Source organism: Paenarthrobacter sp. NPDC089988, assembly GCF_044748465.1.
Classification (GTDB): domain Bacteria; phylum Actinomycetota; class Actinomycetes; order Actinomycetales; family Micrococcaceae; genus Arthrobacter.
Genome location: NZ_JBIVGD010000013.1, coordinates 114,716 through 162,911 on the forward strand (window position 1 = coordinate 114,716; position 48,196 = coordinate 162,911).

The window sequence follows — 48,196 nt, forward strand, 5'->3', positions numbered from 1 at the left end:
GCTGCGCCTGCAGCGACCACTCGGCCCTGGCATGCTCCTCTTTTGCCAAGTCATCCGCAACGGAACGGATGATCGCAATGAACGGCGTCCGGTCCGGCACCTCCAGAAGGGGCAGCCCCTGATCCCTGCAAGCCTCCTCGAGGCCAGGAGGCAACGTGCCATGGATGACTTGGGTGGCGAACCCCAACCCCGCAATGCCATGGTCCACCAGCCGCTGGACATACGCAGGATCAATGGCGTGACCCACCGGAAACTGGGTCCCGTCAGTGAGCAACAGTTGACCGGCGTCCAGGAACGGCGTGGGATCCTCCAAGTCCGAGCTGTGGACCCAACTGACCGGCTCGTTCAAAGCAGGGGAGCCCGCATCGGGCACCACCAGCTTGAGCTTGAGCGTCCGGCTGCGGAGGAGAGCGTTAATGCTTGGCGGCACTTAAACCTCGAATGGTCAAAAGTCGAAAAGAAGCTATCTGCTTGTACAAAGGTATAGAGAATCATAAACCTGGATCCCAGCATGATGGAGGAACTCCCCACAAGTCCACCGAGAGGAACCCTCATGGTCTCCAGCCCCGCCGCCGTACTCGCAGCAGACGCCGTCGCCGAGCCCAGTGCCGCCATCACCAACGCCGAGGCCATAGAGCTCGACCGGGCCAACGTGTTCCATTCCTGGTCCGCGCAGAAGTCGTTGAAGCCGTTGGTGATCGCCGGCGGCTCCGGCACCACGGTCTGGGACCACGACGGCAACTCCTACCTGGACTTCTCCAGCCAACTGGTCAACACCAACATCGGCCACCAGCACCCCAAGCTGATCGCCGCCATCGCCAAACAGGCCACCGAGCTGGCAACCCTGGCCCCCTCGCACGCCAGCCACATCCGCGGCCGGGCAGCAGCGAGAATCCTCTCCCATGCCCCGGCGAACATGGAGAAAGTCTTCTTCACCAACGGTGGTGCCGACGCGAACGAGAACGCCGTCCGCATGGCCCGCCTGCACACCGGCCGAGACAAGGTCATCTCCCGCTACCGCTCCTACCACGGCAACACCGGTGCGGCGATCGTCGCCACCGGCGACTGGCGCCGCATCCCCAATGAATACGCCCGCGGACACGTCCACGTCTTCGGGCCCTACCTCTACCGCTCCGAATTCTGGGCCGAAACCCCGGAACAGGAAACCGAACGCGCCCTGCACTACCTGCGCCGCACCATCCAATGCGAAGGCCCCCAGTCCATCGCCGCCATCCTGCTCGAAACCATCCCCGGTACCGCAGGCATCATGGTCCCCACCCCCGAATACCTCCAAGGCGTCCGAGCCCTCTGCGACGAATACGGCATCGTCATGATCCTCGACGAGGTCATGGCCGGATTCGGCCGCACCGGCGACTGGTTCGCCCTGGACGCCTTCAACGTCACCCCGGACCTGATCACCTTCGCCAAGGGCGTCAACTCCGGCTACGTACCCGTCGGCGGCGTCATCATCTCCGGCGCCATCGCGGCGACCTTCGATGAACGCGTCTTCCCCGGCGGACTCACCTACTCCGGCCACCCCCTCGCCGCAGCCTCCGTCGTCGCCTCCATCGAAGCGTTCGAAGAAGAAGGCATCGTGGAAAACGCAGCCATGATCGGCCGCGACCACCTCGGCCCCGGACTCCGCGCCCTGGCAGGGAAGCACGACGTCATCGGCGAAGTCCGCGGCCGCGGCGTCTTCTGGGCCCTCGAACTCGTCCAAGACCGCACCACCAAGGAACCCGTCACACCCGCCTACATGGGCCGCCTCAAAGCCAAACTCCTCCGCCTCGGCCTCCTGCCCTTCGCCGCCGACAACCGCATCCACGTCGTCCCACCCGCCGTCGTCACCGCCGAAGAAGTCGCCACAGCCTTGGACATCTACGACCAGGCACTCACCGCCGTCAATCACTAAGTTCTGCCGCTGTTGGTGGATGAGGATCCCGCAGGCTTGGTTGACCAGGTCCCGGCTGTGCTGGGACTCGGCGAGGGCTTGGCTGGTTTTGTGGGGTGCTTCACTGGCCTGGATGTTCGCAAGCAGGGTCGCAGCGGGTTCGGCGAACAGTTCAAGCCAGGACGCCGTCTCGGTACCGAACGCGTCCGGGGCGGGGACGACTATTCGTCGAAGTACGCGGTGACATGGTTCTCGCCCGAAACCCGGGCGACGATCTGCGCCGCGACGTCCCGGAGTTTGGTGTTTCGGTGGCTTGAGGTGTCGGTCAGGACTTTGAACGCGGCGTCTTTGCGGCACCGGTTTTGGGCCATGATGATTCCCACGGCCATGTCGATGACGGCCCGGGATTGCATGGCGGCGTAGAGGTCGTCGCGGGCGTGGCGCAATTGCGCCATTTTCAGGGCCAGGCGTAGGGATTTGGCGGTGTGTTCAGTGAACGTCTCGGCCATGGTGATGTCCGGTGGCGCGAAGCCGTGGCTGCTGACTGAGTACAAGTTCATGACCGCGTCAGCCTCTCCGGCCAGGTCCAGCGGCACGGCGAGGACGGAGCCGACGCCTTCGGCCACGGCGGCGTCGAGATAGTCGCGCCACCGGGTGTCGGCGGCGGTGTCGGGGACGTGGATCAGGGTTTTGTCTCGGAGCGCTGTGAGGCAGGGCCCGTCCCCGTAGCTGTTTTGAAGGTGGTCAAGAACGCTCGCGCGCTCGTCGCTGCTGGCAGCGACGACGCCCTTCTTCCTGCGGATGACCGTCACTCCGCACAAAACTGCGTTGACCGGCGTTGATATTTCGGTGGCCGCGAGGACTGCGAGGTCGGAGAGGAAGACTTCCACGTCTGGGGTGGCGAGGATCATCTCCTGCAGGGTGTAGCCAAGTTCCGGGTCAAGCGCCCGGTCGGTCGTTTGTTCGGGTTGATTAGCTGGGTGCTGATCGGGGGCGGCCATCCAACTCACCTAACGCTTCCCTTAGACGCCGTCAGGGAATGCTGGAGTTTCACGGGAGCGGACGGCCTGGACAGTGGCATCGTTGAAGGTTCCCGCTGTGAAGGCGTAGCAGTTCAGGGCCGCCCGGTCAGGCTCATCCGCTCGGAGTGGGACAGTGGAGGCGGGTAGGTCATCATTGCGGGCCATCAGGCCTCGATCCCATGACGCTCAGGACCTTCGTCAGCGTCCCGGGCTGTTGGTCATGCGCTCTTGGCCGCCCACAACCTAAATGTATTCAACCTCGGACCGCGCAAACCTCCCGAAATCTCCTACCTCTGACACTACACCCCGGAGCCGACGGGGCACACAGCTCCGTGTCGTCCAGGTCCCGAACCTGTGGCGGTAACCAAAACCTTGGTCCGGGTTTTCGCCTGTCCAGGGACCCCCTTGCAGATGTGCTGGGCGCCAGGTTGCGTGGTACTCGGGTGACTAGTCGTCGAAATGGGTCATTGGTGCGGAGGTGGTGCCGTTCCGTTCGTTGACGATGCTCTCGGCGACGGCGTGCAGTTTTTGGTTTCGGTTCTGCGATGCCTGGTGCAGGAACGCGAAGGCCTGCTCCTGGGTGCAGTTGTTTTCCGCCATGATGATTCCTGTGGACAAGTCGATGACCGTCCGTCGGGCCATCGCAGCTTTGAGGTCCTCGGTGAGCAAATCCGCTGTCACGATCCGCAAGGTGAGCCGCAAGGCCTGGCCGGCCATGTCCGCGAAGACCATGGCCTCAGCAACTGCCTCACCGCTGAAGGATCCCGTCTCGGGGGCGAAGAAATTCAGGGCTGCGCAGGCGTCGTTGCCCAGTTCCAAGGGTGCCGCGAGGACACTGCGGGCACCGGCCGCGGCCAGGGTACTCGTGTACTCCGGCCACGGACTGTCGGCGCTCGTGTCCGCCAGGACCACCGGCTGGCCGGTTCGGAGCGCCTGCATGACCGGCCCGTCGCCAAGGGTCTGTTCGACGCCATCCCACAGGATTGCATCGTCACTGCTTCCGGCCAGGGTCACGGCCCGTTTGCGGCGCCACAACGTAACCGCACACTCAATCCTTGAGCCGGTGGCGCGGCTCAGAGTCGTAGCCGCGTAGCGGGTCATGCCGTCCAGAAAGGACGTGATGTCATCGGTACCAGCGATGAGTTGGTGAAGTCGCTGGAAGTCTTCGTTCTGCTCCTCAGTGTCCACATCCAGCATTGTAAAAGTGAGTATTTGGCCCCGCAAGGTGCATCACAGGGCCCGGTGATGCCCGGTTTTCCGGTTCGGCCGGAACAGCAATTAACAGCAGAACAGTGCGGCTGTCGGAAGTCCGCGTTCAGCCGACCCGGTGCCATCCTCCCAGATGTGGGCACCGGCACCTGATGATAGCCACTGGGGCAGCCGCTCCCCGATAATGGGATGCGTTTGACAGGCTGTATTGGGGCTGGAAGAGTGGGCAATTCGCTGATGCAACCGGCGGCCCTTACCCAGAGGCCGGAGGCCTTCGCAATGACCGACATCCACATCAGTGCTTTCCTGGACGAACGCGTAGTCCAGGACCCAACCCTCAATGACAGCCTCGACGTCGGAACCCTTTACGGGTTGTATGTGAGCTGGTGCCTGAGCGCCGGCCAGCATCCGGCACCGCAGGACGTGTTTTGCACCGCACTGCGACACCATGGCGTGGACCACGACGACGATCAAGGCCTGATCCGCGTCTACCCGGGTCTGCGGATCCTCGATCCCTTTACTGACAGTGATGCCATCGCCGGGGCTGCTGCCTCGCAGTAGGGCCCGAGAAGCCCTGCTGGTTTGCCTGTTTCAGGTCCGGGCGGCAGTGGGGTTTTGAAGCCGGCGGCGGCTGGGGGGAGAGTCTCGGTCTCAGAAGACTCTGTCGCCGCCGGCTTCGTACAGGGCCGGACCGCCTTTCGACGGCCGGAGCACCGGTTGGATGAGGCCACCGATGCGATGCGGTGGAAGTTCGGCGATGCTTGGGGCCAACCGTCCTTCCATGTACCAGTCAACAGTTCAGCGGGCTGGGGAACACGAGTATTTTGTACTCGATTTGCGGACACGAGCCGGGGCGTTCTGGGGACTTGTACTCACAAACAACGTCCCGACTACTTGGAATCCGGGCTACAGGCGCCGGCTTCAGTGACGAAATCGGACGCTGCGTAACGCCATATTGCGGTCCATGAAGGTGCACGTCCTCCGGTGACCGAAGGTGTCATTTTTCATTGTTCGGGGTCGCACGGCAACCGTAATCTCAATGCAGCCAAGGCCGCAGGGCAGTAATTCCTGCAGCCGCCGCCTCCCGACCCGGACCGTACGTTCACGGACCTGTCCCGGGTTGCAGGCTACCCCGCATCTGCATCACCATCTCCGTTCCAGGCTTGGACCCAGCAAGCCTGCCGTCTCCCCGAAGGAACACGTCCCGTGTCGTCACCCCAAAACAACTCCTCCACCCGCATCGTTGCTGGTGAATCCGCCAAGCCCAAGCACCGCGCCCTCAAGATCGGCATTGCAGCAGGTTTGGTCCTGCTGATCGGTGCGGGCGCAGCCGTGGCGTCGGTTGTTTCGAATAACAACCAGGCTGCCCCGGCTGTCACCACCTCGCCGGCGGCTGAGCTGAAGCTCGGCTACTTCAGCAACGTCACCCACGGCCCCGCCCTGGTGGGTACCAGCAAGGGCTTCATCGCCAAGGAACTTGGCAGCACCAAGCTCAGCACCCAGGTCTTCAACGCCGGCCCGGCCGCGATCGAGGCCCTGAACGCCGGTGCGATCGATGCCACCTACATTGGCCCGAACCCGGCCATCAACTCGTTCGTCAAGAGCAACGGCGAGTCGATCAGCATCATCGCCGGTGCCGCCGCCGGTGGTGCGCAGTTGGTGGTGAAGCCCGAGATCAACTCGGCAGCGGACCTTAAGGGCAAGGTTGTGGCGTCCCCGCAGCTTGGCGGCACGCAGGATGTGGCGCTGCGGGCCTGGCTGGGCGACCAGGGGTACAAGACCAACCCTGATGGCAGTGGTGATGTGACCATCAACCCCACCGAGAACGCCCAGACGTTGAAGTTGTTCCAGGATGGAAAGCTCGACGGCGCGTGGTTGCCTGAGCCGTGGGCCTCGCGTTTGGTGCTGGAGGCCGGGGCGAAGGTCCTGGTGGATGAGAAGGACTTGTGGGAGAAGGGTGATTTCACCACCACCATCCTGATCGTGAACAAGAAGTTCGCCGCCGAGCATCCGGAGACGGTCAAGGCGTTGTTGAAGGGCCATGTTGAGTCGGTGAACTGGTTGAACTCGGCCTCGGCCGGGGAGAAGGCCTCCACCATCAACGCCGTGTTGAAGGACACCGCGGGCAAGCCGCTCCCGGCCAATGTGATCGACCGGGCGTTGCAGAACATCAAGTTCACTACCGACCCGCTGGCCGGGACCTACAAGAAGCTGCTCCAGGACGGTGTGGACGCAGGCACCACCAAGACCGCCGACATCAACGGCATCTTCGACCTCCGAACCCTGAACGAAGTGGAAGGCAAGAAAACCTCCGCCGCCGGACTCGGCCAGGAATAGCAAGGCACGCCTCGCAGAAGGTGCCCGGGCAAATCAGCCCGGGCACCTTCCTCTTTTAAGATCCGGTTAAGATCCGGATCGCCGGGGGACAAGTGCTCTGGGCCGCCCGGTGATCATCTTGTCTTGGTCGGTCCTGTCGAATTCGAGGCCGAGCAGGGCGTTTTCCGTCACCTCGGGCAGAGCGGGGTGTATCCAATATTGCTTGGTGGCGAAGTCGCGGACGTCCAGATCAAAGGCCAGCACCGTGATCATTTGCTGTATCAGGGTAGAGGCCTGCGGGCCCATGTAGTGGGCGCCGAGGAGCTTTCCTGTCTCATGGTCCGCGACGAGCTTACAGATCCCGGTGGTGTCCTCCAGAGCCCAGCCGTAGGCTACGTCTCCATAGTCCTGCACTTTCACGGTGACCTTGTGGCCGTGTTCGCGGGCCTGGTCCTCGGTCATGCCCACGGTGGCTATCTGGGGGTGGGTGAACGTGGCTGCGGGGACGTGTTGGTGCGGCATCCGCTGCAGGTCGTGGGGGTTCAGCAGATTGTGGCGTACGGCGCGCATTTCGGCATTGGCCACGTGTTTGAGCATGTAGGGGGAGGACACGTCTCCGAGGGCCCAGACACCAGGGGCGGTGGTCGACCTGCCGTATTCATCAACCTCGATGCGCCCGGCTTCCGTCATCGCGATCCCGGCGGATGGCAGGTCCAGCAGGTCCCCATTGGGAATGCGTCCGGTGGCTACCAGTAGTACTTCACCCGTCGCGGAGGTCCCGTCGTCGAGCCTAACCGTAACGCCTTGGGCTGTCTGCCCAGCGTCCACCGCGGTGCGGCCTGACCGGATGTCGAAGCGTTGTGCCGCCAGGGCGTTGAACCGGTCGTGGAGGTCGTGGTCGAGGTGGCGCAGGAGCGTCGAACGGGGGATGACCGTGACGTCGGTACCGAGAGCGTCGAAGACGTGGGCGAACTCCATGGCGATGTAGCCTCCGCCGATGATCACCACGGACTGGGGCTGCTCGGGCAGCCGCATGATGTCCTCATTGGTGTAGTACCGCACGCCGGAGGCGGCGATGGCCTCAGGGATGGAGGGGCGGGAACCGGCGGCGATGACGATCCGATCACCGGAGATCGTCTTCCGGTGCTTGCCTTGGCCGGTGCGCAGGGTGCGTTCACCAACGAAAACAGCATGCTGGTCGTAGACGTCGATGTTCGGGGTCCGTGGGCCTCGGCGGTACTCCTCACCTGAAGCGGCGATGGGGTCGATGCGGTTCCCGAAGATGCGGTTGACCAGGCCCGGCCAGTCAACGGAGCTCACTGTGGCTTCCAGCCCCAATCGTCCCGACTCAGCTATGTCAAGTGCCGTGTCTGCGGTATGGACGTACATCTTGGACGGGATGCAGCCGGCATTGAGGCAAGTGCCGCCGAAGGAGCCTTCCTCGATGATCGCGATCGACTGGTCATCGAACCCGGGTCCGGGGATGGAGTTCCCGGACCCCGTACCGATGATGATCAGGTCGTAATGTCGATCCACGGCGGTGCCGCTGGCAACAGTGTGCATGGGGGTCCTCACTCTGGCGTTTCTCCAACCCTAGTGAACCGAAGGCCGAAGTGCCGGGCTTGGCGCGAAGTAATAAGCATGCTTAGCTTAATTCAGGACTGTTAGTCGCCGTCCTGGAAAGGAAGCACATGTCTACCGTGACGAAGGTCTTCGACACCACAGCCGCCCAGGTGTGGGACGTCATCGCGGACGGTTGGCTCTACTCCGGTTGGGTGGTGGGTGCGTCCAGGATCCGTGGGGTGGAGGACCAGTGGCCAGAGGCCGGATCCAGACTCCACCATTCCGTAGGTTCGTGGCCTTTCCTCATTGACGACAGCACCAGCGTCACGGCGGCAGAGCCGGGACAATCCCTTGGGCTCCTGGCTCGGGGATGGCCCATGGGTGAAGCCAAAGTGTTGATCACGCTCGAGGATGTTGGTGAAGGGAGATGTTGTGTTTCCCTTTCCGAGGATGCTGTCAAAGGGCCGGGGAAGCTTATCCCGGCAGCGTTGCGCAATCTCGTGATCGGCTTCCGGAACCGCGAGACCCTCAGGCGCCTGGAATTGATGGCGGCGGGTAGGGCGGGGGACCGATAGGTGAGTGCGCCATGACAGACCGGATCAAGGACATCTGGGGTACGCGCGCGCCTTATGCCCGCGACCAAGAATGGGTTGCCCGCGTGGACTATGCCCTGGCAGATGGCGTGCGGGAAGACGACGTGGACCGCTGGGTCCAATCTGCATGCGTCCTGTGCAGCAACGGATGCGGCTGCGATATCGCCGTCAAGGATGGCGTGATGGTCGGCATTCGCGGCCGTGCCGTGGATGTGGTCAACAAAGGCAGGCTCGGGCCGAAGGGGCTGTTTGCCAGCTGGCAGGGTGTGGCCAACAAGGACCGGCTCACCAAGCCTCTGATCCGCGAAAACGGGCAACTGGTGGAAACGGACTGGGACACCGCGATGAACAGGATCGTGGAACGCAGCACCCAGCTGCTGAAGGACAAAGGCCCGCTCAGCCACGGTTTTTACACCAGCGGGCAACTTTTCCTCGAGGAATACTACGCGCTGGCAGTCCTGGGCAAGGCCGGCGTTGGCACGCCGCACATGGACGGCAACACGCGATTGTGCACCGCAACCGCCGCCGCTGCACTGAAGGAGACCTTCGGCGCCGATGGGCAACCCGGGTGCTACGAGGACATCGACAGTTGTGACGCCATCTTCCTGTATGGCCACAATATGGCCGAGACGCAGACGGTCCTCTGGTCCCGCATCCTGGATCGCTTGGCCGGCCCCAATCCGCCGAGGCTGGTGTGCGTCGACCCCCGTAATACCGAGGTTGCGCGGCACGCCGAAGTCCACCTTCCCATCAAGCCTGGAACCAACCTCGCGCTGATGCATGCCCTGATCCGAGAAATCCTGCACAACAACTGGTACGACGCGCAGTACGTGCAGCAACACACCCTCGGCTTCGACGAACTCAAGGCCACTGTGGAGCAATGGACTCCCGAAGCCGCTGCTGACGTGTGCGGGGTCGACGCGGAGGACATCCGCAAAGCCGCACGGATCTTCGGCACCACGGACCGTGTCCTGTCCACAGTGCTGCAGGGCTTCTACCAATCGAACCAGGCGACGGCATCGGCCTGCCAGGTCAACAACCTCCACCTGCTGCGCGGAATGCTCGGCCGGCCCGGTGCAGGATTGCTGCAGATGAACGGCCAACCCACCGCACAGAACAACAGGGAATGCGGGGCCGACGGCGATCTTCCGGGCTTCCGTAACTGGCACAACCCCGAGCACATCGAGCAATTGGCGGGCCTGTGGAACGTGGATCCAGCGATCATCCCGCACTGGTCGCCACCCACGCATGCCATGCAGATCTTCCGCTACGCTGAGCAGGGGTCCATCAACTTCCTGTGGATCTCGGCCACCAACCCGGCCGTTTCCCTGCCCGAACTGCCGAGGATCCGCAGGATCCTTGCCAAGCCTGAACTTTTCCTGGTTGTCCAGGACCTTTACCTGACGGAAACAGCCGCGGTTGCCGACGTCGTACTTCCCGCGGCGGCGTGGGGAGAGAAGACCGGAACCTTCACCAACGCGTCCCGTGTGGTGCACGTTTCGGACCAAGCGGTGGACCCGCCGGGGGAGGCGCGCAGCGACCTGGACATCTTCCTCGACTACTCCCGACGGATGGCCTTTACCAACCTGGCCGGTCAACCGCTGCTGGCGTGGTCCGGCCCGGAGGATGCCTTCGAAGCGTGGAAGGAGGCCTCGAAAGGGCGGCCTTGCGACTACTCGGGCCTCAGCTATGCCAGGCTCCGCGGCGGCAGCGGCATCCCGTGGCCCTGCACGGAGGACCGCCCCGAAGGGACCACGCGCCTGTACACGGATGCCCACTTCCCGTCCGACGCCGGGTACTGCGAGAACTTCGGCCACGACCTTCTGACCGGCGCCGAAGTGGAAGTGGACAGTTATAAGGCCAAGGAGCCTAAGGGCCGCGCCTGGCTTAAGACCACGCAGTTCCATCCGCCGCACGAGGAACCGGACGACGAGTATCCGCTGCTCTACTCCACCGGCCGAACCGCCTACCATTTCCACACCCGGACCAAGACCGCGCGGTCGAAGCCCCTCAACGCTGCAGCTCCGCGGATGTGGTTTGAGCTCTCGGTGGATGACGCGGCCGGGCTGGGGATTTCAGAGGGCGACGTCGTTCGCGTCACCTCCCGTCGTGGCGTGCTTGAGGCGCCCGCCCGGGTCAGCGGAATCCGCCCCGGGACGGTGTTTGCTCCGTTCCACTACGGCTACTGGGACAACCCGGACGCAGACGGCAACAAGCCCGATGAGGACACGTTCCATACGGCCGCCAACGAGTTGACTCTCACCGAGTGGGACCCCGTTTCAAAGCAACCTGTGTTCAAGAACGCGGCAGTCAGGGTGGAAAAGATTTGCGACGGCGCAGGAATGGCCCCCGCACCCACAACCACCGCTTCCCGACCGGCAGGGCAGGACCAATGAACCTCCACCTTTACCTCGGCCTCCTTCACAAGGGAGAACAAACCCTCGCGGAATCGTTCCGGCAGGTTTCGGAAGGCCACGGCGCCGAGCCGGACATCCACTTCCTTTGCCAGACGCTCGCCAAGCAGTGCGACCACCACGGGGACGTTCTTCGCCCCTTGGCAGAAAGGTACGGGGAGGATTCCCTGGACAACCAGCCCGAACGGCTGCACGCGGACGGCCTCTCGAAAACAAGAAGCGGACCGGTGGGCCTCCTGCGGGATCTCCAGGATGTCTACGTACTGGCGAGCCTTGTGGACATGACCTGGACGGTGGTTGCGCAGGCGGGATCCGCACTCCGCGACGAAGAGCTGCTCGCCGCCGTCGAAAGCTGCCAAGAGGAGACCCGGACGCAACTGGGCTGGCTGAAGACCCGGATGAAGCAGGCCGCCCCACAGGCCTTGCTGGTGGCTGAGTAGCGGGACCCTTGACGCCGTACTTGCATTTTGCAAGTATGGCCGCATGAGCCTATTCATCACCTGCCCCGTTGAGAACGTCGAGCGCTCCACCGCCTTTTACACCGCCCTCGGATGGACCCTGAACGCCGAGATGTCCGATCACAACGTGTCATGTTTCGCGATCGCTCCCGAGCAATACGTCATGCTCGGCAGCCGCGAGATGTACGCGAGCGTCGGTGGCTCCGAAGAACTGATCGGCGGGCCCGACACCCCATCGAAAGTCACGGTCTCGTTCGACCTCGGCAGCCGTGAGGCGGTTGACGAACTCACCGAACGCGCCGGTGCTGCCGGCGGGCGGATCGGTGACACCGACGATTACCCCTTCATGTACCAGCGCCAGTTCGACGATCCCGATGGCTACCACTACTCGCCGTTTTGGATGAAGCCGGACGCCGCTCCAACCGCGTGAGCAACCTCGCCGCAGCCCTCGACATCGTCGGATCACGGTGGGCCCTGCTCATCGTGGAACGGCTGCTTGAGGGACCACAGCGCTACGGCGACCTGCAGCGTGACCTCGGGATTCCGACCAACATACTCGCCACGCGGCTCCGCGAACTCGAGACCGCGGGCGTACTGTCGCGACTGCCGCTGCGGCACAACACCCGGGCCTACGCGCTGACCGATCGAGGGATCGCTTTGAGCGAGGCCATCGCCGCCCTGGCACGCTGGGGCAGCGAGGAATGACCTGAGGATGGTGACACCCTGGAAAAGGGTTCAGCGTCGGTCGAAGGTGAGTCCGCCGGGGACCTGGAAGGTGGGCATGAGTTCGAGCATGCCCACGTTGACGTGGCGCGGGGTTTCGATCGCGTAGTCCAGGGCGTTGACGATGTCGTCGGTGGTGAGGGATTCGTAGCCTTCGTAGTAGGTCTTCCAGGCCTCTTCCATGGCTTCGGGGGAGCCGCCCATGTTCCGGCCGAAGATCTCCGTCTCCACCCGGCCCGGGCAGATCTCGGTGACGCGGATGCGTTTGCCCACGGTGTCGTTGCGCAGCTGCCGGGAGATCTGGTGCACCGCGGCCTTGGTGGCGTGGTAGACCGTGTGGCCGTAGAAGTTGTACAGCCCGGCGATGGAGCTGATGTTGACCACGTGGCCCAGGTCCCGTTCCACCATGCCCGGCAGGACCAGGCGGGTGAGCTGGAGCAGCCCGCGCAGGTTCACGTCCACCAGTTCGTCGATGTCCTGTTCGGAGGAATCCAGGATGTTCCCCGGACGGGACACCCCGGCGCAGTTGACCAGTACGTCCACTTTGAGGTCCCCGACGGCGGCGGACAGCGCGGCGGTGTCGGTCAGGTCCACAACGTGCGGGACAGCGCCGGTGCGCTCGGCCAGTTCGGCCAGGCGTTCCTCGTTCCGGGCCACGGCATGGACCGTGAGACCGCGCTTGGCCAGGCGCTCAGCGATCGCGGCGCCCATACCCGTGGACGCACCCGTGACCAGGGCGGTGGTGTAGTCGGAAAATGACATGGGATCCTCCAAAAAGGTGGGAAAAGGGGCGGGCACCATCGCTTAGCGACAGCACCCGCCCTTCGAGGTGGACCGCTACTTCTTGGCGCCGGACTGGGCGGCGAGGTTGCGTGCGTCGCCGGCGGGCGTTGCAGCCGCGGCGGCTACGACAGCCTTTTCCTGCTCGCTCTGATGCAGGTCGTCGAGCTGTTCCAGCGTGTACTTGGTGGTTTCCTTGGCGGTGAGCGCCGATGCGCCAGCGATGATCATGAATCCGAGGGCGATCATTGACGGGCCAACCCAGCCCTTGAGATCCGGACCCGCGAGTGCCGTCGAAAGAACCGGGCCGATGACGCCCGAGACAGCGAAGCCGATCTGGGTGCCAAGGGCGAGACCGGAGACGCGCAGTCGGCTGGGGAACATCTCGGAGAAGAAGGACGGCCAGGAGGCGTTCACCATCGAGTAGAAGAGCGAGTAGTTGATGATCCCGAAAATGAAGATCAGCGCCCAGTTGCCGGTAGTGATTGCCCAGAGGTAGGGCATCATCGTGATGCCTACGCCAACCGTTCCAAGGAGGAACATGGTCTTGCGGCCGATCTTGTCGACCAGGAAGCCGGCCAAGGGAGTGATGGCGAGGGCGACCACGGCCGAGACCGTGGTGGTCAGGAGCATGGTCGGTTTGTCCAGCCCGTATCCGGTAGTTCCGAAGGCGACCGAGAAGGTCTGCATCATGTAGCTGGTGCCGGCGATAATCGCACAGAAGACGATCCGGAGAACGGCGCGCCAGTGGAAGCGCAGGAGGTGCTTGAGCGGAGACGAGTTCACGTTGCGCGACTGGTTCTTGACGAACTCCGGCGGCTCCTGGACATGGCGGCGGATCAGGAAGGCCACCACTACCACCAGCGCGGAGAGCCAGAACGGGATGCGCCAGCCCCAGGTCAGCAGCTGCTCTTTGGGCATGGCGGCGATCGGGATGAAGACCAGCAACGTCAAGAGCGTGCCGGTGGAGGCACCCAGCGTGGTGAAGCTGGTGATGAACCCGCGACGGCGCTCGGAAGAGTGTTCCAGGCTCATGCTGATGGCGCTGGCCTGCTCACCGGAAAGGCAGAGACCCTGGATGACGCGGATGAGTACCAGCAGGATCGGCGCGAGGGCTCCGACCTGCGCGAACGTCGGCAGGCAGCCGATCAGGAAGGTGCAACCGCCGATCCCGAACAGGGTGATCATCATGACAAACTTCCGGCCGAAGCGGTCACCCATGGGACCCAGGATCAGGGAACCGAGGGGACGTACCGCGTAGCCGACAGCGAAGGTGACCATCGCAAGCAGCACGCTGATGCCCTGCGGCAGCTCAGGGGAGAAGAAGAGGACGTTGAAGATCAGCGCCGATGAGGTGCCGTACACGGCGAAGTCGTAGTACTCCAGCGTGGTTCCGATCCAGGCGGCAATTGCCGCCCTGGCCGGTGTCTTCTTAGGAAGAGTGGTATTTGTCATTTCGTCTCCATGGCGATGGGTGAGAAGCGGTCTTCCGGTTCTGGGCGAGCTGGGAAAGGGATCTCGAGTTATACGACCGGCAGGACCTGCTTGAGCTGTTATGCACGGGCGTTGTCTGTTCGTGCAGCTCTGCCGACTGGCCTCTGAGATCAAACTAATCCGTGAGGTGTGGGTCACACAAAGACAGCTTTTATGTCGCTACATAGCGATAAGTTATGGATGTTGCCCGTCCGGAATTGGCGCCACCATGCATAAGCAAGCGCTATCTGGGCATCCTGATTTTGTCTTACGCGATTATCGCTTGCGGTGCAGGAATGGCCCGGCTGTGACCCGTGAACAGCGGCCAGAGCTCCTAGAACAGCGGCCAGGGAACCGCGGACATCTCTCCACCCGGGGCGGGGAATCTTCCTGCCAGGAGCAGGCGTTCGCAGCGTGCCGAGAGCGCTTCGATCTCTTCGGCGCGGAGCAGTTCCGCGAGGTCCTGGCGCAGGCCGCCGCCGAGTCCATCGCTGACACGGCCAATGCCGTCCCGCTCCTCGGGGGTCAGGGAGTCACCCAACCATCCCCAAAGCACCGTGCGCAGCTTGTGCTCGCTGTGAAAGGTGAGCCCGTGGTCCACGCCGTGCCTCTGTCCATCCGACATGGCCAGGACGTGGTTGCCCTTGCGGTCCGCGTTGTTGACCACAATGTCGAACACTGCCATCCGTCTGAGCGCCGGTGTGTCCTCATGAACCAGTGCCACCATCTGTCCGGTCCCGTCCTGCCCTTCGAGGACCTGCTTCCAGCCGGTTTCGGGCACTTCGGCGGAAGCCACCAGGTCAACGGCGGGGTGGTCTGGGTCCTGCTCCTGCCAGAGTTGCACCATGCCTTCGCCCAAGGGGCCCTCGCGCAGCCACGTGTGCGGCACGATGTCCCAGCCGAAGGCCTCCGAGACGAGGTACGCTGCCACCTCCCTCTGGGCGAGGGTGCCATGCGGGAAATCCCACAGCGGACTTTCGCCCGCAATGGGTTTGTAAACCACTTGTACGTCGCCGATGCTGCCCAGGAAGGTAGCGTTCGATGCGGTGGTGATGCGGCCAGTGAGCGTGAGCTCACCGGCCAGCAGGTCCTGATCCGGCATCAGGCCTCGGGAGGCGTGCAGGTGTGGCCCTCGGGGTCGATGGGGTACCCGCACAGCTCGCACATCGGGCGTCCGGCAGCGACGATTTCGCGGGTGCGCTTGGCAAACGCGCGCGCCGCGCCGACCGGCATGCGCACCACCATCATCTCGGCGAACTCAGCGACCTCCGCCTCAAGGGGTTCTTCGTCGGGATCGACGTCGGCAATGGGGTAGGCCTCGATGACCACCTGCGCAGTGGATGGATCCCAACCCAGGCTCATGGCGCCGGTCCGGAATTGCTCGTGCGGTTCCTCCAGCGGGTCGTTGTCCACGAGTTCAACGGGCGTTCCCTTGGGAACACTGAAGGGGTTGCCCTCCACTGTGATGAGTTGGTCGAGAATCTCGTCGATCTTTTCCGCGAGCAGGGAAGACTGCTGCTTCTCAAGGGCGATGCTCACCATCTGCCTCCCGGCGCGCACCTGGAGGTAGAACGTGCGTGCCCCTGGGAGGCCAACGGTGCCAATGACAACCCGGTCAGGCCAATCGAACTCGTGAACGCGCGTAGGCATGTGAGTATTTTATGCACACGGAGTTCACGGAGTCTTCTGCCCGGCGCCACCGCCCACAGGAGCATCGCTGGTCAGGATGCCTTTGGAGAGCCAGGACAGATCGCCCGCCTCCGTATTGGTGGCATAAACGCTGGGCATGGTGGATCCGTAGTGGACAATCGACACGGAGGCTGGACCGACGTTGATGCGCTGGAACAAATCCAGGTGCATGCCGAGCGCGTCCGCGAGGATGGACTTGATGATGTCCCCGTGGCTGACGGCCACCCACACGGCCCCGGCACCGTGCTCGGCCTCGAAGGCTGCATCGTGTCGGCGGATCGCTGCGACCGAGCGCGCCTGCATCGCGGCCATGGATTCGCCGTTGGGGAACACTACGGCGGACGGGTGCGATTGCACCACCGGCCACAATTCCTCGTTCGCGAGCTCACTGAGCGCGCGTCCCTGCCACTGGCCATAGTCGCATTCGGTGAGGTCAGGTTCGATGGGTGCATGCGGCGTGCCGGGCTGGCGGTTGAGGACGTGTTGGGTGGTCTGCAGGCAGCGTTCCAGGGGACTGGATACCACCCCAACCACCGGAACGGCCGCGAGCCGGTCTCCGGTCAGGGCGGCCTGTTCGTGCCCGGTCTGGTCCAGGCTGATTCCCGGAGCCCGGCCTGCCAACAGACCCGTGGCATTGGCTGTGGTGCGTCCGTGCCGCACGAGGATAACTGTCGCCATCCGACCAGCCTAGCCACCCGACCGACGACTTTGTTTCCAGGAGCATGGAAACGCACCCGCGCCGATCGGGTTCGGCGTAGTGGCTACCGCGGCGGCCTTACCGTGTACTCGGCGATGATGACGCCCGTGGTGGTAACAAGACTGCGCACCTCGTCCTGGAATCCGTTCGCCCAGCCGCCACGGCCAAAGCCGTTCCTTGTGTCTTCATCGGCGCGGCCTGGACCCTGCATGACGCCGTCCAGGGTGATGCTTTCGAACACGGTGATCGTGGACATTGCTTCCTCCTGGCCGCGTGATGCGGGCTTTCAGCAGGTGGTTGGGGACAGGTTCACCAGTCTTTGCCAACACAAGCAGCAAGTCAAAGCTCTGCCCGCCTAAAACGGCAGTGGAAGCTTCGCCATCCGTCCTCCGTCCAGGACCAGCACCTCACCTGTCATGAATCCGGCGCGGTCGCTGGCCAGGAAGACGGCGAGGTCGCCGACGTCCCCAGGCTGCCCGATGCGGCCAGCCGGGTGCAAGGCCCTAAGCCCCGCTCGGGCAGCAACCGGGTCGGCTTGGGCGTCGATGTACTTTTCGCTGAGTTCGGAAGCAATCCACCCCGGCGCAATGGCATTGCAGCGGATGGCGTCGGCACCCAAATCAACAGCCAGCGCCTTTGTCATTCCGTGGATGCCGGCTTTGGAGGCCGAGTAGGCAGAGTGCCCAGGGTTGGCAGCGAGTCCCTCGATCGAGCCGATGTTGATGATGCTTCCGCCACTGCTGCGCCGGAGGTGGGGAAGAGCGGCTTGGATCAGGAAGAGCGGGGCCCGCAGATTCAGGGCCATCATGAGATCCCATTCGCCGGGTTGGATGTCCTCCACGCCACGCTCGAACATGATGCCGGCGTTGTTGACCAGGATGTCGATGGCACCCAGGTGCCCAACTGCCTGTTCGACGGCGGTTGGGATCGCCGCCAGGTCGGTCAGGTCTGCCTGGATCAAGTGCACGTTCGGGTGGCTGGCCAAGGAATCCTCAAGGGGCCGGCGTTGTACGACGACGACGCTCGCGCCCTCCTCGAGGAACCGCCGGGTGATTCCGCTGCCGATTCCCTGGCCGCCGCCGGTTACGATGGCAGCTTTTCCGTTGAGTTGCATGGGTGGTTCCTTCAGTCGCGCTGGCCGGCGGCCGCCGTCGAACGTTGAACGGACTTAACGCGGTTGGTGAGTTTGCCGATGCCTTCGATCTCCACGGTGACAACGTCGCCGTCTTTCAAGCCGACGGGAGGGTTGAGGAAGACGCCCACGCCGGCGGGCGTGCCAGTCAGGATGAGGTCACCCGGCTCCAACGTGGCTGTCTGCGAGACGAAGCTGACAATGTCGGCAACGCTGAAGATCATGTTGGCTGTGGTGGAGTCCTGCATGAGGATTCCGTTCAACCAGAGCTTGATCCCCAGGTTCTGGGGGTCCGGGACCTGGTCAGCCGGGACCATGGCCGGGCCGATGGGGCAGAACGTGTCCAGGCTCTTGCCGCGGACCCACTGGCCGTCGTCAAACTGCATCTCCCTTGCGGAAACATCGTTGGCGCAAAGGTAGCCGGCCACGTAGTCCAGGGCTTTGTCGCTCGGGATATTCCGAGCCCGCCGGCCGATGACAACGGCCAGTTCTGCTTCGTAGTCGGTGCGCAGGCCCTCTGGCACCAGGATCTCACTGCCATCGCCGACAAGCGTATTGGGCCACTTGGCAAAGAGAAGGGGGCGGGTTGGGGCGTCGAGGCCTGCCTCGGTGGCGTGGTCGCGGTAGTTCAATCCGACACAGACAATTTTCGACGGCGGCCCTATCGGCAGGCCGTCTGCGGCACCGGATGTGGTGGGGGACTGGGTGTAGGTGGTCATGTCAGGACTCTTTCCGGTGGGTGTTTGTGCGAGCGGTTTTGCCTAGGGACGATGGCTCGCCCGGGACCCTGCGTCCTTGCATTGTGGGATTCCTTTCGCAGTACGTCACGGCAACCTTGCTGCAAGCGAAACTGACAATATGCATATTTTTCCGCGCGGTCAATATCGAATATGCATATTGTCCCAGTGCGTGGAGTCCTGCGATACTTGGCCCATGTCCACACTCACGGGTTCGCTCCGCTCAACCACCATTGCGGGGGCGATCGCGGCCGAACTCCGCGCCGAAATCGCCGCTGGGCGCATCGCGCCGGGGGAGAAGCTACGCCAGAACGAATTGGCCGCCCGTTTTGGCGTGAGTACCACCCCGGTGCGCGAAGCCATTGCCATCCTTCGGCATGAGGGATTGGTGCGTCATTCCCCGCAGCGGGGGGCTACGGTCTTCGCGCCCTCGGTTGCGGAGTTGCGCGAGCAGTATGCCATCCGCACGGAGCTGGAAGCACTCGCAGTCAGGCATGCTGCCTGCAACTTCCACGAAGGCGACGCCGCACCCCTTCAGGCAATCATCGATGAAATGACGCAGTGCACGGATCCGGACCGGTATGTGGAATTGAACCACCAATTCCACATGGGTCTTTACCGACTCTCCGGCATGGAGCAGCTGGTGGAATTGATCGACAACCTGCGGGGATCCTCATCGGCATACCTGCAGATCTATGCGACGACCAGCAGCCCTTCGCCCCAGCTGGATGACGAGCACAGCCGTATTCTGGAGGCCTGCAAATCAGGTGACGTAGCCGCAGCTGACAAAGCCATTCGGGACCATTTGCAGACCAGCGTCCAGAGCATTCTCAGCACGCTCCCGGAAGACACCGCCAAATAACCCACTGGTGGGCGCCTCGGAATCCGGCCCGGCCGATTGCGAACCCTAGCGGCGCCTGACGACGAGGTCGGCGAAACTCCTTGTCGACTCGATGAACCGCGCATTGGCTTCATCAGGGCCATTCGCCCAGGCTTCAGCATCAGCCGGCGCCATTCCCGACATAACGTGTCGTTGGATGAGCTGGGCGACGCGGATCTCCTCTGGTGCCTCTACGAACCAGACTTCGTCCAGGTAACCGCGAACTTCGCTCCAGCGGCCCTGCCGGGCCAGGAGGTAGTTGCCTTCCGTCAAGACGAACGTGGCACCCTTGGGAACAGCGATGGATGCCGCGACGGGTTCTTCAAGGCCGCGGCGGTAGGCAGGCGCGTAGATGACATCCTCGTCGTTGCGCCGCAGCCGTTGAAGCAGGGAAAGGTATCCGCCGACGTCGAACGTGTCGATTGCGCCTTTCCGTTCCCTCAGCGGCGTCCCATCAATGATGGAGTTCGCCAAGTGGAATCCATCCATGGGAACCACGGCTCCGTCTGGGCCAAATTGCTCGGCGAGGCGTTCGGCAAGAGTGGTTTTGCCCGCACCCGGAGCCCCCACCAAGCCGATGATCAGACGTTCGCCCGGGCTGGCTGCGCCACGAAGACGCCGTTCAAGGTCGGCGATATCGCAGGGAACAGCGGGCACTGTTTGTTTGGCGCCGGAGGAATTCAACCTTTGAGCGCTCCATCCAGAAGGGCATGCAGCTCCTGGAAGTGCCGCTCGGCGTCGCCGTCTGAGGCGGGGATGTGAATGACCATGGGGATTACCCTATACCCGAGGATCAACCTTTAAACCTAATTCGCTCTTGAACTGTGACATTAAAGGTTTGTACACTTACAGCATCAGAGGGACTGTTAAGGGGGCCGGTTCCACATAATTCCAAGGAATAAAGGGTCACCGTGGACCACGAGGATACAGTCACCATTTGGAGGCGGGCCGGCAATCAAACACCGCCCCGTCAGCTGAGTCTCTACGCTCAGGCGCTTGTGAGGGAGTGCCCTGTAGGCATTTACCGGGCACTGAACGATGCCCAGGAAGACCGAGCGCTGCTGGCCCTGTTCCGTGTGGACAGGCCGCAAGCGACCCTGGCTTCCCTGCACCAACTTCCGGCTCTTGCCCTCTCCAGTTACCACCAGCTGCTCCACGACCTCGCGCGTGAAGGACTGGGGCCCGGGGGTTTCGACGGCGAAGTCCCCATCTGTCCGTCGCTGCCGGTACGGTCCAACCCGCCGGACCACCCGTGGAGGAGCCATGTGTGACAACTGCCGCCGGGCCCTGTACGAGTTGAACCTCCAGTGGGGCAACCAGTCATTGGACATCGCAAGGATCCGACGCATCCTCGACGGCCAGGAAGACGAGGCAGCGTAGCTTCGCCGGGCCCTTTATTCGGCGGCTATCCTTTCTGTACTGCCCATTGACCAGCAATCCGCCCCAAGGAGGCCGTAACACCATGTTTACGAAAAAAGGCGACGCCGCAGTCCTCGCCAAACTAGGCGAAGCTCCCGCACCGTACCGGGAGATCGGCGAACGCCTTCACCGCATCATCAGGGACAACGCGCCGTCCCTGGAGCCCATCGTCCGCTGGGGACTGCCGTTCTATGTGAAGGACGGCCAGGATGTTTGCTACATCAAGCCGGACAAGGACTACATCGTCTTCGGCTTTGGGGAAGTGATTAATCCTGCCCAGGAGGAGGGAGCCCACATGCACCCGGTCGCCTGGAACATCACATCGCTCGACGATGCCACCGAAGCCAGGATCAAGGCCCTGGTAGAAAAGGCGGCCAGCTGACCTCCGCCACTGGCGGACACAGGAAAGCGCGAACGACGGCGGCTGGCCCGTTTCGGTTCCCCGGAAACCAAAGCGGCCTGCCGCCGTCGTGCTTTATGGCCCTTAAGGGGTTAGTGCCCTTTCGCAAAGTCACGGGTCTTTCATGACGACTGCGTTAAGTTGTGCTGGTCACATCCGTTTGCTTCTTCACGGGTGATCCGCCCACTCTTGCATCACCCTATATTTCAGCGCTTGTCAGCGCGTGCCCAACGAAGGACACCATTTATGACTGACGTTCTCTGGTTTTCCGATCTTGGCCTGTCCGACCTTGACCAGGTTGGCGGCAAGAACGCTTCTCTTGGCGAGATGGTTCAAAGCCTCGCCTCTGCGGGCGTGAAGGTTCCGGACGGTTTTGCTACCACGGCCGATGCTTATCGGCGGTTTTTGAGCGGATCCGGGCTGGATGCCCGGATCGAGAATATTCTGGAAGGCCTGGACAGCGGCGATGTGGCCGCTTTGGCCAGTGTCGGCCAGCAGATCCGGGATTCGATTCGTGAGACTGCTTTCCCTGCGGGTTTCGAAGATGAAATCCGTGGGGCGTATGAGCGTTTGACGCAGGAGCATGGCGATGAGGTGTCGTGGGCCGTGCGTTCGTCGGCCACGGCTGAGGACTTGCCGGATGCTTCCTTCGCCGGACAGCAGGAAACGTTCCTGAACATCCACGGTATTGAGAACATCCTGGTGGCGATCAAGGATGTCTTTGCGTCCCTTTACAACGACCGGGCCATTGCGTACCGGGTCCACCACGGCTTCACGCACTCCGAGGTTGCTTTGTCGGCGGGTGTGCAGCGCATGGTCCGTTCCGACGTCGGCGCGTCCGGGGTGATGTTCACCATGGACACCGAGACCGGTTTCCAGGATGCCGTGTTCATTACCTCCTCGTACGGTCTGGGTGAAGCCGTGGTCCAGGGTGCGGTTAACCCGGATGAGTTCTACGTCCACAAGCCAGCCCTGGTGGCGGGGCGTCCGGCGGTGCTCAAGCGCGGGCTGGGGGAGAAGGCCATCCAGATGGTGTACACGCAGTCCCGCGAGGTGGGCCGCACCGTGGACTTTATCCCGGTGGCTCCGGAGCTGCGCAAGCGTTTCAGCCTGACCGATGCCGAGGTGGAGCAGTTGGGCCGGCACGCGCTGGCCATCGAGGCGCATTACGGCCGTCCGATGGATATCGAGTGGGGCAAGGACGGGGTGGACGGGGAACTGTACATCCTGCAGGCCCGCCCGGAAACGGTCGAGTCGCGGAAGGCCGCGGGATCGGTGTCGCGTTACCGGCTTGCCGAGCGGTCCACCGTGTTGGTCGAAGGCCGGGCGATCGGCCAGCGGATCGGTGCCGGGCAGGTGCGGGTGTTGTCCTCGATCGATCAGATGGCCTCGTTCCAAGAGGGCGATGTGCTGGTGGCGAACATGACGGACCCTGACTGGGAACCGATCATGAAGAAGGCCGCCGCGATCGTGACAGATCGGGGTGGCCGGACCTGCCACGCGGCGATCATCGCCCGTGAACTGGGCATCCCCGCCGTCGTCGGGACCGGGTACGCGTCCCAGATCCTCAAGGACGGCACCCCGGTCACGGTCTCCTGCGCCGAAGGCGAAGCGGGGCTGGTGTATGAGGGTTTGCTGGAGTACACGCTGCAGGAAACGTCCCTGGAGACCATGCCCGAGGCTCCGGTGAAGATCATGATGAACGTCGGCACCCCGGAACAGGCGTTCAGTTTCGCCAAGCTCCCCAACCATGGGGTGGGCCTGGCCCGGCTGGAATTCATCATCAACCGCCAGATCGGTATCCACCCGAACGCGCTGCTCGCCGTGGCCGGTGAAGTGGCCCGCCCTGCCACCCTGGATGACTTCACGGTCCGGCAGATCCGGGAGAAGACCGCCGCTTACGACGGGCCCCGGGACTTCTACATCAAGCGCCTGGCCGAGGGCATCTCCACCATCGCCGCCGCGTTCGCGCCGGAACCGGTGATCATCCGGCTCTCGGACTTCAAGTCCAACGAATACGCCAACCTGATCGGCGGTCCGGCGTTCGAACCCGAGGAAGAAAACCCGATGATCGGCTACCGGGGCGCGTCCCGGTACCTGTCCGAGTCCTTCCGCCAGGCGTTCGAACTCGAATGCGAAGCCCTGAAGTACGTCCGCAACGAGATGGGCCTGGACAACATCAAGCTCATGGTCCCGTTCATCCGTACGCTGGACGAAGCCCGCGGCGTGATCGAACTGCTCGCAGCCAACGGCTTGAGCCGCGGCGAGAAAGGCCTGGAGATCGTGATGATGTGCGAACTGCCGGCCAACGCGCTGCTGGCCGATGAGTTCCTGGAGTACTTCGACGGGTTCTCCATCGGCTCCAACGACCTCACCCAGCTCACTCTGGGCCTGGACCGCGACTCGGCCCTCGTGGCCGAAGGCTTCGATGAGCGCAACCCTGCCGTGACCAAGCTCTTGGAAATGGCCATCACCGCGTGCCGCGCCAAAGGCCGCTACGTCGGCATCTGCGGCCAAGGACCCAGCGACCACCCGGATTTCGCCGAATGGCTCCTGGCACAGGGAATCAGCTCCATCTCCCTGAACCCGGACGCCGTCACCGAAACCTGGCTCCGCTTGGCCCGCACCGGCAACCACGCCACCGTCTAAATGGTCGACCACCACACCGTGGGGACGGGCACCCAGCCCGCCCCCACGGTGTTCTTCCTTTCCGACAGCACCGGAATCACCGCCGAGACCCTCGGCAACACGTTGCTGACCCAGTTCCCCGCGCAACGCCTGGAACGACGCACCATTCCCTTCATCACCACGGTGGAGCAGGCCTACGACGTCGTAGCAGTCATTGACCGGGTTGCTGCTGCCGGGCCGCGGCCCCTGGTTTTCTCTACGACGGTGAGCCCCGATGTCCGTGCCGTCCTGTCACAAAGCACAGGCCACTTCTTCGATCTGTTCGGCGCCCACATCGGCCAGTTGGAGCAAGCACTCGGTTCCTCGGCCAATGGCCTCCCCGGCCAGGCGCATGGCGTCGGTGACGCCGTCCGGTACCAGTCGCGGATGGCCGCCGTCGAATACGCCATAGAGCACGACGACGGCCAGTCGCTTCGGGCACTGGAACGCGCAGAGTTGATCCTGATCGCCCCCTCCCGCTGCGGTAAGACTCCCACCACGATGTACCTGGCGCTGCAGCATGGGATCCTTGCCGCCAACTTCCCTTTGGTGGAAGAAGACTTCGACACCCTCACCCTGCCCAAGCCGCTGCTCCCGTTCGCAAGCAAATGTTTCGGCCTGACGTCGCAGCCGGTCCGGTTGAGCCAGATCCGGCAGGAACGGCGTCCAGGGAGCAACTACGCCTCGCTCCCGCAATGCACCTTCGAACTCCGCAACGCCGAGGACATGTACAGGGCAAACAACATTCCCTACGTGAACTCGGCGTCCATGTCCGTCGAAGAGATCTCCGCGACGGTGCTTCAGAGGATGCAACTGCACCACTGACAGCGTCGTGGACGCCCCCGGGCCGCATTTGATTCCCGGCACTCGGGCGCCGTATTTGATTCCTGCCGCACCATCGCGGCCGTCTTCATCACCCACAGAACGCGCTCCGGCGTGTTTCCGGAATGTTTCGAGCATGTTAACTGGGTTGGGAAAATACTCCATCTAATTTCTCACTTAATTCTTGATAAACGCCTCGCGAAATTGCTTTCAACGGCGTAGTTTTGATCCATCAATGAATGCAAGTGACCCGCATCACACTGGCTGTGTTCGAAGTTGAACCGGCCAAATCCGTTGGAGCAGAGTGTGCCGGGTTTGCCGGTGGTTTCCTTCCACCCCCACCGGGGTTGAGGCGATCTCCGGCCGGCACCACCTGCAGATTCCGGGGCCGTTACCGCCGGCGAAGCGGTGACGTCCCGGCCCTTCTCAAAGCCGGGGTCCGGGAGTCCGACCGTTGTTTCACCGACCCCGGGATCCCACCGATTGTGACCATTTCGCGCCTCCCTGCCTGGGATTCCCCTTCCCGCGGACTCTTCTGCGTGTCCGCGGATGCTTCCACGCTTCCACCGGGCCGGGGTCGATGCCGCGCGGCCACCTGCTGTCAGTACATCAAGGAGATGTTATGAGTGAAAATCGTGTAGATGGCGTCGACCATCTGAAGAGGTCGATCAACTGGAAACAGGGCATGGCCATTGCCCTGGGCGTGCCCCTGCTGATCCTGCCATCCCTGGGCTACCTGCCGATGTATGTGTCTGCCGCGGCCATCCTTATCTGGGCGATTTCGGTGCTTCAGGGCTTCCTGCAAAACGCCGCCTACGCCGAGATGGCCACCACGTTCCCAAAGGCCTCAGGACTGCCTGGGTTCGCGCAGTTGGTCTTCCGCAATGAAAACTTCAAGGGCAAGTACGACATGGGAAAGCTGATTGGCGGTTTCACTGCCTGGAGCTACTGGTTCGGATGGAATCCCATTCTTGCCATCTTCGCCATCCTTGTGGGCGGCTACCTGCACGGCCTGTTCCCGGTGCTGGGGGAGACCTTCAGCGAATACCAGCTTGCCCTGATCTCCGGCGTCGTGATTTTTGGTGGCCTGTATGTGGTGAACTGGTTCGGGCTGAAGGACGGCGCCATTCTCGGGTACATCCTGGCTGCCATCTCCTTGATTCCGCTGGTAGTCCTGGCGGTTGCACCGTTCGCCACGGGCCACGTGGACATGGCCAACATCACCGGAAACTGGTGGCCGTCCGATTGGGGCTGGGACCTGCACCATATCCTGATGCTTTTCGGCATCTTTGCGATCTCCCAGTGGAGCGCCTGTGCCTGGGAAACGGCGGCAATCTACGGGCCCGAATACAAGAACCCCGCCAAGGACGTCCCCAAGGCGCTGCTCGCCTGCGGACTGATCTGCCTGGTGCTCTACGTCCTCCTCCAAACCGCCGTCATTGGTGTCCTTGGTGTTGATGGCGTGCAGGCCCAAGCTGTTTCGCCGCTCATCCCGGTAGCCCAGGCAGTCTTTGGCCAAGCCGGTTCGATCGTCACCATCATCATGCTGGTTGCCGCAATGGTCCTGATCATCCAAACGGCCTACCTGGGTTCATCCCGGGCCATGCACTCAATGTCAACAGAAGGAAACCTGCCCGCTTTCATTGGAAAGACCAACCGCCAGGGAACACCGTTCGTGGCCATGCTCATCATCGGTGCGTTCAATCTGGTCCTCATCTCCATGGGCAACGCTGCCGCCATCCTTGCAGCCTCAGCCATCGGCTACACGCTCGCCAACGGCATTAGCCTGCTGGCCTACGTCAGGGCAAAGAAGCACCCGGCCTTTGCCAACCTGGAGCGTCCGTTCAAGGCCCCGAAGGGCTGGAAGCATGTGTCCTTGCTCTTCGGCCTGTTCAACGTACCGTTCTGCGTAGTCGGCGTGGTCTACCTGAACAGCTTGGAGATTGGTTGGACGTCAACCTGGGTAGGCTTCCTGGTCCTCGCCCTGTACCTGCCTATCTGGCTTTACTCCCAGCGTGAGAAGCGACGTCCCAACAGCGAGTCCACCGAGGAAGCGGTGCAGCCCGTCGATGCAGCAGAGCCGGAAAAGGTCCTGGATCCCACCCCATAGGAAGCGGGCGTACGGGGGCGGGTGGCGCGGCGCGCGAAAGACTCTCCCGGCCTCCGTGCGCCGCTCCCGATGAGGCCAGATGGCCCACCAAATACAACTGAAGGCCCTGACGGCACATGACCAAATGGAGTGTCATGGAACCGTCAGGGCCTTCAGCTGTCTTCGTACTGTGGCGGACCGCATGGCGTTTCCCTGGGACGACTGCATGTTTCGCATATGTTTCCAGCATGTTAACTCGATTGGGAATTAATGGCGGATAATTTCTCAGGTAATTCTCGATAAATCGCTCGCATGAATGAAATTCATGGCGTAGTTTTACTGCATGAAAGGAATGCGGGTGACTGGCATCACAGCAGTTGGGTTCATCGCAGAGCTTCTCTGAATCCCTGGAAACCAGGGCATGCCAGGCATTCGTACGGCCACCTGCCGGCCCCACCGGACCAAAGGTGCTCGTACGCTCCGTTCCGTCGGCCTTGATGACCATTTCCGGACAGTGTTGAACGGTTCCGGCGCATCAATGGCCCGTTATGTACGTTCGCCCTGATGAGCAGTACCGGGCCGTGCGGGATGTAGACACATCGCTTCCCGGGGCCTGCACGCCGTCAGCAGGCGTCCCTTCCCAGGAAACAAAGGAGTTAGTTGTGACTTTGAATGCTGATACTGAGGTTTTGGTGGGTGTTTCGCATCCGTTGGATCCGTTGTCGCGGGTGGAGATCGCGCGTGCGGTGGCGGTGTTGAAGGAGGGTCCGGCTGCGGCTGAGTCGTTCCGGTTCATCAGCGTGGAGTTGCGTGAGCCGTCGAAGGAGGATTTGCGGGCTGGTGTTGCGGTGGCTCGTGAGGCTGACGCGGTGCTGGTTGACCGTGCTCAGGCCAGGTCTTTTGAGGCCGTGGTGGATTTGGATGCGGGCACGGTGGATTCGTGGAAGATGTTGGCGGAGAATGTGCAGCCGCCGTTCATGTTGGATGAGTTCGCTGAGTGTGAGGACGCGTGCCGGAAGGACCCGGACGTGATCGCGGCGTTGGCTAAGCGTGGCCTGACGGATCTGGATTTGGTGTGTTTCGAGCCGTGGTCGGTGGGGTATTTCGGTGAGGATAACGAGGGCCGGCGGCTGATGCGGGCGTTGGTGTTCGTCCGTGATGAGGCTGATGATTCCCCGTACGCGCACCCGATTGAGAACTTCATTGTTTTCTATGACCTCAACGCCGGCAAGGTCGTCCGCCTGGAGGATGACCAGGCCATCCCGGTGCCCTCGGCCCGGGGTAATTACCTGCCCAAGTATGTGGGGGAGCCCCGGACGGATTTGAAGCCGTTGAACATCACCCAACCCGAAGGCGCGTCCTTCACGGTCACCGGGAATCATGTGCGCTGGGCTGACTGGTCCTTCCGGGTCGGGTTCACCCCGCGTGAGGGCCTGGTGCTGCACCAGCTCAAATTCCGTGACAATGACGTGGACCGTCCGGTGATCAACCGTGCTTCGCTCTCGGAAATGGTCGTCCCGTATGGTGACACGGCCCCGGTGCAGGCGAAGAAGAACGCGTTCGACTCGGGTGAGTACAACATCGGCAACATGGCCAACTCCCTGACCCTGGGCTGTGATTGCCTGGGTGAGATCAAGTACTTCGACGGGCACTCGGTGGATTCGCACGGCAACCCGTGGACGATCAAGAACGCGATCTGCATGCACGAAGAAGACGACTCCATTTTGTGGAAGCACTTCGATTTCCGTGAAGGCACCGCCGAGACCCGCCGGTCCCGGAAACTGGTCATTTCCTTCATCGCCACGGTCGCGAACTACGAATACGCCTTCTACTGGCACCTCTTCCTCGACGGAAGTATTGAGTTCCTGGTCAAGGCCACCGGTATCCTCTCCACCGCCGGGCAGCAACCCGGTGAAAGGAACCCGTACGGGCAGAACCTGAACAACGACGGGCTCTACGCACCGATCCACCAGCACATGTTCAACGTCCGCATGGACTTCGAACTCGATGGGGTGAAGAACGCCGTGTACGAAGTGGACATGGAATACCCCGAACACAACCCCACCGGCACCGCGTTCATGGCCGTGGACCGGCTCCTGGAAACCGAACAAGCCGCGATCCGGAAAACCGATGAGGCCAAGCACCGGTTCTGGAAAATCACCAACCACGACTCCAAGAACCTCGTCAACGAACCCGTCGCGTACCGGCTGATCCCCACCAACGGCATCCAACTCGCCGCCCGGGACGACGCCTACGTCTCCAAACGCGCCCAATTCGCCCGCCACAACCTCTGGGTCACCCCCTACGACCGCACCGAACGCTTCGCCGCCGGCGAATACCCGAACCAGGCCACCGGCGCCGATGACGGACTGCACATCTGGACCCAAAAAGACCGCAACATCGTCGATCAAGACCTCGTAGTCTGGTACACCTTCGGCATGCACCACGTCGTCCGCCTCGAAGACTGGCCCGTCATGCCCCGCCAAAACATCGGCTTCATGCTCGAACCCCACGGCTTCTTCAACCAAAACCCCACCCTCAACCTCCCCACCACCACCAGCACCACCCAAACCGGTGACAGCGACACCTGCTGCCACAACGGGAACTAACCAGCACCAGCGCGGACTGGCACGAAATCCACACCAGCGTGCCAGTCCGTTCTTTACTTCCGGTCCCCGGTGCGGCAGCGGCAAAGTCGTCCGTTGCCGCACCGGGGACCGGTTTCATTTCCACAGCCGTAACCCCTTTAGGAGCCACCTCATGAAACTCCAGGTAGCCATCGACCTCCTCACAACCGAAGCCGCGCTCGAACTGGCTGGCAAAGTAGCCAGGTATGTGGACATCATCGAACTAGGGACATCCCTGATTAAGACCGAGGGCCTTGCCGTCATCACGGCCGTCAAGGAAGCCCATCCGGACAAGATCGTCTTTGCCGACATGAAGACCATGGACGCGGGTGAGCTGGAAGCCGACCTGGCATTCGGCGCCGGCGCGGATCTGGTCACTGTGCTTGGTGCCGCGGACAACTCCACCATCGCCGGTGCCGTCAAAGCCGCGAAGGCCCGGAACAAGGGTGTGGTCGTCGACCTGATCGGCGTCACGGACAAGGTTGCCCGCGCCAAGGAAGTCTGGGGCCTGGGTGCATCGTTCGTGGAGATGACCGGTGGCCTCGACGAGCAGAGAGCCCCGGGATTCGACCTGGATGGGCTGGTCCGTGCCGGCGTCGCATCCGGCGTACCGTTTTCGGTTGCCGGTGGCGTCAAGCCGAGTACCATCGACGCCGTCCAGCAAGCAGGCGCGGATGTCGCCGTCGTCGGTGCCGCGATCCACGCAGCGCCCAACCCGACTGAAGTCGCAAAGGATCTCCGCTCGGCCATTATGTGGCGGCCTGCCGCCTAAGGCCTGTTTGGGGGGCCGCAGCGGGCCGGGCGCATCTATACTCAAACGCATGACAACTGGGCGGACGGAAAAGGCCGAAGCGACCGTAGACCACCCGGAATCAGGAGCCACCCTCGGGGCATTGGAGGGCGTTATCGCTGTCCAGGTGAAACGGCACAGGGTAGATGCGGGGATGTCGGCGGCGGAACTGGCGAACCGCACAGGCTTGTCCAAAGCGATGATCTCGAAGATCGAGTCGGCCAGCACCTCGTGTTCACTGACCACCTTGCAGCGACTGGCCCAAGGCTTGAACGTACCGGTGACCGCGCTGTTCCAGGGCGCGGACACTGAACGCGAAGCCACCCTGACCCGGGCCGGGGAAGGAAGCGTCACGGTCAGGAGCGGTACCCGGCACGGGCATGAGTACCGTTCCCTCGGCTCCCTCAAGCGTCGTGACCAGGCCATCGAGCCCAGTCTCGTGACGCTGACCAGCGCCTCCGATGTCTTCCCGCAGTTCCAGCACCCCGGCACGGAGTTCATTTACATGCTCGAAGGTCGGATGGTCTACGGGCACGGGTCTTACGAATACGAGCTCGCCACCGGGGATTCGCTGGTCTTCGAGGGCGAAGGTCCGCACGGTCCGCTGCGCCTGGTGGAGCTGCCTATTCGCTTCCTCGCGGTTTCGGCCCGCTGAAAGAACCAGAAGGGGCGGCCTGGATGTATCTTCAGGCCGCCCCTCTTCACGTGCGCATGGCGCTTTACGAACGCGAGGGAGATCCGAGCATTTCGGGCTCTTCGTCCACCAGGTACGCCTCTTCGGCGTGGGCGGCGATGTCGATGCCGCGTAGTTCGTCTTCCGGCCGGATGCGTAGTCCTACCGTCACCTGAACGAGTTTCGCCACGATCCAGGTTGCGGCGAAGGAGTACAGCAACACGGCTCCCGTAGCCAGGGCCTGGGTGCCGAGGAGGCCAAAACCGCCGCCGTAGAGCAGTCCGGCGGCCTTGTTCGGAGCTGCTTCGGTGGCGAAGACGCCGATCAGCAGCGTGCCAATGACGCCGCCCACCAAGTGCACTCCCACCACGTCCAGGGAGTCGTCGAAGCCCAGGCGGAACTTCCACTCCACAGCCAGCGAACACACCGCACCGGCGATGGCGCCGATGGCGATCGCGCCCAGGGGGCTGACCGCGCCACAGGCTGGGGTGATCGCAACGAGGCCGGCGACGAGCCCGGAGGCGGCGCCGATGCTGCTGGCACGGCCGCGGCGGAGGCGTTCGACGGCGATCCAGCCCAGGAGGGCGGCGGCAGCTGCCACTGAGGTGGTGAGGAAGACGACGGCGGCGGTGTTCCCGGCTGCGAGCGCTGACCCGGCATTGAAGCCGTACCAGCCGACCCAGAGGAGTCCGGCACCGACGAGGACGAGCGGCCTGCTGTGGGGGCGGACGTGTTCGCTTTTGGGCCACCCGGCACTTCGGCCTAGGACCAGTGAGAGGGCGAGGGCGGCCACTCCGGCATTGATGTGCACTGCCGTGCCACCGGCGAAGTCGATGGCTTTGAGCCCGTTGAGGATCCAGCCGCCGGTGACGCTCCCGTCGGGGGAGTTCAGGGCGAAGACCCAGTGGGCGACGGGGAGGTAGACCGCTGTTGCCCAGAGGGCGGCGAACAGCATCCAGGCGCCGAACTTCATGCGTCCGGCCGCGGCGCCGGCGATGATGGCAGTGGTGATGCCTGCGAAGAAGAGCTGGAACGCGGCGAACAGGGCCGGTGGGATGGCGGCGTTGGGGTCATCGGCAAGGAGTTGTTCCAGTCCGAGGTATTGGGTGGGGTCGCCGAGCAGTCCGGCGCCGCCGAGGGAGTTGCCGAACACCGCGGAGTAGCCGAACGCGGCCCAGAGGACGGCGACGATGCTGACGCCGCCGAAGCACATCATCATCATGTTCAGGATGCGGCGCGAGCCCACCATCCCGCCGTAGAACAGGGCAAGCGCGGGGATCATCAAACAAACCAGGGCCGAGCTGACCAGCAGCCAGGCGACATTTCCCGTATCCATGGGAAACCCCTTTCGAACGGTTCTTTGGGTGCAGCGGAGCGATGTGGGTGGAGTGCGTTGGGGGCGGGTGACCGCCGCCCCCAACGCAGGTCTTCTTGTGGGGCGGGTCAGGCGAGGGCGGGGGTTTCCCAGAGGTTCAGGACGGTACCGATGTTCTTTTCGTCGGCGGTGCGGTAGAGCTCGGTGGCCCAGGCGACGTCTTCGATGGGCATGCCGCCGACTGAGTAGAGGATGATTTCTTCGTCGTCGCGGCGGGCGGGGAGTTTGCCGGTGGCGATGTCGGCGATTTCTTCGATCTTGGAGGCGGGGAGCTTGCCTTCTTCGAGGAGACCGAACCAGTGGGATCCGGGGATGCCGAGGATCTGGTAGGCGGTGGGGCCGTATTCTTCGAGCCAGGCCTGGTAGAGGCCTTCGGCATCGATGACCAGGCGGGCGTCGCCTTGGAGGAAGTCGTCGTCGAAGCGGGCCGCGGCGGGCAGGAGCAGGAGCGCGCCGGGTTTGATGGCGTGCTTGGGGAAGTAGGGGAAGGCTTCGCTTCCGGCGGCATCGGTGGAGGTGGTGGCCATGACGACGTCGGCCTCGGAGATGGCGTCCTCGATGCTCGGTGCCGCCGCGACTTTGCTCAGTTGCGGGAAGGTGGCCTGGGCCCAGTCGACGAAGGCCTGGGTGCTGCCTTCGCTGCGGCCTTTGACGTAGAGGGTGTCGATCGAGGGGCGCAGGGCGAGGGTGGTCGACAGGACGGAACGGGCGATCACGCCGGGTCCGACGACGGCGGCGACCTTCGCGTCTGCTTTGGCCAGGTGCTTGACTCCGACGCCGGGAACGGCACCGGTGCGGTAGGCGCTGAGGAGGTTGGCGCTCATGATCGCGAGCGGGGCGCCGGTGTCGCTGTCGTTGAGGACGAAGACGTGGATGGAGCGGGGGAGACCCTTCTGCCGGTTTTCGGTGTTGGAGCCGTACCATTTGACCCCGGAGGTACCGAAGCGGCCGCCGAGGTAGGCGGGCATGGCCATGAAGCGTCGGTCCGGTCCGTCCTTGGGCATGCCCTCAAACGCAGGGGCTGCCGGGAAGGTGATCATGGCGCCGTGGGAGTTGCCGTTCTCGCCGGCCATTCGGTAATCGCCCTGGCGCAGGAGGACGAGGGCTTCCTCCATGACGTCGGTGCAGCGGACCAGGTCGCCGACGCCGGCGGCGATCATGTCGGGTTCGCTGAGGTAGCGGAAGTTGATCTCGGTGGTCACAGGTAACTCCTTAGTGGATCATGTCATGAAACGTTGATAACTGACATTCAACACAGGCGGCGTTTCCGATCCATCAAGCCGAAGTTTCCGGCATGTAACTTCTCCCTCCGCCCCGGACGCCAAAGGTGACGCCCGGGCTACCACTCCGCGAATGAGGTTCCGCGCGCAGGACAAGTCCACTAGCGTCGTCTCCGAAGGCTCCACCCCACAGGTGCGCCTTCCGGCTATCCAGGCCCCGGACGGTCCAGACCAAGCAAAGGAACACCATGGCACTGAGCAAGGGAACGCACGTGGAGTGGAACACCTCCCAAGGCAAGACACACGGCAAGATCGTTGAAAAGAAGACGAGCGATTTTCAGCTTGATGGCAACACCCACCGCGCCAGCGAAGATGAGCCGCAATACGTCGTGGAATCTGCGAAAACCGGCGCCCGCGCAGCCCACAAAGCATCCGCACTGACTGAACTGCCGTAGCGGACGGCGGAAATCCGTTGATCCTGGGCGGCTATATTTGGCCGTGTCAGCCACCACCACAAAACACGGGAGTCTGCACGCATGGCCAAGGAACTCGCCACCCAGCTCATAGAACAACTCCAAGCTGCCGGGGTGCAGCGGATCTACGGGATCGTGGGTGACAGCCTGAACCCCCTTGTGGATGCCGTCCGGCAAACCGGCGGATCAGCAAAAGGCGGCATCGACTGGATCCACGTGCGCCATGAGGAGGCCGCTGCCTTCGCTGCCGCCGCGGAAGCGCAGCTGACCGGGAAGCTCGCCGTGTGCGCGGGCTCCTGCGGCCCCGGCAACCTTCACCTGATCAACGGCCTCTACGACGCCAACCGGACAGGCGCTCCAGTACTGGCCATCGCTTCGCACATACCAAGCAAGCAGATCGGCAGCGGATTCTTCCAGGAAACCCACCCTGACAGGCTGTTCAATGAGTGTTCCGTCTACTCGGAATTGATCAGCACGGCCGAGCAAGCCCCAAGGGTCATGCACAGCGCCATCCAGAGCGCGCTGGCACTCGGCAGAGTATCCGTCGTAACACTCCCGGGCGATATTGCCGGCCTCGAAGCCACGGCGCCCACGCCACTGCCGGCCACCTTCCGCCCGGCCGCCTTGATCCCCGATCCCACGAGCGTGCAGGCCCTCGCCGATGCCATCAACGACGCCGGCAAGGTCGCCATTTTCGCGGGGGCGGGCGTCGCGGGAGCCCACAGTGAGCTGATCGCCCTGGCCGAACTCGCCAAGGCACCCATCGGACACTCCCTGCGGGGCAAGGACTTCGTCCAATACGACAACCCCTTCGATATCGGCATGACGGGCCTGCTTGGATATGGCGCGGCAGCGGAAGGCATCGAGGACGCTGACCTGCTGATCCTCCTCGGGACCGATTTCCCCTACGACCAGTTCCTGCCGGATACCCGCACGGCCCAAGTGGACAGGGCCGCACAGCGGCTGGGGAGGCGGACGGACGTCGACCTTGCCGTGCACGGCGACGTCCTGCCTACCCTCACCGCCCTGCTGCCCCTGGTGAAGCCGAAGACCAACCGGCGTTTCCTGGACCAGATGCTGAAGAAGCACGATCGCCTGATGAACAAGGCCGTGGGAGCCTACACCCGGAAAGTGGAGAAGAAACAACCCATCCACCCGGAGTACGCGGCCTCACTGCTGGACCAGGTTGCAGCAGAAGACGCCATCTTTACGGCCGACACCGGGATGTGCAACGTGTGGACGGCCCGGTACATCAACCCCCTGGGCACGCGCAGGTTGATTGGTTCCTTCCTCCACGGCTCCATGGCGAACGCCCTGCCGCATGCCATCGGAGCGCAGGTGGCGTTCCCGGAACGCCAGGTGGTCTCGGTTTCGGGGGACGGAGGCCTGTCCATGTTGCTGGGAGAGCTCATCACGGTCGCAGCGCTCAAACTTCCGGTGAACGTAGTGGTGTTCAACAATTCCACCTTGGGCATGGTGAAGCTGGAAATGCTTGTGGACGGCTTGCCGGACTTCGGTGTTGACGTTCCCGACGTCAACTATGCGGCAGTGGCCGCCGCCCTGGGCTTCCATGCCGTCCGGGTTACGGATCCCGCGGACATCGAAGGGGCCTACCGTTCGGCGTTCGCGCACCCCGGACCGTCGCTGGTTGAGCTGATCACTGACCCCCAGGCGTTGTCCCTCCCGCCCAAGATTTCGGGCTCCCAGGTGATCGGCTTCGCCACCGCAATGTCCAAGGTGGTGCTGAACCGTGGGGCAGGGGAGGCGGTCAGCATGGCCCGGAGCAACCTCCGCAACATTCCGCGGCACTAGCGGAAGCAGGGGAGCGGGGTCACGCTCCGGGCCGGCCGGGCCATTCCTTGCCGGCCCAGGGATCGTAGTTGGCGATCAACTCTTCCTGCTCCGGGCGTTTTGCTTCCTGAACGTGCTGTAGGTTGATGCGGACGCGGTACCACAGGGAGCTTGAGCCGCGCATGCCGTCCACCAGGACATCGGCAGGGTGCAACTCCGGCACAACAGCTGCGTGGCGCGACTTCCACTCCTCCAGTGCTTCAAGGGCTTCAGGCTTGGTCTTGGTGCGGGCCACCTCAATGAGCGGCATGACCGACTGCCGTCGTCCGGAACCATCACCTGAACGCGGAGCCTTTTCTGCCGGTCCCAGTTCGGCGCCCAAAGCGAGGAGCCGGTCCAGGCTGCCTGCAGCACCATCGATCCCTGCGTGGGGATCCCCTTGCTCCGCAAACCGCGCCGGTACGGTCAACACAGTGAATTGGCCGGGCCTGGCCGTCGCCAGCTCATCCCAGGTGAGGGGAGTGGAGACCCTGGCGTCGGGTAGCGGCCGCACCGAGTAGGCGGAGGCCACCGTCCGGTCCTTGGCGTTTTGGTTGAAGTCAACAAAGACGCTTTCGCCCCGTTCCTCCTTCCACCATCGGGCAGTGGCAAGTCCGGGTACCCGGTTCTCGATTTCGCGGGCGAGCGTTTCGGCCGCGAAGCGCACTTGTTTGTAGTCGTGCTCGGGCTTGATGCGGACCAGGATGTGTAAACCCCGGGATCCGCTGGTTTTGGGCCACCCCACCAATCCAATGTCCTCCAGCACTTCCCCCGCCACGTAGGCAACATCCACGATTTGGGACCAATCCACTCCTGGCATTGGATCCAAATCGATACGCAGTTCGTCCGGATGGTCAAGGTCCTCTGCGCGCACAGGATGCGGATTGAGGTCGAGGCACCCCAGGTTCACTACCCATGCCAATCCTGCAGCATCCCGGATGACCGCTTCCTCGGCCGAGGTCCCGGATGAATAGTGCAGGGTTGCCGTGTCGATGAAAGGCGGATGGTTCTCAGGAACACGTTTTTGGAAGAACGGCTCGGCGTTGATGCCCTTGGGGAAGCGCTTCAGGACCATGGGACGGCCGCCCGCACCGCGCAATGCTCCCTCCGCAACGGCCAGGTAATACCGGACCAGATCCAGCTTGGTGATCCCCGGTTCCGGAAATACCACCTTGTCCGGACTTGAAATGCTGACGTCCCAGTCGTCGATGGCCAGGATCTCGGGAGGGGTCTTCGAGGGACTCATGGCGTCACGCTAGCAACGTTCGGCCCCCTGAACCAGAGGAGTTGCCGGGGGCACCTTGCGGAGCCCTCACTTGCAAGTCAGCGAACGACGGCGGCTACCGCACTGATCTCCACCAAGGCACCGGGGGCGCCGAGGCCTGCCACGCGAGCGGCCGTGACCAGTGGAGGTTCATCCGAGGCGAGCTCGGCAGCGATGGCCCCGTACCCGGCCGCGAGGTCCGCGCCGTCGACGAAGAGCACAGTCCATTGCACCACATCGGAGAGGGCCGCTCCGGCCGCGGCCAGGGCGGTGCGGGCATTGGCCAAGGCGCGGGCACTCTGAACTGCGACGTCGTCCGGTCCAACGAGTTTGCCGTCTGCATCCACCGCATTCTGCCCGCCCACGTAAATGGTGGTGGCGCCAGGAGGCACGATGGCGACATGGCTGAAGGCGGGGCTATTCACGAGCCCTTGGGGACGAAGGCGCTGGACAGTAGGGAGCTGGTCAAAAGCCATGAACGTAATGATGCCACCACCCAGGCGTGTTGTGACTCCGCTGACAAATGACGCCACCGTTTTCATAAATTAGGTAAGCCTAAGCTAATCTTCCATCTGTGATTGAGCAAACTCTGATTGAGCAGGGAAAACACGCGGGCCTCACGGCTCACGACCTTGTGTTGCGCTATGGCGCCAAGGCCGTTGTGCACGGTGCTGGCCTGGACCTGGAGCCCGGGCGGATCGTCGCCCTGGTGGGCCCCAACGGCAGCGGAAAGTCCACATTGCTGCGGGCCCTGGCACGTTTGCATGCCACGTCATCGGGAAGCGTTACCGTCAACCCCTCGGACGGTAACGCAGTTGATGCCCTCATGATGAAGCGCAGCGATTTTGCCCGCCACGTGACGTTGCTCTCGCAGAGCCGCCCGGTCCCGCACGGCCTGAGCGTTCGTGACGTAGTCGAGTTCGGCCGCCATCCCTACCGTGGACGCTGGCGGGCGGCCGACCCTGAGGGGGCTGCCGCCGTCGAACGCGCCATGCTGCTCACCGGCGTCGATGAGTTGGCCGGCAGGGGAGTCCACGAGCTTTCCGGAGGGCAGCTCCAGCGCGTGTGGCTGGCCAGTTGCCTGGCCCAGGACACCTCGGTGCTCCTGCTCGACGAACCAACGAACCATTTGGACCTTCGCTACAAGGTGGAAATCTTCGACCTCGTTTTCGACCTGGCCCGCGTCCACGGTGTGGCCGTCGGCGTCGTGCTGCACGACCTCGACGAGGCTGCGGCGCTGGCCGACCAGGTAGTAGTGCTCTCCGAAGGCCGCATCGCTGCGGCGGGTCCTGCACACGAGGCCCTCGACGCCACACTCCTCAGCGAGGTCTATTCCATCCCCATCGTTACCCACACTGATCCGCTGACCGGAAGGCTGCGCACCCGCGCAGTGGGCCGGCACAGCGAAACCCAACCCCCCAACAATGAAAGGACCACGCGTCCATGAAAATCCCCAAGGCTTTGGCCGCTACCGCCGCTGCCGCGCTTCTCCTCACCGGCTGCGGCACCACTGAAGCACCAGCCGGTTCGGCCTCCAGCGGCGCCGCAGGCGGCGGTGCCATCACCGTGACCGACGCCCGCGGCACGGAGGTCAAACTCGACGGACCCGCCAAGCGCGTGGTTGGCACGGAGTGGAACGTCGTGGAGAACCTCACGACGCTCGGCGTCATGCCCGTGGGTGTGGCCGACGTCAAGGGTTACAGTGCCTGGGTCACAGCCGGCAAGCTGGACGGCACGCCCAAGGACATCGGAACCCGCAGCGAACCCAGCTTCGACACCATCGCTTCCCTGGATCCCGACCTGATTGTCGCCACCACGGACTTGACCGACCCGGTCATCAAGCAGCTTGAGGAGCTGGCTCCCGTTGTGGTGGTCAAGTCGGCCGACGCGAGCCGCCAGATCGCACAGGCAGAGGACAACCTCAAGCTCGTCGCCAAGGCAACAGGCACGGAAAAGAAGGCCGATGAAGCCATCGCCGCGTTCGATGCAGCGGTGGCCAAGGGCAAGTCCGACCTCGAAAAGGCCGGGCTCGCAGGCAAGCGCGTGGCATTCGCCGACGGTTGGGTGGCCGACGGCAAGGTTTCGGTCCGGCCGTACGTCAAGGGATCCCTGCTGGCGGACATCAACACCGAACTTGGGCTGGTGAGCCCCTGGACCATGGAAGGCGATCCCGCCTACGGGCTGGCGTCCACCGACGTCGAGGGCTTGACCGCCATCAACGCGGACAGCTTTGCCTACATCACCAACAACGCCGACGGCGACTTCACCGATGAGCTGACCAACAACGCGGTCTGGAAGTCCCTTCCGTTCGTCGCTTCCGGAAGCGTCCACCGCCTGCCGGACGGCATCTGGATGTTCGGTGGCCCGGCTTCGATGACGCAATACGTCGACGCCCTGGTGGCCTCCCTCACCAAATAGCACCGCCGCATCATGACCCAAACAGCACGGAGGCCCGCCATGACCGCTACCACGGCCGTGGCGGGCGCTCCCGCCCCCGCTCCTGCCGGTTCCCGGCGCAGGTCCGGAACCGCTCTTGCCGCCGTAGCCGGCCTGGCACTCCTGGCGGCCTTTTCGCTGCTCCACCTGACCCAAGGGACGGCCGACGTCGGCCCTGCCGAGTTACTGGGGTTGCTCACCGGCAGCGGCTCGGACCAGGCGACGGCGGTGTTGATCGCCTCCCGCGTGCCGCGCCTCGTGGCAGGCCTCCTGGTGGGCGTAGCCCTGGGCGTTGCCGGAGCCGCGCTGCAATCGGCAACCCGCAACGTCCTGGCATCGCCCGATACCTTGGCGGTCAACGCCGGCGCGCATTTCGCGATCGTAGGCGTAGCGGCGTTCGGTTTTTCCTTGCCCGCGCTTTTGTCCGGTGGCGTTGCCTTCCTTGGCGGACTCGCCGCCGCCGTGCTCGTGCTGGCCCTCTCAGGCGGTGGAGCCAACGGCAACGGCGGCCCCATTCGCTTGGTCCTTGCAGGGACCGCACTGGCGCTGGGCCTCCATTCGGCGACCAGCGCCCTCCTGCTGCTGTTCAGCCAGCAGACAACCGGGCTCTATGCCTGGGGCCAAGGGAGCCTCGCCCAGTCCCGCACGGATGAATTGCTGCAGTTCACGCCGGTGGTACTGGTGGCTGTCGCCCTGCTCCTGGTACTGTCCCGCAGGCTTGACCTCCTGGGCCTGGGGGACGACGCCTCGAGGCTGGCAGGTGCCGATCCGCGCGTAGCCCGGGTGGCCGCCGTCGTCCTGGCTGTTGTCCTGTCCGCAGCGGCGGTGACCATTGCGGGACCCATCGGTTTCGTGGGGCTGTGCGCCCCGGCCATCGTCCGAATGCTGGCCAGCCGCCTCCGCGGCCTTGGCCGCCACCGTTCCCTGCTGCCCGTTTCCGGGTTGGCCGGAGCGATAGTCGTGGTTGGCGCGGACGTCGCCGTACGCGGGCTGTTCGGTGCCCAGGCCGGCGTCGAGGTGCCGACGGGCGCGGTGACCACCGTCTTTGGTGCTGTGTTCCTGGTGGCCCTTGCGTTGCGCATGACCGACGCCGGCCTCAGCGCCGCCGGGGATGCCCTGGCGCGATTGCGCTCGCGCAGGTTTTACTGCGGCGTCCTGGTGACCTTGCTGGTCCTGCTGGCGGGGCTCCTCGTGGCGGGAGCTTTGCTCGGCGATGCCAAACTGCTGCTTGGGGATCTGGTCAATTGGATAACGGGGCAGTCCGGAAACCGGGTCAATGCCATCCTGGGCACCCGGATGCCGCGTGTCCTGGCCGCAGTCCTGGCGGGTGCGGCGCTGGCCCTTGCCGGCGCCCTCATCCAGGCGGTCTCCCGGAATTCGCTGGCCGAGCCCGGCATCCTGGGCGTCTCGGGCGGCGGCGGTTTGGCCGCCATTGCGGTGATCACCACGGTTCCCCTGGCTGGAGCGTGGGTAGTTACCGGCTCGGCCTTGCTGGGCGCCGCACTGTCCGCCGCGTTGGTCTTTGGCCTGTCTTTCCGCGGAGGCCTGCAGCAGAACCGGCTTGTCCTGATCGGAATCGGCGTCTCCGCAGGACTCGCGGCCATCATCACTGTCCTGCTCGTTTCAACGGATCCGTTCAACCAAACCAAGGCTTTGACATGGCTTTCCGGATCAACGTACGGGCGAAACTTCGCCTCGGTCCTGCCTCCGCTGCTTGCGCTGGTGATGGCGATTCCCGTCCTGGCCGCCCTGCGGAGGGACCTCGACCTGATCGCCGTGGACGACGATTCACCCCGCGTACTTGGCATCCGCCTGACGCGCTCCCGGTTGATCCTCCTCTCCGTGGCAGTGCTCCTGACCGCCGGGGCGGTTTCATCGGTGGGTGTCATTGCGTTCGTTGGCCTCGTAGCTCCCCACGCTGCACGTACCCTGGTGGGTGCACGGCACGTGCGCGTGCTTCCGGTGGCCGCCCTGATCGGCGCTTCCACGGTAGTCCTGGCCGATGTCATCGGCCGGACAATCATTGCTCCGGCCCAGATTCCAGCCGGCATCACCACGGCATTGGTGGGCGCGCCCTACTTTGTCTACTTGCTGTGGCGGTCACGCGTGGATCGAAGTGCCTGAAACCGGCAGGCGCGGCCCAGTGGCCTTGGTCCTTGAAGGGCGGAAGGCGACGGCGGTAGCATAGCCGCCACCACACCCGAACGCAGCCAAACCGAGGAGCCAACCATGGGTGAAAGTGCAGCGGAGAAAACGTCAGCCGAGTTGATGGTGGACCTCATCATTTCCCTGGACGGCTACGCCTCGGGGGAGGGCTGGCCCGGCTGGTGGGGGTTGGAAGGACCCGAATATTTGGCGTGGCTGGACGAGGAAGGAAAAAAGGACATCACCCTTCTTATGGGGGCCAACACGTACAAGGTCATGTCCAGTCTTTCCCAGCAGGCGGAGGACGATACCTCGGGGTTTTCCGACGACGAAGGTGCAAGCCTGACGGGGTTGGCGGGGATGCCCAAAATCGTCTTCTCCAAATCCGTCAAGGAACCGCTGGCTTGGCCAAACACCGAGCTTGTACGTGGTGATGCAGTGGAAGCCGTCCGGGAGCTGAAGCGCACCCGCACGGGAACCTTGAGTACCTTGGGCAGCCTCAGCCTGACCCGGTCACTGCTCACTGCGGGGCTGGTGGACCGCTACCGGCTGGTGGTCTTTCCCGTCATTACCGGCCGGACCGGGAGCGAGCGGATCTACGACGGATATCCGGATGTGGCGCTGGAACTCGTGGAGAGCCGTACCTTCGATGGGCGGTCCCAACTCCTTGAGTACATTCCCACCTTGATCGAGGGACCGCCACCGGGACGCCCGTGACCTGCCGGCTTCGCACGCCGGACTAGTAAATAAGTAAACTTACTAATAGGCTGGCAAGCCGGGAGGGTTCCCGGACGAAGGGTGGAATGAGGCAACCATGAGTGAAAAGCAAGGCATCGCCAAAGTCACGGACATCATCAACCACACCAAAATTGGCATGTTGACCACCGTCAACGAATCAGGGGCATTGGTCAGCCGGCCTTTGGCCGTCCAAGAGGTCCGTGATGACGGTGACCTCTGGTTCTTCACGGGCTTGGGCACCTCACAGGTGGCCCACATCCGGGGCGACAACAGGGTCAACGTCTCCTTCGGCAAGAACACCGAGTGGGTCTCCGTGGCCGGCACCGCGGAAGTGGTCACGGACAGGACCACCATCCGTGAACTCTGGAACCAGGCCGTGGAAGCGTGGTTCCCTGACGGCCCCGAGACTCCTGAGGTCTGCCTGCTTCGTGTGGACTCCGACTCGGCGGAGTACTGGAGCGCTCCGGGCGGAACCGCTGCCACCGTCCTTCAATGGGTAAAGTCCAAGGTTTCCGATTCCCGGATGAGTGTCGGCGAGAGTGGGACGGTGGACCTCTAGGACCCCGCCTGCTCCGGCACTACGAGCATGTAGCCGGTGGGCAGCCCGCTGCTCCACCGCCGCGGTTCGCGGACCACAAACTGTGTGGCCAATTGCTCCGGATTCAGCAGGGTGCCCGGGGCCGGTGAAGGCCCCCACTGACCGCTGCCGTAGGGGTACAGCGGATCCAGCACCCTGATCCCGGTTACCTGGAACTCCGGATGCAGCAGTGGATCGCCCACTGACTCAAACCCACTCATCACCCATGCGTGGCGTCCACTCCACATCACCAGGCCAACAGGCCTGCCGGTGTTGGCCATGGCCCGCGCGGCCGTTCGCAGTGCGTCCGCGTACCCAGGAATGCTCACCACCCGGTAGCGGCCCAGGCCCACCTCCCCAAGCACGGCTGCCCAGCCCATGGGGTTGGCACCGTTGAAGGCGTTGGACGAACGCACCCGGGCCATCTCCCATAATTCGCCCTGTTGGGCCTGCCCCGCCCAGGTGCCGTCGCCGCCCTTCCGGACCAGGTTGTGTGCCATCTGGATGCTTGCGGCCACACACCACTCGAACGTGTACTGCGGTACGAAGTCGCCGTCCTCATAGAGGTTGAAGGCGAAGGGCTGCGGTTCAGCGACCTGGGTTGGCGTGGGAGGCGGTGCCAGGGTTGCCCCGGTGGTCGGCGATGCATCGCCGGCCATGGCCGCTGCGCTATCGACCGGACCGGGCTGGCTGGTTGACGATGCCTGGACGGGCGGGGGAGCGGGGACGTGGACAGCCGGTGAGCAGCCGGACATGAGGATCGCCGCAACAGCGACTCCAAGGAATAGACGGGCTGGGCTACCGGTCATGGTCGAACCAGTCTATTCCTGCCCTTGTGATGCGGGACAGGTGTGCGTAGCGTGGAGGGATAGGCTCTTTCGCCGATGCAGCCCGGCGGTTCTTGCCTTTCATCCCCTTTGGAGGCCGTCATGGCCACAGACAATTTCGCGCGCTTCATCCAGGAATCCCTCATTATTGAAGAGGACACCGACGAGGGCATGGATATCGATACTCTCTACGGCCTGTACATCAGCTGGTGCCGGATAGCCGACGTTGCGCGGGAACCCGAAACGCGATTCCTCTTCACTTTGCGCCGGCATGGGCTTCGTTGGGGCCGCCACGACGGGGGCTGGGTCCTCGTGGGCCTGCGGATGATGGGTCCCGCTGCCCGGGACTACGTCATGTCGAGTGAAGTTTCTTCCCGCGCTGGAAAAGACGAGGTGTGGGTGTTTCCCTTGGAACCGGACGCGGCCGCCTGACGGGCAGCCTACGGCGGATCAACTTACATGGAAACCGGGCTGGAGCGTGCAGGGCAACGCACCTACATGGTCCCGGCCAGGCTGAGGAGGTCCACCCCGTGCAGGGCATCCGCAGCACGGACCAGGGCCAGGTGCGAGAAGGCTTGGGGATAGTTTCCGGCCATCCGTCCTTCATCTGTGTCGTACTCTTCGCTCAGGAGGCCAAGTTCATTGCTGAGCCCCACCAACTGGTCCATGAGGCGTTTGGCATCGTCTTCCCGGCCTGTTCGGGCGTACTGTTCCACCAGCCAGAAAGAGCAGGCCAGGAAGGGATGCTCTCCGGGTTCCAGGCCGTCCACACCCGTCTCTGTCCTGTACCGCAACAGCAGGCCGCCGTCGTTCAGCAGTTCTTCCTCCAAGCGTGCCACCGTACCCAGCATCCGTTCGTGGCCGTAGGGCAGGAACCCAACCTGGGGCATGACCAGGAGGGCTGCGTCCGTTTGGGTACCGCCATAGGTCTGGGTGAACGAATTGAGCCCAGGGTTGAAGGCCCGGTCCATGATCTCTTCGCGCAGCTTTTCGCGGAGGTGTTCCCAATGCTCAGCCGGGCCCTCAAGGCCGTGATCGCGAACTGCACGAATACCGCAGTCGAAGGCGGCCCACATCATGACCCGTGAATGCGTGAAGAACCGTGGTTCACCCCGTATTTCCCAGAGGCCGTAATCCCTGTCATCAAGGTGCTTCTCGACGAATCCCAGCAGGATCTGTTGCAATGTCCAGGAGAAATGGTCTTCCTTGCCGCCGGCCATACGCAGTCTTTCCAAAGACACCATCACTTCGCCAACCACATCGGCCTGGAATTGTGCCACGGCGGCATTTCCGATCCGCACGGGCCGGGAATCGGCGTACCCCGGAAGATGATCGAGAACCCGCTCCGGTAGGTCCCGCTCGCCTCCGATGCCGTACATGATCTGAAGGTCCTCCGGCTGCCCGGCCAGCGCACGCAGCAGCCAGTCACGCCACTGCAATGCTTCGGTTTCGTAGCCATGGGTCAACATCGATTCCAAGGTCAACGCAGCATCACGCAACCAGCAAAACCGGTAGTCCCAGTTCCTGGACCCGCCAAATTCCTCCGGGAGGGAGGTTGTGGGGGCAGCGACGATCCCGCCCGTCTCGTAGTTCGTCAGGGCACGCAGGACCAAGAGGGACCGCTTAACGGCTTCTCCGTAGGCGCCATTGGACCGGCAGTGGCTTCCCCACGTTGTCCAGTAGGCAGTGGCCTGCTGCAGGGCGGCGTCCACATCCATTCTTGCCGGCGCCGGACGATGCGACGGAAACCAGGTCAACTCGAAGTCCACAACGTCCGACGCCGATACCGTGAACTCTCCTGCGTGACCGTGTGTGTGCGGCTCCGGAAGGTGCGGGCCGCGAAGGGCCAACGCATCCGGCCCTGCCAAGGCCTGGAGCATGGTCCCGCCGGACTCAACGTCGTGGATGCGTCGTGTCCACGGGACGATCTTCGCGTAGCCCGGACGAATGACCAGTTCCTGGTGCATTTCCACCACGCCCTCAAGCCCGGTGATGCGGCGCAGGACTGACGAGGTGGCATGCCCTACCGGCATGAAGTCGGTAACCCGGACGGAACCCGTGGACGTACGCCAATGTGTTTCCACGATGAAGGTCGAATCAACGTATGAGCGGCTTGTCACCAGGGCTTCCGGGTCACCCGGGGCGAGCAACCACCGTCCATGTTCATCGGTTCCCAGCAGTGCGCTGAACTGCGAAGGGGAGTCGAACCTCGGAAAACATGCCCAGTCAAGACTGCCGCCGCGGGAAACCAGAGGCCCCGTCAGGAGATCCGACAACAGTGCATAGTCCTCTATGGGATCGGCCATGGCTTTACTAAAACACAACCGGAAGCGCGACGGGAGGGCTACCGGGCGACGCTCAGCGCCGACGGCGAGCAGACAAAGAACTGTGGCTGCTCAACCTGGGCGAACGGAACGACGATCCAGCGGCCACCGTAAAACTCAACATAGGAGTCCGGGTTGCATTGTGCGTAAGCTTCTTCCCGCGTCATCGTCTTCTCCTTTCCTCATCTAGGTTTTGGACCACCACTACTGATCTGTGTCTGACCGGAACAGGTGCCCTTCTTCTCTTCGATTGGTACTCTTAACTATAGACTTTCATTGATAAGGGTCAATAGACATTCAAGGTTAAATGTCACTTTCTTCGAGGAGGACGAGTACCGGTGTCTACATGGAAAGAGCAACTGGCTTTCGCCCCGCTGGAGACTGCCGACAGGGGAGAGGAAGTCGCCCGGCGCCTCAGGCACGCCATAGAGCTCGGTGTCCTCGAGGACGGATCCCAGCTGCCGAGCGAAAGCTATCTGGCCACCAGAATGGGCGTGTCAACATTGACGCTTCGGGCAGCCCTGGCCGAATTGCGGGGATTGGGTCTCGTGGAGACCCGGCGCGGCAAGGGCGGAGGAAGCTTCGTCAAGGCCAACACGGGCGACGTCGCGCGGTTGCAAAAGCAGTCGGTCGGCACCTACTCCCTGGAGGATTTGCGCGACCTCCGCGAGTTCCGCGCGTTCCTGGCCGGCAGCGCCGCTGCGGCCGCAGCAGAGAGGTCCAGTCGGCTGTCCCTGGCACGCCTTGAGTACATGTCCGATGAAATCCGGACCAGCGAGCACCCGGCGGACGCGATCCGGGCCGACAGCAAATTCCACATTGAGCTGGCAGCGAGCTCCGGCTCCGTCAGGCTGACCAGGCAGGAGGCGGAGCTGCAAGCCGAGGTTGGCCCGCTGATCTGGATGGACCCTGCACCCCGCAGGCAGGCCGCGGCCGACGATCACGCGCGGATCGTCGAGGCCATCAAGGCCGGCGACGTTGCGCTAAGCCGGCAGCTCGCCGAGGACCATGTGCGGCGGGACATGAACCTGGTCATCGACGAACGGTTGGAGCTGGACGTTTCGCCAGTCGATACCAAAGGACAGCCTCCGTCCGTGGACCGCGTAGTGACGGCCATCGAGACACTCGCCGGCACCTTCCAAGGGATCGCCGCAGCCTCACTCCGAGACCTTGAGCAGGCCGTTCGCACCAGCATTTCCTCCGGCGTGAGCCGGGAGAAGGCGGATTCAGAGATCTATGCCGTGGCCAGGAGGTCCCTGGCCATCGGGGTACCCCTCCTGTACGGCAACGGCTTCATGGCCGATCAGGAATTCTACGGGGAGGGATGGATAGCATGGTGCTACGCGCCTACAGGCCCCGAGTCCCACCAACGGCTGTACATCGATATGGATCTCTATGAGGTGAACACCGTCCCGTGGCTGCCGGGGGAGGACACAGAGGAGGGCGGCTACCACGTCAGTCACGCGTACGTGGACGCCAGCGGAACCAATGAGATTGTGATGACTTTCGGCAGGCGGATCTCAGTAGACGGCCAATACGCCGGGGTAGTTGGCGCAGATGTTTCGGTCAGCCAACTCCAGACTGCGTTCGAACCCCATCTGCGCGCTTTGCCGCCCAACAGCTGCATCGTTGACCAGCACGGAGCGATTCTCGCAACGAACACCGGCCGCTTTGTAGGTGGAAGCATCCCCGTCGATTCCGGGGATTCACGCGAGCTGCCCGGCGTCCCATGGCGGCTCTGTATCGGCTACGAAGGGTAGCCTCCCGGCGGAACCAGGGAACTCCACCCCGGCCAACTCGTTGAGCGAGAGGGGATCCGCAATTCTCTTTTACTGGTAACGATGCATATTCGTTTGGGTACTAATCTCCTCTGACAAGACCTACCGCGACGCTGCATTTACCGTGGTTCACGGGGCTTTGCGA

Annotated in this window: 47 protein-coding genes (1 of these 47 only partly in view); 26 read left to right on the plus strand and 21 right to left on the minus strand. The window is 63.4% G+C overall.

Annotated features, from left to right (window positions below):
* Nucleotides 1–430, minus strand: the start of a protein-coding gene (locus tag ACIPV6_RS15950; protein WP_400271812.1) for a PucR family transcriptional regulator. 1,085 nt of this gene lie to the left of the window's left edge; 430 of the gene's 1,515 nt are visible here — the first part of the coding sequence; the start codon lies at nucleotides 428–430; its stop codon lies off the left edge, out of view.
* 123 nt (nucleotides 431–553) lie between these two features.
* On the opposite strand from ACIPV6_RS15950, the gene ACIPV6_RS15955 reads away from it, so the two are divergent.
* Nucleotides 554–1,912 carry an aspartate aminotransferase family protein gene (locus ACIPV6_RS15955; RefSeq protein WP_400271813.1) on the plus strand — a complete coding sequence of 453 codons (1,359 nt, stop codon included), beginning with the start codon at nucleotides 554–556 and terminating at the stop codon, nucleotides 1,910–1,912.
* Between the two features lie 200 nt (nucleotides 1,913–2,112).
* Here the strand turns inward: ACIPV6_RS15955 and ACIPV6_RS15960 are convergent, their stop codons facing one another.
* The 3 genes from ACIPV6_RS15960 to ACIPV6_RS15970 form a co-directional block, all read right to left on the minus strand.
* Nucleotides 2,113–2,892 carry an ANTAR domain-containing protein gene (locus tag ACIPV6_RS15960; protein WP_400271814.1) on the minus strand — a complete coding sequence of 260 codons (780 nt, stop codon included), beginning with the start codon at nucleotides 2,890–2,892 and terminating at the stop codon, nucleotides 2,113–2,115.
* Between the two features lie 21 nt (nucleotides 2,893–2,913).
* Entirely contained in the window at nucleotides 2,914–3,078 is a 165-nt protein-coding gene (locus ACIPV6_RS15965; RefSeq protein WP_400271815.1) for a hypothetical protein, read from the minus strand.
* 282 nt (nucleotides 3,079–3,360) lie between these two features.
* Nucleotides 3,361–4,101 carry a GAF and ANTAR domain-containing protein gene (locus ACIPV6_RS15970; protein ID WP_400271816.1) on the minus strand — a complete coding sequence of 247 codons (741 nt, stop codon included), beginning with the start codon at nucleotides 4,099–4,101 and terminating at the stop codon, nucleotides 3,361–3,363.
* Nucleotides 4,102–4,401: 300 nt separating this feature from the next.
* Between ACIPV6_RS15970 and ACIPV6_RS15975 the strand changes: the two genes are divergently transcribed.
* Nucleotides 4,402–4,683 carry a hypothetical protein gene (locus ACIPV6_RS15975; RefSeq protein ID WP_400271817.1) on the plus strand — a complete coding sequence of 94 codons (282 nt, stop codon included), beginning with the start codon at nucleotides 4,402–4,404 and terminating at the stop codon, nucleotides 4,681–4,683.
* Between the two features lie 645 nt (nucleotides 4,684–5,328).
* The gene (locus tag ACIPV6_RS15980; protein ID WP_400271818.1) at nucleotides 5,329–6,459 is read left to right on the plus strand and encodes an ABC transporter substrate-binding protein; all 1,131 of its coding nucleotides are present in this window, start codon (nucleotides 5,329–5,331) and stop codon (nucleotides 6,457–6,459) included.
* Nucleotides 6,460–6,525: 66 nt separating this feature from the next.
* Here the strand turns inward: ACIPV6_RS15980 and mtr are convergent, their stop codons facing one another.
* Nucleotides 6,526–8,001: a mycothione reductase gene (mtr, locus tag ACIPV6_RS15985; RefSeq protein WP_400271819.1), complete on the minus strand. Its 1,476-nt coding sequence runs from the start codon at nucleotides 7,999–8,001 to the stop codon at nucleotides 6,526–6,528.
* Nucleotides 8,002–8,129: 128 nt separating this feature from the next.
* Here mtr and ACIPV6_RS15990 point away from each other — a divergent pair, with 128 nt between their 5' ends.
* Genes ACIPV6_RS15990 through ACIPV6_RS16010 form a run of 5 tightly spaced genes read left to right on the plus strand, consistent with a single transcriptional unit; the run spans nucleotide 8,130 to nucleotide 12,171 of the window.
* Nucleotides 8,130–8,576 (plus strand): SRPBCC family protein, encoded by a 447-nt coding sequence (locus ACIPV6_RS15990; protein WP_400271820.1) that lies wholly within the window; start codon nucleotides 8,130–8,132, stop codon nucleotides 8,574–8,576.
* Between the two features lie 11 nt (nucleotides 8,577–8,587).
* Complete coding sequence (locus tag ACIPV6_RS15995; protein WP_400271821.1) at nucleotides 8,588–10,990, plus strand: molybdopterin oxidoreductase family protein; 2,403 nt, start codon at nucleotides 8,588–8,590, stop codon at nucleotides 10,988–10,990.
* Entirely contained in the window at nucleotides 10,987–11,448 is a 462-nt protein-coding gene (locus ACIPV6_RS16000; protein WP_400271822.1) for a hypothetical protein, read from the plus strand. The genes ACIPV6_RS15995 and ACIPV6_RS16000 overlap by 4 nt, the downstream gene beginning before the upstream one ends.
* 43 nt (nucleotides 11,449–11,491) lie before the next feature.
* On the plus strand, nucleotides 11,492–11,896 hold the full coding sequence (locus tag ACIPV6_RS16005) for a VOC family protein (RefSeq protein WP_400271823.1): 405 nt from the start codon (nucleotides 11,492–11,494) through the stop codon (nucleotides 11,894–11,896).
* Nucleotides 11,893–12,171 (plus strand): winged helix-turn-helix transcriptional regulator, encoded by a 279-nt coding sequence (locus tag ACIPV6_RS16010; protein ID WP_400271824.1) that lies wholly within the window; start codon nucleotides 11,893–11,895, stop codon nucleotides 12,169–12,171. Before ACIPV6_RS16005 ends, ACIPV6_RS16010 begins: the two co-directional genes overlap by 4 nt.
* 30 nt (nucleotides 12,172–12,201) lie before the next feature.
* Here the strand turns inward: ACIPV6_RS16010 and ACIPV6_RS16015 are convergent, their stop codons facing one another.
* The 8 genes from ACIPV6_RS16015 to ACIPV6_RS16050 form a co-directional block, all read right to left on the minus strand.
* Entirely contained in the window at nucleotides 12,202–12,951 is a 750-nt protein-coding gene (locus tag ACIPV6_RS16015) for an SDR family oxidoreductase (protein WP_400271825.1), read from the minus strand.
* 75 nt (nucleotides 12,952–13,026) lie between these two features.
* Entirely contained in the window at nucleotides 13,027–14,424 is a 1,398-nt protein-coding gene (locus ACIPV6_RS16020; RefSeq protein ID WP_400271826.1) for an MFS transporter, read from the minus strand.
* Nucleotides 14,425–14,776: 352 nt separating this feature from the next.
* Nucleotides 14,777–15,544, minus strand: a complete 768-nt coding sequence (locus ACIPV6_RS16025) for an SCO1664 family protein (protein WP_400271827.1) — start codon at nucleotides 15,542–15,544, stop codon at nucleotides 14,777–14,779.
* The gene (locus ACIPV6_RS16030; RefSeq protein ID WP_400271828.1) at nucleotides 15,544–16,092 is read right to left on the minus strand and encodes a DUF3090 domain-containing protein; all 549 of its coding nucleotides are present in this window, start codon (nucleotides 16,090–16,092) and stop codon (nucleotides 15,544–15,546) included. Before ACIPV6_RS16030 ends, ACIPV6_RS16025 begins: the two co-directional genes overlap by 1 nt.
* A gap of 24 nt (nucleotides 16,093–16,116) precedes the next feature.
* Complete coding sequence (locus tag ACIPV6_RS16035; protein ID WP_400271829.1) at nucleotides 16,117–16,809, minus strand: histidine phosphatase family protein; 693 nt, start codon at nucleotides 16,807–16,809, stop codon at nucleotides 16,117–16,119.
* Between the two features lie 83 nt (nucleotides 16,810–16,892).
* Complete coding sequence (locus ACIPV6_RS16040) at nucleotides 16,893–17,084, minus strand: hypothetical protein (RefSeq protein ID WP_400271830.1); 192 nt, start codon at nucleotides 17,082–17,084, stop codon at nucleotides 16,893–16,895.
* Between the two features lie 99 nt (nucleotides 17,085–17,183).
* Entirely contained in the window at nucleotides 17,184–17,942 is a 759-nt protein-coding gene (locus tag ACIPV6_RS16045) for an SDR family NAD(P)-dependent oxidoreductase (protein WP_400271831.1), read from the minus strand.
* An 11-nt stretch (nucleotides 17,943–17,953) separates the two neighbouring features.
* Nucleotides 17,954–18,679 (minus strand): fumarylacetoacetate hydrolase family protein, encoded by a 726-nt coding sequence (locus ACIPV6_RS16050; RefSeq protein WP_400271832.1) that lies wholly within the window; start codon nucleotides 18,677–18,679, stop codon nucleotides 17,954–17,956.
* Between the two features lie 214 nt (nucleotides 18,680–18,893).
* On the opposite strand from ACIPV6_RS16050, the gene ACIPV6_RS16055 reads away from it, so the two are divergent.
* Entirely contained in the window at nucleotides 18,894–19,559 is a 666-nt protein-coding gene (locus ACIPV6_RS16055) for a GntR family transcriptional regulator (RefSeq protein ID WP_400271833.1), read from the plus strand.
* Nucleotides 19,560–19,604: 45 nt separating this feature from the next.
* Here the strand turns inward: ACIPV6_RS16055 and ACIPV6_RS16060 are convergent, their stop codons facing one another.
* Nucleotides 19,605–20,261, minus strand: a complete 657-nt coding sequence (locus ACIPV6_RS16060) for a nucleoside/nucleotide kinase family protein (RefSeq protein WP_400271834.1) — start codon at nucleotides 20,259–20,261, stop codon at nucleotides 19,605–19,607.
* 314 nt (nucleotides 20,262–20,575) lie between these two features.
* Between ACIPV6_RS16060 and ACIPV6_RS16065 the strand changes: the two genes are divergently transcribed.
* The 8 genes from ACIPV6_RS16065 (at nucleotide 20,576) to ACIPV6_RS16100 (ending at nucleotide 31,046) form a co-directional block, all read left to right on the plus strand.
* On the plus strand, nucleotides 20,576–20,848 hold the full coding sequence (locus tag ACIPV6_RS16065) for a hypothetical protein (RefSeq protein WP_400271835.1): 273 nt from the start codon (nucleotides 20,576–20,578) through the stop codon (nucleotides 20,846–20,848).
* Nucleotides 20,849–21,039: 191 nt separating this feature from the next.
* A complete protein-coding gene (locus ACIPV6_RS16070; protein ID WP_400271836.1) occupies nucleotides 21,040–21,378 on the plus strand; it encodes a DUF1801 domain-containing protein in 339 nt (112 codons plus the stop codon).
* A gap of 264 nt (nucleotides 21,379–21,642) precedes the next feature.
* Nucleotides 21,643–24,045, plus strand: a complete 2,403-nt coding sequence (gene ppsA / locus ACIPV6_RS16075; protein WP_400271837.1) for a phosphoenolpyruvate synthase — start codon at nucleotides 21,643–21,645, stop codon at nucleotides 24,043–24,045.
* Nucleotides 24,046–24,888, plus strand: a complete 843-nt coding sequence (locus ACIPV6_RS16080) for a pyruvate, water dikinase regulatory protein (RefSeq protein WP_400271838.1) — start codon at nucleotides 24,046–24,048, stop codon at nucleotides 24,886–24,888.
* 619 nt (nucleotides 24,889–25,507) lie between these two features.
* Nucleotides 25,508–26,995 (plus strand): APC family permease, encoded by a 1,488-nt coding sequence (locus tag ACIPV6_RS16085; RefSeq protein ID WP_400271839.1) that lies wholly within the window; start codon nucleotides 25,508–25,510, stop codon nucleotides 26,993–26,995.
* Between the two features lie 641 nt (nucleotides 26,996–27,636).
* Nucleotides 27,637–29,583: a primary-amine oxidase gene (locus ACIPV6_RS16090; RefSeq protein ID WP_400271840.1), complete on the plus strand. Its 1,947-nt coding sequence runs from the start codon at nucleotides 27,637–27,639 to the stop codon at nucleotides 29,581–29,583.
* Between the two features lie 151 nt (nucleotides 29,584–29,734).
* Complete coding sequence (gene hxlA, locus ACIPV6_RS16095; RefSeq protein ID WP_400271841.1) at nucleotides 29,735–30,373, plus strand: 3-hexulose-6-phosphate synthase; 639 nt, start codon at nucleotides 29,735–29,737, stop codon at nucleotides 30,371–30,373.
* A gap of 49 nt (nucleotides 30,374–30,422) precedes the next feature.
* Entirely contained in the window at nucleotides 30,423–31,046 is a 624-nt protein-coding gene (locus ACIPV6_RS16100) for a helix-turn-helix domain-containing protein (RefSeq protein WP_400271842.1), read from the plus strand.
* Nucleotides 31,047–31,110: 64 nt separating this feature from the next.
* On the opposite strand, the gene ACIPV6_RS16105 is transcribed toward ACIPV6_RS16100, so the two are convergent.
* Nucleotides 31,111–32,400, minus strand: coding sequence for an ammonium transporter (locus tag ACIPV6_RS16105; RefSeq protein ID WP_400271843.1), 1,290 nt, complete (start codon nucleotides 32,398–32,400; stop codon nucleotides 31,111–31,113).
* Nucleotides 32,401–32,507: 107 nt separating this feature from the next.
* Nucleotides 32,508–33,641, minus strand: a complete 1,134-nt coding sequence (locus ACIPV6_RS16110) for a tyramine oxidase subunit B (protein ID WP_400271844.1) — start codon at nucleotides 33,639–33,641, stop codon at nucleotides 32,508–32,510.
* A gap of 266 nt (nucleotides 33,642–33,907) precedes the next feature.
* Here ACIPV6_RS16110 and ACIPV6_RS16115 point away from each other — a divergent pair, with 266 nt between their 5' ends.
* Both ACIPV6_RS16115 and ACIPV6_RS16120 read left to right on the plus strand, forming a co-directional pair.
* Nucleotides 33,908–34,114: a DUF2945 domain-containing protein gene (locus ACIPV6_RS16115; protein WP_400271845.1), complete on the plus strand. Its 207-nt coding sequence runs from the start codon at nucleotides 33,908–33,910 to the stop codon at nucleotides 34,112–34,114.
* Between the two features lie 81 nt (nucleotides 34,115–34,195).
* Complete coding sequence (locus ACIPV6_RS16120; RefSeq protein ID WP_400271846.1) at nucleotides 34,196–35,944, plus strand: pyruvate dehydrogenase; 1,749 nt, start codon at nucleotides 34,196–34,198, stop codon at nucleotides 35,942–35,944.
* Between the two features lie 19 nt (nucleotides 35,945–35,963).
* Here the strand turns inward: ACIPV6_RS16120 and ligD are convergent, their stop codons facing one another.
* Together ligD and ACIPV6_RS16130 are read right to left on the minus strand one after the other, a co-directional pair.
* Nucleotides 35,964–37,208: a non-homologous end-joining DNA ligase gene (gene ligD, locus ACIPV6_RS16125; RefSeq protein WP_400271847.1), complete on the minus strand. Its 1,245-nt coding sequence runs from the start codon at nucleotides 37,206–37,208 to the stop codon at nucleotides 35,964–35,966.
* A 77-nt stretch (nucleotides 37,209–37,285) separates the two neighbouring features.
* Entirely contained in the window at nucleotides 37,286–37,702 is a 417-nt protein-coding gene (locus ACIPV6_RS16130) for a RidA family protein (RefSeq protein WP_400271848.1), read from the minus strand.
* A 98-nt stretch (nucleotides 37,703–37,800) separates the two neighbouring features.
* Between ACIPV6_RS16130 and ACIPV6_RS16135 the strand changes: the two genes are divergently transcribed.
* The 5 genes from ACIPV6_RS16135 to ACIPV6_RS16155 all read left to right on the plus strand — a co-directional run bounded on the left by ACIPV6_RS16135 (nucleotide 37,801) and on the right by ACIPV6_RS16155 (nucleotide 43,104).
* Nucleotides 37,801–38,673 carry an ABC transporter ATP-binding protein gene (locus ACIPV6_RS16135; protein WP_400271849.1) on the plus strand — a complete coding sequence of 291 codons (873 nt, stop codon included), beginning with the start codon at nucleotides 37,801–37,803 and terminating at the stop codon, nucleotides 38,671–38,673.
* Nucleotides 38,670–39,644, plus strand: a complete 975-nt coding sequence (locus tag ACIPV6_RS16140) for an iron-siderophore ABC transporter substrate-binding protein (RefSeq protein WP_400271850.1) — start codon at nucleotides 38,670–38,672, stop codon at nucleotides 39,642–39,644. Before ACIPV6_RS16135 ends, ACIPV6_RS16140 begins: the two co-directional genes overlap by 4 nt.
* A gap of 12 nt (nucleotides 39,645–39,656) precedes the next feature.
* Complete coding sequence (locus tag ACIPV6_RS16145) at nucleotides 39,657–41,786, plus strand: iron ABC transporter permease (RefSeq protein ID WP_400271851.1); 2,130 nt, start codon at nucleotides 39,657–39,659, stop codon at nucleotides 41,784–41,786.
* A 105-nt stretch (nucleotides 41,787–41,891) separates the two neighbouring features.
* On the plus strand, nucleotides 41,892–42,524 hold the full coding sequence (locus ACIPV6_RS16150; RefSeq protein ID WP_400271852.1) for a dihydrofolate reductase family protein: 633 nt from the start codon (nucleotides 41,892–41,894) through the stop codon (nucleotides 42,522–42,524).
* A gap of 97 nt (nucleotides 42,525–42,621) precedes the next feature.
* Entirely contained in the window at nucleotides 42,622–43,104 is a 483-nt protein-coding gene (locus ACIPV6_RS16155; RefSeq protein ID WP_400271853.1) for a pyridoxamine 5'-phosphate oxidase family protein, read from the plus strand.
* Here ACIPV6_RS16155 and ACIPV6_RS16160 read toward each other — a convergent pair.
* The gene (locus ACIPV6_RS16160) at nucleotides 43,101–43,931 is read right to left on the minus strand and encodes a hypothetical protein (RefSeq protein ID WP_400271854.1); all 831 of its coding nucleotides are present in this window, start codon (nucleotides 43,929–43,931) and stop codon (nucleotides 43,101–43,103) included. The two genes, ACIPV6_RS16155 and ACIPV6_RS16160, sit on opposite strands and share 4 nt — an antisense overlap.
* Before the next feature lie 120 nt (nucleotides 43,932–44,051).
* On the opposite strand from ACIPV6_RS16160, the gene ACIPV6_RS16165 reads away from it, so the two are divergent.
* Nucleotides 44,052–44,381 (plus strand): hypothetical protein, encoded by a 330-nt coding sequence (locus ACIPV6_RS16165; RefSeq protein WP_400271855.1) that lies wholly within the window; start codon nucleotides 44,052–44,054, stop codon nucleotides 44,379–44,381.
* A gap of 62 nt (nucleotides 44,382–44,443) precedes the next feature.
* Here the strand turns inward: ACIPV6_RS16165 and ACIPV6_RS16170 are convergent, their stop codons facing one another.
* Together ACIPV6_RS16170 and ACIPV6_RS16175 are read right to left on the minus strand one after the other, a co-directional pair.
* Nucleotides 44,444–46,255 (minus strand): glycoside hydrolase family 15 protein, encoded by a 1,812-nt coding sequence (locus ACIPV6_RS16170; protein ID WP_400271856.1) that lies wholly within the window; start codon nucleotides 46,253–46,255, stop codon nucleotides 44,444–44,446.
* Nucleotides 46,256–46,293: 38 nt separating this feature from the next.
* Nucleotides 46,294–46,440 carry a hypothetical protein gene (locus tag ACIPV6_RS16175; protein ID WP_400271857.1) on the minus strand — a complete coding sequence of 49 codons (147 nt, stop codon included), beginning with the start codon at nucleotides 46,438–46,440 and terminating at the stop codon, nucleotides 46,294–46,296.
* A 171-nt stretch (nucleotides 46,441–46,611) separates the two neighbouring features.
* On the opposite strand from ACIPV6_RS16175, the gene ACIPV6_RS16180 reads away from it, so the two are divergent.
* Entirely contained in the window at nucleotides 46,612–48,033 is a 1,422-nt protein-coding gene (locus ACIPV6_RS16180; protein ID WP_400271858.1) for an FCD domain-containing protein, read from the plus strand.
* Nucleotides 48,034–48,196 lie beyond the last annotated feature (163 nt).

Bases quoted from the DNA above. Each gene is read 5' to 3' on its own strand.
- ACIPV6_RS16070 (WP_400271836.1), top strand. From the start codon at position 21,040: ATGTTTACGAAAAAAGGCGACGCCGCAGTCCTCGCCAAACTAGGCGAA.
- ACIPV6_RS16140 (WP_400271850.1), top strand. From the start codon at position 38,670: ATGAAAATCCCCAAGGCTTTGGCCGCTACCGCCGCTGCCGCGCTTCTC.
- ACIPV6_RS16150 (WP_400271852.1), top strand. From the start codon at position 41,892: ATGGGTGAAAGTGCAGCGGAGAAAACGTCAGCCGAGTTGATGGTGGAC.
- ACIPV6_RS16080 (WP_400271838.1), top strand. From the start codon at position 24,046: ATGGTCGACCACCACACCGTGGGGACGGGCACCCAGCCCGCCCCCACG.
- ACIPV6_RS16165 (WP_400271855.1), top strand. From the start codon at position 44,052: ATGGCCACAGACAATTTCGCGCGCTTCATCCAGGAATCCCTCATTATT.
- ACIPV6_RS16015 (WP_400271825.1), bottom strand. From the start codon at position 12,951: ATGTCATTTTCCGACTACACCACCGCCCTGGTCACGGGTGCGTCCACG.
- ACIPV6_RS16160 (WP_400271854.1), bottom strand. From the start codon at position 43,931: ATGACCGGTAGCCCAGCCCGTCTATTCCTTGGAGTCGCTGTTGCGGCG.
- ACIPV6_RS15975 (WP_400271817.1), top strand. From the start codon at position 4,402: ATGACCGACATCCACATCAGTGCTTTCCTGGACGAACGCGTAGTCCAG.
- hxlA (WP_400271841.1), top strand. From the start codon at position 29,735: ATGAAACTCCAGGTAGCCATCGACCTCCTCACAACCGAAGCCGCGCTC.
- ACIPV6_RS16005 (WP_400271823.1), top strand. From the start codon at position 11,492: ATGAGCCTATTCATCACCTGCCCCGTTGAGAACGTCGAGCGCTCCACC.
- ACIPV6_RS16040 (WP_400271830.1), bottom strand. From the start codon at position 17,084: ATGTCCACGATCACCGTGTTCGAAAGCATCACCCTGGACGGCGTCATG.
- ACIPV6_RS16120 (WP_400271846.1), top strand. From the start codon at position 34,196: ATGGCCAAGGAACTCGCCACCCAGCTCATAGAACAACTCCAAGCTGCC.
- ACIPV6_RS16000 (WP_400271822.1), top strand. From the start codon at position 10,987: ATGAACCTCCACCTTTACCTCGGCCTCCTTCACAAGGGAGAACAAACC.
- ACIPV6_RS16175 (WP_400271857.1), bottom strand. From the start codon at position 46,440: ATGACGCGGGAAGAAGCTTACGCACAATGCAACCCGGACTCCTATGTT.
- ACIPV6_RS16035 (WP_400271829.1), bottom strand. From the start codon at position 16,809: ATGGCGACAGTTATCCTCGTGCGGCACGGACGCACCACAGCCAATGCC.
- ACIPV6_RS15990 (WP_400271820.1), top strand. From the start codon at position 8,130: ATGTCTACCGTGACGAAGGTCTTCGACACCACAGCCGCCCAGGTGTGG.
- ACIPV6_RS16105 (WP_400271843.1), bottom strand. From the start codon at position 32,400: ATGGATACGGGAAATGTCGCCTGGCTGCTGGTCAGCTCGGCCCTGGTT.
- ligD (WP_400271847.1), bottom strand. From the start codon at position 37,208: ATGAGTCCCTCGAAGACCCCTCCCGAGATCCTGGCCATCGACGACTGG.
- ACIPV6_RS16170 (WP_400271856.1), bottom strand. From the start codon at position 46,255: ATGGCCGATCCCATAGAGGACTATGCACTGTTGTCGGATCTCCTGACG.
- ppsA (WP_400271837.1), top strand. From the start codon at position 21,643: ATGACTGACGTTCTCTGGTTTTCCGATCTTGGCCTGTCCGACCTTGAC.
- ACIPV6_RS16145 (WP_400271851.1), top strand. From the start codon at position 39,657: ATGACCCAAACAGCACGGAGGCCCGCCATGACCGCTACCACGGCCGTG.
- ACIPV6_RS16055 (WP_400271833.1), top strand. From the start codon at position 18,894: ATGTCCACACTCACGGGTTCGCTCCGCTCAACCACCATTGCGGGGGCG.
- ACIPV6_RS16100 (WP_400271842.1), top strand. From the start codon at position 30,423: ATGACAACTGGGCGGACGGAAAAGGCCGAAGCGACCGTAGACCACCCG.
- ACIPV6_RS16045 (WP_400271831.1), bottom strand. From the start codon at position 17,942: ATGCAACTCAACGGAAAAGCTGCCATCGTAACCGGCGGCGGCCAGGGA.
- ACIPV6_RS16085 (WP_400271839.1), top strand. From the start codon at position 25,508: ATGAGTGAAAATCGTGTAGATGGCGTCGACCATCTGAAGAGGTCGATC.
- ACIPV6_RS16115 (WP_400271845.1), top strand. From the start codon at position 33,908: ATGGCACTGAGCAAGGGAACGCACGTGGAGTGGAACACCTCCCAAGGC.
- ACIPV6_RS16130 (WP_400271848.1), bottom strand. From the start codon at position 37,702: ATGGCTTTTGACCAGCTCCCTACTGTCCAGCGCCTTCGTCCCCAAGGG.
- ACIPV6_RS15960 (WP_400271814.1), bottom strand. From the start codon at position 2,892: ATGGCCGCCCCCGATCAGCACCCAGCTAATCAACCCGAACAAACGACC.
- ACIPV6_RS15965 (WP_400271815.1), bottom strand. From the start codon at position 3,078: ATGGCCCGCAATGATGACCTACCCGCCTCCACTGTCCCACTCCGAGCG.
- ACIPV6_RS15995 (WP_400271821.1), top strand. From the start codon at position 8,588: ATGACAGACCGGATCAAGGACATCTGGGGTACGCGCGCGCCTTATGCC.
- mtr (WP_400271819.1), bottom strand. From the start codon at position 8,001: ATGCACACTGTTGCCAGCGGCACCGCCGTGGATCGACATTACGACCTG.
- ACIPV6_RS15955 (WP_400271813.1), top strand. From the start codon at position 554: ATGGTCTCCAGCCCCGCCGCCGTACTCGCAGCAGACGCCGTCGCCGAG.
- ACIPV6_RS16050 (WP_400271832.1), bottom strand. From the start codon at position 18,679: ATGACCACCTACACCCAGTCCCCCACCACATCCGGTGCCGCAGACGGC.
- ACIPV6_RS16030 (WP_400271828.1), bottom strand. From the start codon at position 16,092: ATGCCTACGCGCGTTCACGAGTTCGATTGGCCTGACCGGGTTGTCATT.
- ACIPV6_RS16025 (WP_400271827.1), bottom strand. From the start codon at position 15,544: ATGCCGGATCAGGACCTGCTGGCCGGTGAGCTCACGCTCACTGGCCGC.
- ACIPV6_RS16155 (WP_400271853.1), top strand. From the start codon at position 42,622: ATGAGTGAAAAGCAAGGCATCGCCAAAGTCACGGACATCATCAACCAC.
- ACIPV6_RS16020 (WP_400271826.1), bottom strand. From the start codon at position 14,424: ATGACAAATACCACTCTTCCTAAGAAGACACCGGCCAGGGCGGCAATT.